This is a genomic window from Methylobacterium sp. 285MFTsu5.1, assembly GCF_000383455.1.
Lineage (GTDB): Bacteria > Pseudomonadota > Alphaproteobacteria > Rhizobiales > Beijerinckiaceae > Methylobacterium.
On sequence record NZ_KB911291.1, the window covers coordinates 1 to 56254 of the forward strand.

Consider the following 56254-nt stretch of genomic DNA (forward strand, 5'->3'; position numbering starts at 1 on the left):
GTGCGCGACCCGCAGACCTTCATCGCGGTGGGCGCGCTGGGCAACAGCACCGAGCTGCCGTTCCAGGCCGACGGCATCACGCTGGCGCAGGCGCTGGCCAAGGCGCGCGGCCTGTCGGACTTCGCCGCCGACCCGGCCGGGACGTTCATCTTCCGGTTCGAGCCGGCCAGCGTCGTGCGCCGGCTCAGCCCCGGCTCGAAGCTTCTGGGCACGCCTCTGGTGCCGGTCGTCTACCGGATCGACATGCGCGACCCCAACAGCCTGTTCGTGTCCCAGGCGTTCCGGATGCGCAACCGCGACCTGATCTACGTGTCGAACGCCCCCTTCACCGAGGTCCAGAAGGTCCTCACCGCCTTCAACGGCGTCACGGGCCCCGTCTCCTCGGCCGCCCTGGCCTATTCCTACGCCAAGTAAGGCGGCGCACCGCGACGTGGGCACCCACCCCACCGCGCGACGGATGCCGGGTTCGCGTCGCGCCGATCCGGCCGATGCGCGCGTCCGACCGAGACCGCGCAGACCGGTCGCCCGAATGCCGAAGGGGGCGCGGATGTGATCCGCGCCCCCTTCTTCGTAATGCTCTCGGGGAACCGGGGCTCCCGGCCCCGGCCGGGCTCAGACGCGCTTCGCCAGCAGTTGCTCGATCAGCGAGCCGCCCTTGTCGATGGCGGCGAGCTCCTCCGCCACCGCGTTCACGGTGTCGCGGATCTGGTCGGGGGTGTGCTCGGAGGTGAGGAAGAAGCGCAGGCGCGAGGCCCGCTCCGGCACGGCCGGGTGGATGATCGGCTGCACGTTGATGCCCCGGCGGAACAGCCGGTCCGACAGCGTCACCGCCTTCAGCGAGTCGCCGACGATGATCGGCACGACCGCGAGGCCGAGGCTGAAGCCGGTGTCGAGGCCGAGCTTCTTGGCGGTGGCCAGGAACAGGGTGCCGTTCTGGCGCAGGCGCTCGACCCGCTCCGGCTCGGCGTGCATCACGGCCAGCGCCGCCTCGGCGGCGGCGGCCAGCGGCGGCGACATGCCGACGCTGTACACGAAGCCGCCGGCCGTGTGCTTCAGGTACTCGATCAGCGCGATCGGGCCGCAGATGTAGCCGCCGCAGGTGGACAGCGTCTTCGACAGGGTGCCCATCCAGATGTCGACCTCGCGGGGGTCGACACCGCAATGCTCGAACAGGCCGGCGCCGGTGCGGCCGGTGACGCCGAGGCCGTGCGCCTCGTCGACCATCAGCCACGCGTCGTAGCGCTTCTTGAGGGCCACGAGCCCGGCGAGGTCCGGCGCGTCGCCGTCCATGCTGTAGAGGCCCTCGACCACGATCAGCGCCCGGCGATGCTCGTGGCGGGTCGACTGGAGCAGGGTCTCCAGGGCGTCGAGGTCGTTATGCGCGAAGGAGCGGCGCTGGGCGCCCGACAGCTGCGCGCCGGTGACGATGCTGTTGTGGGACAGCGCGTCGTGGAAGATCACGTCGCCGGCTTCCAGCAGGGCGCCGATGGTCGTGACATTGGTGGCGTGGCCGCTCACCATCACGATGCAGCCCTCGGACTGGTAGTGCTTGGCCAGCGCCTGCTCGAGGCTGATGTGCCCGGGCCGCTCGCCCGCCACCACGCGGCTCGCCGACGCGGAGGTGCCGTAGGCCTCGATCGCCTCCCGGGCGGCGTTGCTCACCCGCGGATGACCGTTCAGGCCGAGGTAATCGTAGGACGAGAAGTTGGTGAAGCTCTTCTGGTCGATCCGCGTCGTGGCCCCGGCCTTGGCGTCGTGGACGCGGAAGAACGGGTTGCCCAGACCGATCAGGTCGGCCGCCTGGCGCTGGAGCTTCAGCTCGCGGTAGCCCGGCAGGTTCTCGAAGTTCTGCGCCGCCGACTTGCCGGCGGGAGAGGCCGTCTTGACGGGGGCCGGGCGCGGCGTCGCGCGCCCGAGCCGGTTGGTCACGAAGCCGGCGAGCGCCGCGCGCCCGCCGTCAGGCCGTGCCGTGTCGGTCATGAGTTGGTCTCTTTGATCTCGCTGGACGTCTGCTCGATGAGTTCCTTGAGAGGCGCGAGGATCTGCGCATCGACCTCACCGCCGACATGCTTCGAGACGAGGCTCATCGCGACGCCGGCCGTCTCGTCCATGGGCGCGGAAACCGCCTGAATTAAGGACTCCGACAGCTCGTTGACGGTCATGCCCGACGAAAGTCCGGCGGGCGGCGCGTCGAGGGCGAAGCGCTCCTGCAGGCTGGCGCCGAGCTCGACGCCCATCAGCGAGTCGAGGCCGATCTCCGAGAGCTGGCGCACGCGGCTGATGTCGTCCTTCGGCAGCCGCAGGATGCGGGCGATGTCCTCGACGATCGCGTCCGACACGGTCTTGCGGACCGCGTCGAGGTCGCCGCCCTTGAGCAGCGACGCGATGTTGATCGCCTGGACGCCGCCGGCCTCGGCCTGCTGGTCCGAGCCGAGTTCGGCGTAGCTCGGCGAGCGCATGGTGGCGAGACGCTCGCGCGCCTTGCCCCAGTGCATCGCCGCGATGGCGATGACCGCCTCGTCGGGGGACGTGCCCTGGCTGCCCAGCGCCTCGGCCATCAGGTCGAGGCAGCGGCGGGCCTCCATCGGTGTGACGCCGACGCGGCCGGCGAGGCCTTCCATGACCGCCTTGTTGCGGGCGAGCATGCCGACATCGCCGATGGCGCCCCAGGCCACGGCCAGCGCGGGCAGGCCGCGGCGGCGGCGCTGGCGCGCGAGGCCCTCCATGAAGCCGTTGGCGGCCACGTAGGACCCCTGGCCCGGGTTGCCGATGAAGGTCGTCGCCGAGGAGAACAGGACGAAGTAGTCGAGGCTCCGGTCGCGGGTGGCGGCGTCCAGGTGCTGGGCGCCGATCACCTTGGGGCCGATCACCGCGTCGAGCGCCGCGGCGTCGATGTTGGAGATGAGGCCGTCCTGGAGCACCGCCGCGGCGTGCAGCACGCCCGCGAGTTTCCTGCCGCCCTGCTCGATCCCGGCGATGAGCCGGTCCACCGAGGCGCGGCTCGTGATGTCGACGGCCTTCGCCTCGACGGTCACGCCCCGCGCGGTGAGCTCCGCGACGATGGCCTTGGCCTCGTCGGTGGCCGCGCCCTTGCGGCCCGCGAGCACGAGGTGCTTGGCACCCCGGTCGATCAGCCAGCGCGCCGCCTCCAGACCGAAGCCGCCGAGGCCGCCGGTCAGCAGGTGGACGCCCTCGGCCGAGACCGTGAACGGCCGGGCCGTGTCCTTCATGATCGTGCCGGCCTTCGGCGGGCTGATCACGATCTTCCCGATATGGCCGGACTGCTGCATCAGCCGGAACGCGTCCGAGGTCTCGGCCGCCGTGAAGGGCTGGTACGGCAGGGGCTTGAGGCCGCCGTCGTTGAACAGGGCCATGACCTCGCGGAACATTCGCGCGCCGTCGTCGCCCTGGTGCTGGATCACCTGGTCGAGGTCGACGCCGAAGTAGCTGAGGTTCCGCCGGAACGGGCGCAGGCCGATATGGGTGTTGGCGACGTAGTCGCGCTTGCCCAGCTCGACGAAGCGGCCGAACGGCCGGAGGGCGTTGAGTGAGCGCTCCATCGCCTCGCCGAACAGGCTGTTCAGCACGATGTCGACGCCGTCGCCGGTGATCGCCCGGACCTCGTCCACGAAGGCCAGCGAGCGGGAATCGAGCACGTGCTCGGCGCCCAGCGCCTTCACGAGGGCCCGCTTCTCGCGGGAGCCGGCCGTGGCGATGACCCGGGCACCCTTCAGCTTGGCGATCTGCAGGGCCGCCAGACCGACGCCGCCCGCGCCGCCGTGGACCAGCACCCACTCGCCGCGCCGCATCCGGGCGCAGGAGACGAGGCCGTAATAGGCGGTGAGGAAGGCCACCGGCACGGTGGCGGCCGCCATCGGGTCGAGGCCGTGCGGCATCGGCGCAACGACGAGGTCCGGCACAACGATGTGAGTCGCAAAGCCCGACTGCGCGAAGGCGACGACCGGGTCACCGACCTTGAAGCCCTTCACGCCCGGGCCGACGGCGGTGACGCGGCCGGCACACTCGAGGCCGAGGCGGGGGCCGGCGAAGCCGTCCTCGAGGATCTCCTCGGGGAGCATCGAGAGCGCCCAGAGAACGTCGCGGAAGTTGAGGCCGGTGGCCTCGACCGCGATCTCCATCTCGCCCTTGCCGGGAGCGCGGCGCTCGGCCGGCCCCCAGACCATCTCGCTCAAGCCGCCGGTGTTGCTGCGCTCCAGGCGCGCGGCCTCGGCCGGGACGGCGTCGGCCGGATCCCGGTGCTGCGGCCGGCCGGCGTGGAAGCGCACGACCTGGGTCCGCTCGTCGTCCAGCACGATCTCGGTCTCCGGGGTGCCGGAGAGGATGAGGTCGCGCAGGCGCTCGGAGGCGCGCTTCGACGACATCTCGGGGGAGAGGTCGATGCGGCGGACGTCGAGGTTCGGGGCTTCGTTGGCGAGCGTGCGGGAGAAGGCCCACACGCCCGCCTCGATGTTGGTGGTCTGGCCGCCGCGGTCGCGGGTCGCGCCCGGGGCCACGACCCAGAGCTTGGTCTGGCGGGATCCCAGGTGCTCGGTGCAGCGCTTCAGGCTGAGGCAGCGGTCGCGCAGGCGCTCGGACGCCTCGCCGCCGCGGGTGAAGGCGCCGGCCAGGAACACCACCGTGTCGGGGGTCTCCTTCTCCAGCTCCATCAGGGAGGTCTCGGAGTCGAGGATGATCGAGACGTGCACGCCGCCCGCGACCAGCAGGGTCGCCAGGGAGGAGGCGGTCTCGGCCGCGAACTCGTCGTCCGAACCGATGATGAAGGCGAAGCTCTGCGCCGGGGCCGGACCCGGGCGCACCGGCGCCTCGGCCGTCAGCAGCAGGTCGTCGCCGTTGGCGGAGGCGGCCCGCTCGACCTCGACCTTGACCAGGCCGTGCGCGCTCAGGATGCGCTGCCAGCCCTCGATATCCTCGAGCCGGCCCACGGGCAGGCCGCCCGCGGCCTCCTCGAACCAGCCGGCCGTCAGGCCGAACACGAGGTCGCGGAACAGGGAGGCGCCCGGCTCCACGGCCACCAGCAGGCCGCCGGTGGCGAGCGCCCCGGCGAGCTGGCCCGGCAGGGCCCGGTCGCCGCGGTGCAGGCTGCCCGACGCCAGGATCAGGTCGAAGCTGCCGGGCGCGAGCTCCTCGGCGGTCTCGATCACGGCGGCGGCGCGACCGAGCGACAGGCGGGCGCGCTCGGCGAGCCGGCGGTCGGTCTCGAACACGGTGAGCCGGGCCTCGGCGGCGGCCGCGAAGGTCGCGGTCTGGGCCGAGAGCGGGCCGAAGCCGACCTGCAGGACGCGGAGCGCCCGCTCCTTGGGAAGCTGCGCGCGGCTGCGCTCGATCAGGTTGGCGACCACGTCGGCGCCGTGGCGCGCGGTGGCCGAGCGCAGCACGAAGGCGTCGATCGCCCCCTGCGGCAGGGACGGCGCGTCGGTGAGCGTGCCGGCGAGCAGCCGGTCGACCAGGGCGCCGACATCGGCGATCAGCACCAGCTCGGCCGAGAGGTCCGGATGGTCGCCGGCGATCCAGCGCATGATCTCGTCGGGCGCCGGCAGGGCGGAGCCGTCGCCGAGCGTCCAGTTCTGGCCGGCGCGCTCGGCGAGGCCGCTGCTCTCCAGGGCGTAGAGCGCGTTCAGCAGCCAGGGGCGCAGGGCCTCCGGCACGCGGCTGTCGGTGACCGAGACGGTGGCGCCCTGCGCCAGCCCGGAGGCGAGGCGGTAGGCGAGCGAGGTCGCCCAGCCCTCCAGCAGGAGGTGGCCCGGCGACAGGGCGGCGTCGGACGGCCCCTTCGACTCGGCGGCGAGCGGGCGCAGACGCGCGGCCACGCTCGGGCGGCGCTCCATCGGGATCGCGGTCGGCTCGGTGGCGAGCTCCGGCACCTGCGAGATCGCGAAGGTCGAGAGGTCGCCGCCGCTCTTGGCGCGCAGGGCCTGGAACCGGCCCTCGCGGATCGTGGCGATGACCGCGCCCTCGGCGTCGAGGAGCGTGAAGTCGGCCAGGATTGAGCGCTCGTTGCAGCGGCGGGTGCGGATGATCGAGCGGGCGATCACCGCGCCGGGGCGCAGCATCCGGACCTCGCCGAAGCGCACCGGGATGTAGGCCTTGCCGCCGTTCTCGCCGAGCAGGTCGGCGAACAGCAGGATCAGCCCGTGGAAGCAGGCGTCGAGCCGGTTCGGCACCAGGCCGTAGCGGGTGTCGGGCTCGGCCGGCAGCAGGTCGGAGACGATCGTGGCGTCGTCGAGCCGCGCGCTCATCGCCACCTGCTGGAAGCTCGGGCCGAAGCCGAGCCCGGAGGCGAGGGCCTTGGCGTAGAGCGCGTCGCCGGTGAGGACGTGGTCGCCCGCGGTCTCGAAGCTGAAGCCGTCGAGATCCGGTGTCTTCGGGGCCGAGAAGGTGCCCTCGACGATCTTTGCCTGGGCATGCAGCTGCCAGGGGGTCTGGGTCAGGCGGGGCCGGCTCAGCACCTGGATGCCGTTGCCGGAGCCCGACAGGCGCACCGCGACCTCGCGCAGGGCGTCCTCGGCGAACACCATCGGCGCCACGATCTCGAAGTCGGCCAGCACGACCTCGTCGTCGCGCAGGGCCTCGCGAACGCAGGCCAGGGCCATCTCGACGAAGCCGGCGCCCGGCATGATCACCTGGCCGTCGACCTTGTGATCCTCCAGTTCCGGCACGGTCACCGGGTCGACGAAGCCGTTCCACTCCAGCCCGTCGAAGGTCGTGCGCGACCCGATCAGCGGGTGATAGGGGCGGGGGCTCATCGCGCCGACGCCCTCGGTGGTGTCGGCGAGGCGGAACGGGCGGCGCTGCCACGGGTAGGAGGGCAGGCGGACGTCGCCCTTCGGGGCGTCGCCGAACAGCAGCGTCTCGTCGACCTGCGCGCCCTGGACGAGGGCGGCGCTGACCGCCTTGGCGATCGGGTCGCCGCCGGAAGCCTTGCGGTGCATCACGCCGACCGTGGCGGTCTCGATGCCCAGCGGCTCGACCGCGTCACCGACGTGCGACATCAGGGTCGCGCGCGGGCCGACCTCCACGAACACGCGGGCGCCGCGGCGGGTGGCGTCCTGCACGGCCTCGCAGAAGCGCACGGGCTCGCGGATGTTGCGCCACCAGTAGCCGGCGCCGAAATTCTCGCCGCCCAGCACCGAGCCGGTCACGGTCGAGACCATCGCGGTGGCGCCGGTCCGCGACTTGAGGCCCGCGAGGTCGCGCAGCAGCGGCTTCTCGGTCGGGTCCATCAGCCGTCCGTGGAAGGCGTAGGCGAGGTCGAGCTTGCGGCCGCGGCGGCGCTTGCGCGACAGGGCCTTGATGGCGGCGTCGATGTCGGCCACCGGCCCGGCGACCGTGACGGCTTTGGGGCTGTTGTAGGCGGCGATGTCGAGGGTCGGGTAATCCTTGAGGAAGGTCTCGACCTCCTCGGCCGGCATCAGCAGCACCGCCATGGTGCCCTGGCCGTGCGTCGTCTCCTGGTGGTGGCTGCGGTAGTAGATGACCCGGACCGCGTCCTCCAGGCTGAGGATCCCGGCGGCCTCGGCGGCCGCGATCTCGCCCACGGAGTGGCCGAGGACGTAGGACGGGATCAGGCCCTTCGCCTTGAGCGCGGCCGTCGAGGCGCTCTCGATGGCGAAGATCAGCGGCTGCGAGACGCTGGTCAGCGCGAGGCGCTCGTCGAGGTCGTCGGCGTAGAGCGCGTCCTTCAGCGACCAGTCCGAGTAGGCCCGGAACAGGGTGTCGATCCGGTCGAAGGTCGCGCGGAAGGTCGCGTTCTCCTCGTAGGCCTCGCGGCCCATCCCGGCCCACTGGCTGCCGTTGCCGGAATAGATGAAGGCCACCTCGGCGACGCGGTCGACCGCGGTGCCGGTGAAGGCGTCCTGCGTGTCCTCACCTTCGCCGACGGCGCGGAGCGCGGCGGCGACGTCGGTCTTGCCGTCCAGGGCGACGGCGAGGCGGGCGGGCATGCGCTCGCGGCGGTGCGCCACCGCGGCCGCCACCGTCGCGGCCTGCTCGGGGGCGGCCTCGAGGCGCTCGGCGTAGTCGAGGGCGAGCTCGTTCAGCGCCGCCCGGCTCTGGGCCGAGAGCAGCAGCACCTGGGCCTGGGGCTCCGCGGTCGCCGCCGCGGGCTTCGCCCAGGCCGGGGCGTCGGTGATGACGACGTGGGCGTTGGTGCCGCCGAAGCCGAAGGAGTTGACGCCGGCGAAGCGCTCGCGCGAACCGCGGCCGATCTTCAGCGGCGCGCGCACGACGTCCAGGTTCAGCTCACCGAACGGGATCTCGGGATTGAGCTCGGCCGCGTGCAGCGACGGCGGGACGAGATCGTGCTCGAGCGCCAGAGTCGCCTTCATCAGGCCGGCGAGGCCGGAGACCGGCTCGGTGTGGCCGATATTGGTCTTGATCGAGCCGATCGGCAGCGGCGCCTGCCGGCCGCGGCCGAGCTTCGAGCCGATGGCCGAGGCCTCGATCGGGTCGCCCACCGGCGTGCCGGTGCCGTGCGCCTCCATGAAGGCGAGGTCGTCGAGGCGGATCTCGGCCTCGCGGTAGACCTTCTCCAGCAGGGCGCCCTGGGCGTAGCCCGAGGGGAGGGAGATGCCGGTGGTCCGGCCGTCGGAGTTGATGCCGGAGGCGGCGACGACCGCGCGCACGGTAGCGCCGTTGCGCCGCGCGGCCTCGGCCGACTGCAGCACGAACACCACGCCGCCCTCGGAGCGCACGTAGCCGTCGGCATTCTTGGAGAAGGCCTGGCACAGGCCGGTGCGCGAGAGCATCTGCGCGGTGGAGAAGCAGATGAAGTTGAACGGGCTCGCCAGCACGTTCACGCCGGCGACGACCGCGGTGTCCACGCGGCCCGACCGGATCGCCTGCACGGCGTTGTCGAAGGCGACGAGCGAGGACGAGCAGGCCGTGTCGACCGTAAAGCTCGGGCCCTTGAGGTCGAAGATGTAGGAGATGCGGTTCGAGATGATCGAGAGCGTGTTGCCGGTCGCCGCGTAAGCGTCGCCCGACGGCGCGTCGAGGATGCGCAGGTTGCCGTAATCGAGGGACGAGGCGCCGACGAACACGCCGATATTGCTGCCGGCCACGCTCGACGGGCGCAGGCCCGCGTCCTCGAGGGCTTCCCAGGTCAGCTCGAGCAGCATCCGCTGCTGCGGATCCATCTGCTCGGCCTCGCGGGGCGAGATGCCGAAGACCGACGGGTCGAACGACCAGACGTCGTCGATGACACCGGCCGCCCAGGTGTAGCTCTTGCCGCGCTCATGGGCGCGCGGATGGGCGAACCGCTCCAGGGAGAACCGGTCGGCCGGCACCTTGCTGACGGCGCAGCGCCCTTCGGACAGGAGTGACCAAAGCCCATCCACGCTGGGGGCCCCGGGCAGTCGGCATGCGCGTCCGACGATCGCAATGTCTGTACGTTGTGTCACGTTCGGTTCGCACACGCTCGTTATCGGAAGTCGGCTCGGCTCTCGACGAGTGAGTACCCTCTCACCCCTTACTGTGGCACCATTGCGGTGTCCAACCAGCCCTAACGCGAGGTCATCCCCGCGTGGCAAAATTGCCAGAGGCTGTGACATGTATTCATCAGAAGCTTATCCAATTCCTACGGTCAAAACGCCAAGTTTGAACCGCCGGACCGGCTGCCGAGACGCGGGCTCGATCACGAGAAAGCCACAGTTGCGCCTCCGCGGACGCCGCCCGTCTAGCGGCATCGATGCCGATTCCGGAAGAAATCTTCGCGATGTCGCGCAGGTCCCGCACAGGAATCCGGGCTCGAAGGCCGGCGCAGTGATGATCAAGACCCGATCCGGGCGACGCTCTCCTTGGTTCGTCCGACGCCGCAATAGGTGAAACCGTGGCGCGCGGCGCTCGCGGGGTCGTAGATGTTGCGCAGGTCAATCAGCACGGGAGCCGCCTCACCGGACGACATGGCCTGACGCAGCCGGTCGAGGTCGAGGGCCCGGAACGCGTTCCACTCGGTGACGATCACCACCGCGTCGGCGCCCTCGGCGCAGGCGTAGGCGTTCTCGGCGTAATCCACAGCCGGCATCAGGATCCGAGCCTGCTCCATGCCCTCGGGATCGTAGGCGCGGATTACGGCGCCGGCGTCCTGCAGACCCGCCACGATCGCCAGCGCGGGCGCGTCGCGCATGTCGTCGGTGTTCGGCTTGAAGGTCAGGCCGAGGAGGGCGATCGTCTTGCCCCGCACCGACCCGCCGCAGGCCTTGATCACCTTGCGCGCCATCGCGCGCTTGCGCTGGTCGTTGACCGCAACCACCGTCTCGACCAGCCGCAGCGGCGTGCCCGCGTCCTGCGCGGTCTTGACCAGGGCCAGCGTGTCCTTGGGGAAGCACGAGCCGCCGTAGCCCGGCCCGGCATGCAGGAACTTCGGACCGATCCGGTTGTCCAGGCCGATGCCGCGCGCCACCGCCTGCACGTCCGCGCCCACCGCCTCGCACAGGTCCGCCACCTCGTTGATGAACGTGATCTTCGCCGCGAGGAACGCGTTCGCCGCGTACTTGGTCAGCTCGGCCGTCCGGCGCGAGGTGACCATGATCGGCGCCTGGTTGAGGTAGAGCGGCCGGTAGACCTCGCGCATCACAGCCTCGGCCCGGGCCTCCTCGGCGCCGACGACGATGCGGTCGGGGCGCTTGAAGTCGGCGATGGCCGCGCCCTCGCGCAGGAACTCGGGATTCGAGGCGACCGCGAACTGCGCCTCGGGATTGGTCTCGCGGATGATGCGCTCGACCTCGTCGCCCGTGCCCACCGGAACGGTCGACTTGGTCACAACCACGGTAAAGCCGGACAGGGACCCGGCGATCTCCCGGGCGGCATCGAACACGTAGCTCAGGTCGGCGAAGCCGTCGCCGCGGCGGGAGGGCGTGCCCACCGCGATGAAGACCGCGTCCGCCTCGGCCACGGCGTCCCGCATGGTCGCGCGGAAGGCGAGCCGGCCCTGGCGGACGTTCTCGGCGACCAGGACGTCGAGGCCCGGCTCGTAGATCGGCATGCGGCCGGCGTTCAGGCTGGCGATCTTGTCGGGGTCCCGGTCGATGCACACGACCGTGTGGCCGAAATCGGCCAGGCAGGCGCCGGAGACCAGGCCGACATATCCGGCCCCAATCATCGCAATCCGCATCGGGCCCTCCCGGCAGCTCGCCCTCGGCTTGCTGCGATGCAACATGATCCGGGCCGCGTGAGGATGCAACCCGGGCCAGCCTGGATCTGCTCCAGTCTGTCACGGGAATGCAACACCCGCGAAGGATGACTGTAGTTTGACAGCGGGTCCCGGAGCGCCCCGCATCGGCCGCCGATCCGCGCGGCGCGCCTCCGCGACGGCGCGCGGGGCGGCTTCGCAGCGCGGGCGGCTTCCTGTAGAAGCGCCCCCGCCCGACGGGGAGGCCCGGATCCGCCCCCGAGGACCCGACCCAAGGATCGGCGAAGGACCGCGATGACCGAATTGCCCAACGTGCACGTGCGTGCCGAGGTCCTGGCCCAGGCGCTGCCCCACATGCAGCGCTACGACCAGGAGATCGTCGTCATCAAGTACGGCGGCCACGCCATGGGCGACCGGGCCGCGGCCGAGGACTTCGCCGAGGACATCGTCCTGCTGGAGCAGTCCGGCCTGAAGCCGATCGTCGTGCACGGCGGCGGACCGCAGATCGGCAAGATGCTCGACCGGCTCGGCATCCAGTCCGAGTTCCGCGGCGGCCTGCGCGTCACCGACGAGGCCACCGTCGAGGTGGTCGAGATGGTCCTGGCCGGCCTGATCAACAAGCAGATCGTCGGCTGGATCTCGGCCGAGGGCGGCCGGGCGGTCGGCCTGTGCGGCAAGGACGGCAACATGGTCCGGGCCAAGCGGGCGATGAAGACCGTCGTCGATCCCGAGAGCCGCGTGGAGCAGACCGTCGATCTGGGCCTCGTCGGCGAGCCGGACCACGTCGAGCGCGGCGTCCTCGACGCGGTGCTCAAGGCCGAGCTGATCCCGGTCCTGGCGCCGGTCGCCTACGGGGCGGACGGGCAGACCTACAACGTGAACGCCGACACCTTCGCGGGGGCGATCGCCGGGGCGCTCCGGGCCAAGCGCCTGCTGCTGCTCACCGACGTGCCGGGCGTCCTCGACAAGGACAAGAAGCTGATCCCGGAACTCACCGTGGAGGATTGCCGGCGCCTGATCGCCGACGGCACCATCACGGGCGGGATGATCCCGAAGATCGAGACCTGCATGTACGCGATCGAGCGCGGCGTCGAGGCGGTCGTCATCCTCGACGGCAAGGTCAACCACGCCGTGCTGCTCGAGCTGTTCACCGATTACGGTGCCGGCACCCTGATCCGTCGCGGCTGAGATCCGGACCGCCCGCGCACCGTGCCGGATCCCGGCGCGGCGCGCGGGCGCAACCTCCGCGCGCCCAGCGCATTGTCGTACCCCGCCCGCCCCGGAGGGGCCGGCCCCAGCAAGGTCCGGGCAAGGTACCGGCAAGCACCGAACTTGCGAGCTTGACCGTTCCAGTCCAGATTCCGGGGCAACAGCAACCTGAGGGGTTCCGGTGCACCACCCCGACAAGGCCCAGTTCACCACGCCCGCGGCGCGCGGCTTCGCCGATGTCGACACCTGGGTGTTCGACCTCGACAACACGCTCTACCCGAGCGACGCGGCGGTCTGGCCGAAGGTCGACGAGCGCATCACCCTGTACGTGATGCAGCTCTACGGGCTCGACGGGATCTCGGCCCGCGCCCTGCAGAAGTACTTCTACCACCGCTACGGCACGACGCTGTCGGCGCTGATGGTCGAGTCGCGGGTCGATCCCCACGACTTCCTCGATTTCGCGCACGACATCGACCATTCGTCGATCAAGCTCGACAAGAGCCTCGGCGACGCGATCGAGCGGCTGCCCGGGCGCAAGCTGATCCTGACCAACGGGTCGCGCCGGCACGCCGAGAACGTCGCCGCCAAGCTCGGCATCCTCGACCATTTCGAGGACGTGTTCGACATCGCCGCCGCCGACTTCGTGCCGAAGCCGGAGCGCACGACCTACGAGCGGTTCCTGGAGAAGCACGCCGTCGAACCGACCCGCGCGGCCCTGTTCGAGGACATCGCCCGCAACCTCGCGGTGCCGCACGACCTCGGCATGGCGACCGTGCTGGTGGTGCCGAAGGTCACCGATCCCTACCGCGAGGCCTTCGAGCAGGAGGCGGTGCGCGAGCCGCATATCGACCACATCACGGACGATCTCGCCGCCTTCCTCTCTGCCTGCGTGCTGCCCGAAGTACGACCCGCCTCCGGGGAGCGCCGCTGACGCGAGGCCGGGGCGCTTCACGGGCGGCGCGCATCGGGCCCTGATCCCAAGTCGACCGACGATCCGCCGCGCCGGCAGCAGCGCGGACGGATCGCGGCGGCAACCCAATCGACAAGCCGGCGCCGATCCTGTAGAGAGCCGCCCAACTCACAACAGGATCGCCGAAATCCTGGCGCCGATCGCCCATGAGGGGCGGAACGGCGCGACGGCCGGAGCTATGCCATGAACATCATCGAGCAGCTGGAGCGCGAGGAAGTCGCGCGCCTCGCCAAGACCATCCCGGATTTCGAGCCGGGCGATACGCTCATCGTCAACGTCCGCGTGAAGGAAGGCGAGCGCACCCGCGTCCAGGCCTACGAGGGCGTCTGCATCGCCCGCTCGGGCGGCGGCCTCAACGAGAGCTTCACGGTCCGCAAGATCTCCTACGGTGAGGGCGTGGAGCGCGTCTTCCCGGTCCATTCGCCGATGATCGACTCGATCAAGGTGGCCCGCCGCGGCAAGGTGCGCCGCGCCAAGCTGTACTACCTGCGCGACCGGCGCGGTAAGTCGGCCCGCATCGTCGAGCGCACCGACCGCTACAAGGCCAAGGACACTCCGGCCCCGGCGCCCGCCGCCGCCGAGTAAGCTGTCCGATTCGCTCCGCAGGCCGGAGCGATCGCCTAGTTTCAGACCGGTCCGGCTCAGCCGGGCCGGTTTTTTCGTGGCCGACAGGTCCGTCCAGTCGGCCGATAGCGCTCCTCAGGCAGCCCGGATCCCGTCAAGGAGCCAGTGGATCTCGGCGGAGAGCTGATCGGACCTGCGCGACAGGTCGATCGCGGCGCCGAGCACCTGCTCGGCCGCCTCGCCCGTCGCCTCGGCGCCCTGCGAGACCTCGGCGATGTTGCCGGTGACGGCCTCCGTGCCGGCCGCCGCGCGCGCGACGCTGCGCACGATCTCCTCGGTGGTCGCGCCCTGCTGCTCGATCGCGGCCGCGACGGACGCGGCGAGCGTGCTGACCTCGCCCACACTGCGGCCGATCCCGTTGATCGCCTCCACGGCCTGCCGGGTCGAGGCCTGGACCGCGCCGATCCGCGCGGCGATCTCCTCGGTCGCGGCCGCGGTCTGCTCGGCCAGCGCCTTGACCTCCCCCGCCACGATGGCGAAGCCCCGGCCCGACTCGCCGGCCCGCGCCGCCTCGATCGTGGCGTTGAGGGCGAGGAGGTTGGTCTGACGGGCGATGCCCGCGATCATGCTGGCGACGGCCCCGATCCGCTCGGCCCCGTCGGCGAGATCGCCCACGAGGGCGTCCGTGCGCCGCGCCTCGGTGGCCACCCGCGCGGTCTTGGCCGAGGATTGCGCCATCCGTCCGGAGATCTCCTGGATGGTGATCGCCATCTCCTCGGTGGCCGCGGCGACGCTCTGCACGCTCCCGGCGGTCTCCTGCGCGGCCCCGGCGACGCGCGTCGCTCGGGCACTCGTGCGCGACGCCGTCCGCGCCATCGCCTCGGCGGTCGCCTGCATCTCGGTGGCGGCCGCGGAGACGCCCGTCATCAGCGCCCCGGCCCGGGCCTCGAACGCCCGGGTGAGCGCGTCGAGGGTCTGCGCATGCCGGACCTTGGCCTCAGCTTCGCGCGCGACCGCCCGGTCCGTCTCGGCCTTGGCGACCAGCGCCTGCCGGAACACTTCGACGGTCCGGGCCATCTGACCGATCTCGTCCGTCCGCTCGAGTCCCGGTATCGGCTCCGCGCCGTCGCCCCGGGCGAGCGCCTGCATCCGGCGACCGAGGCGGTCGAGCGGGCGCGTGATGCCGCGCCCGATCAGGACGGAGCCGATCACCCCGAGCGCGCCGACCCCGAGCAGAAGGCCGGTCGCCGCGAGGGCGAGCGTCTGGAAGGCGGCCCTGATGTCGTCGGTGTAGGTCCCCGCCGCGATCATGATGTCCCAGGGCTCGAACCTGACGGCGAGCGTCGTCTTCGGAGACAGGCCTTCGTGCCCTGGCCGGGGGTAGAGATAGCTCAGCGTCGCCGTGTCGGAGGTCTTCAGCCGTCCGATCAGCGTTCCGGCCGCGCGAACGCCGTTGACCCGAGTCTCCAGCTGGTTGCTGCCGACGAGACGGCGGTCGGGGACCGCCAGGACCGTGCCGTCCATCGTGTAGATGGCGACGTAGTTGGTGCCGTTATCGAATCGCATGGCCATGGCGGTCTCGGCCAGCTCCGCCAGGGCCGCCTCACGGGACAGGGCGCCGCTCCTGACCCGGCTCTCGAGACTTTGCGCATAGGTGGTGAACAACTCCGTGACCGTGCGCAGGGACTGCAGCCGCCCCGACAGCATTTCCTGGTAATACATGCGCAGTCCGATGACACCGATGACCGATATAAGTAGACCTATCAAGGCAATCTGCGTCATCATCCTACGCGATAGATTTTTACTCAAAAATATCTTTATCATAATACGTTCCGCGAGATCGACAAACTCGTCGATGCTGCGGTGTGGCCTGATAAATCTGAGCCCGCATGTCAACGTAATCTCGCAGATCTGGATCGAGATCTGAAAGACACGCGGTTCAGGCGCGCAGGGCGGGCGAGGAAGCGGTCACCCGCGACGCGGTCTGCGCCGGCTGCAGGAGCGGGCCGTCAGTCGGCGAGCAGAACCTGAGATCGTGCCCGTGGCGCGGGGCCACGCCCGACCAGCCCGAATGACCGGGATCGAGTCGCTCCCTTGCACGCAGAGCTCGGGCACGATGGGGATGACGTCATCTGCGGATCGGAGTGGCGCCGCGGCCCGACGGAACGGCGCGGAGACGGCGCGATCGGGAGCGGGACAGGCGTCTAGCCGATCCGCGCGGTCACCTCGATCTCGACGCGCATCTCGGGGCGCAGGAGGCCCGCCACGACCACGATCGTGGCGGCGGGCCGGACGTCCGCCAGCACCCGCCCGCAGACGGCCAGCACGGCCTCGGCATCGTCCCGGTCGGTGACGTAGTAGGTGGCGCGCAGGACGCCGCCGAGGCCGGTTCCTGCCTCGGCGAGGACCGAACGGATCGTGCGCCAGCAGGCCTCGGCCTGCGCGGCGGCCCCGTCGGGCATCGTCATCGTGGCGTAGTCGTAGCCGGTCGTCCCGGACAGGTAGACGGTGTCGCCGTCGACCACCGCCCGGGAGTAGCCGTAATCCCGCTCGAACGGGGACCCCGACGTGATCAGCCGCCGGCTCATCCGCCGCGCAGGGCCTCCAGAACCTTGCCGCCGGCGCGGCCCGTGGGTGTCATGCCGAGCCGGCGCTCGACGTCCTTGATGGCGTCGCGCGTCTTCTGGCCGACCTTACCGTCCGGCTCGCCGACGTCGTAGCCGCGGGCGGCCAGCCGGGTCTGGAGGTCGCGGCGCTCGGCCCGCGACAGGGGCGGGTCGTCGGTCGGCCAGGCTGCCTGGACGCCGGGCCGGCCGCGCAGCCGGTCGGACAGGACCGCGATGGCGAGGCCGTAGGATTCGGCGGCGTTGTACGAGTAGATCGCGTCGAAGTTCCGGGTCACCAGGAAGGCCGGTCCGTCGATGCCGGCCGGCGCCAGGATCCCGGCCGGGCCCTCGCCCGAGAGCGGGCGCCCGTCCGCGCGGGTGACGCCGAGCGACGCCCAGTGGGCGACCGGCTTCTTGTTCTTGCGCCCGGCGGCGCCGACGTTGAAGCCGCGGGGCAGCTTCACCTCGTAGCCCCAGACCTGACCGTTCTGCCACTTGGCGACGCGCAGGAAGTTGGCGGTGGAGGCGACGGCGTCGGCCACGGAGTCGACCACGTCGCGCCGGCCGTCGCCGTCGCCGTCCACGGCGAGTCGCTGATAGGTCGTCGGCATGAACTGGGTCTGGCCGAAGGCGCCCGCCCAGGAGCCGGTCAGCCGCTCCGGCGCGATGTCGCCGCGCTCGATGATCCGCAGGGTGGCGATCAGCTCGCCGCGGAAGAAGTCCCGACGGCGGTTGTTCGAGCAGGCGAGCGTCGCCAGCGACTGCACCAGCGGCATCTTGCCGAGATTCTTGCCGAAATTCGACTCGACGCCCCAGACCGCCGCGATCGTGTAGCGGTCGACCCCGTAGCGCGACTCGGCCTGGGCGAGCGCCGCCGCGTTCTGGCGCATGGCCGCGCGCCCGTCCTCGACCCGCTCGTCGTCGACGAGCGCCGCCATGTAGTCCCAGATCGGCGTCTTGAACTCGGGCTGCGCCTGGGACAGCTCGATCACCTTGTCGTCGTAGCCGATGCCGCTCGTGGCGGCCCGGAAGGTCTGCGCCGAGACGCCCGCCGCCGCCGCCTGCGACTGGATGCCGGCGAGGCAGCTGTCGAAATCGGCCCGCGCCGGCAGGCTCGCCAGGGGCAGGACCGCGATGCCGGCGAGCAGCCCGAGCGCGCGCGCCGTCCTCGGTCCCGTCGGGTGCTTCGGCATGCTGACGATCCTCACGATGCGGAACGGAGTCTGGGCGCGGATTCAGGCGACATGTGGGTTAACGAACGGTGAGGAAACCCGCCTCGTCTTGACCCTGCGGCCTACCAACCGGTAGGTTGGCACCGTACTGGCGCATCGCCGGTCGGGTCAACGAACAGGGAGACGGGACGCATGATGAAGGACTGGAATCAGTACGGCGCCGAGCTCGTCAGCACGCTCGGGCGCATCGGTGCGGTGAGCCCGGACCTCCTCAAGGCCCACGACCAGCTCGCCGCGGCGGCCCCGACCGAGCGCAAGCTGGACGCGAAGACCCGCGAGTTGATCGCCCTCGCGGTCGCGGTCACGACCCGGTGCGACGGCTGCATCGCGGTGCATTCCGACGCCGCCCGCAAGGCCGGCGCGAGCAAGGAGGAGGTCGTGGAGGCGCTGGGCGTGGCGGTGGCACTGAACGCCGGCGCCGCCCTGGTCTACACCGCCCGCGCCTTCGAGGCGTTCACCGGCGAGTCCGGCTGAGCCGACCGGGATAGGGCCATGTCCGGTTCGCCGGGTCCGGGGCTCGTCTTCAGGACGGCGTGCCGGCCCGGTCTCGGCTGCCCAGGCGGTCCAGATAGGCGCAGAGCATGTCGGCCAGGGCGTCCGCGAAGGTCGCCATGGCCGCCTCGGTCCGGACCATCTCCGAGATGCGCTCGCCGACCTCGCCGAGCGTCATCGCGATGATCTCGCCCGCGACCGCCAGGTCCGTCTCGGGCGCCGCGGGAAGTGCCGCGCGCAGGAAGTCGCGGAACGCCTGCGAGCCGGCCAGCTGCGGCTCCGCGGCCTCGGGCGCGTCGCGATAGGCCGGGGCGGCCGCGTCGAGGGCCCGGCGCATCGCGGCCTCCGCGCATTCCGAGCGCACGAAGGCGTGGACGGCGGCGCGCAGGCGCTCGCCGGGCGCGCAAGTGGGATCCGTCAGGAGGCCGGCGAGGAGGGCGCTCGTGTCCCGCCACTCGTCGCTCTGGAGCTGGAACAGGATCGCCGCCTTGTTGGGGAAGTACTGGTAGAGCGAGCCGATGCTGACGCCGGCGCGCTCGGCGACCCGCGCCGTCGTGAAGCGCGCCGCGCCGACCTCCGCCAGAACCTGAGCGGCGGCCTCCAGAACGGCCGCGACGAGGTCGCTGGAGCGCGCCTGCCGGGGCTGCTTTCGCCTGGCGATTCCGAGACTTGGCCGGTCGGGCATGGGGCGGGGCTCGGAACGCGAATAGGCGCGGGCAGGGGGCGCCGGTACTCTGCGTCGTGTTCAGTTGAACGCGCAAGACGGAAAGCAACGCGCCATGTCACTCTCAGCATCCACACTCGCCGAACCGCGTATCGCGTCGCTGTTGGACAGTCTCTTCGCGCAGGCGGAGGCCTCCTCACCCTTGAGCGCCATCGGCGATCTCTCGGCGGACGAGCGGGCGCGCCTCATGGGCAGCCGCACCGGCTACCGGGACTTCTACAGCCGGCTCAAGGATATGCCCCTCGCGGTCTCTCGGGAGACCGGCCGGCTGCTCTACATGGTCGCGCGAACCCGCCGGGCGCGGACGATCGTCGAGTTCGGCACGTCCTTCGGTCTCTCGACCCTGCACCTCGCCGCGGCCCTGCGCGACAACGGCGGCGGCCGGCTGATCACCTGCGAGTTCGAGCCGTCCAAGGTGGTGCGGGCGCGGGCGAACCTGATGGAGGCCGGGCTGGCGGACCTCGTCGAGTTCCGCGAGGGCGACGCCCTCCAGACCCTCGGCCTCGACCTGCCCGACTCGGTCGACCTGCTGCTCCTCGACGGGGCGAAGGGGCTCTATCCGGAGGTTCTGAGCCTCGTGGAGAGTCGCCTCGGACCGGGGGCCCTGGTGGTCGCCGACAACGCGGACCACAGCCCGGACTACCTGCAGCGGGTGCGCGCGCCGAGCCGCGGCTACCTGTCGGTGCCGTTCGCCGAGGACGTGGAGCTGTCCATGCGGCTCGGGTGAGGCAGGCCCTGGCCTCGGACCGGCGGTCGCCTCAGCGCGACGCGACCGCCGTCGGGACGCGGGTCCGGTCGCTCAGGCCCACTCGCGCTGGGCGAGCTTCTGCTCGTAGGCGTCGATGGAGGAGACTCGCTCCAGCGTCAGCCCGATCTCGTCGAGTCCGTTCAGCAGGTTGTGCTTGCGGCCCTCGTCGACGTCGAAATGCAGGGTGCCGCCGTCCGGTCCCCGGATCGTCTGCGCCGCCAGGTCGACCGTCAGGGTGGCGTTCGCGCCGCGCTCGGCGTCCTCGAAGAGCTTCTCCAGATCCTCGGGCGACACGACGATCGCCAGGATGCCGTTCTTCGCGCAGTTGTTGAAGAAGATGTCGGCGAAGCTCGTGGAGATCACGCAGCGGATGCCGAAATCGGCCAGCGCCCAGGGCGCGTGCTCCCGGGACGAGCCGCAGCCGAAATTATCCCCGCACACCAGGATCTTGCTGTTCCGGTAGGCGGGCTGGTTGAGGATGAAGTCCGGATTCTCGGAGCCGTCCTCGCGGTAGCGCATCTCGGCGAACAGGCTCTTGCCGAGGCCGGTCCGCCGGATCGTCTTCAGGTACTTCGCCGGGATGATCCGGTCGGTATCGACGTTGATCGTCCGCAGGGGCGCCGCGACGCCCTCCAGGGTGGTGAACTTTTCCATCGTCTGACGGCTCGTGTCGGTGGTCTCTCTGTCGCGCGGTTTAGCAGCCGCGGGCCCGGGCCGGAAGCGTCAGGCAAGGTCGGGCGCCGTCGCCCGGGACAGGGTGCCGTCGTGGAGGGCCGAGGCGACCAGCGCCCCGGCGATCCCGGCCGCCCGGAGCGCCCGCAGGTCGTCCGGGCCGCGCACGCCGCCCGCCGCGTAGAGGCGGCGATCCGGCGCCCGCGCGCGCAGGGCTCCCAGGGCCGCGAGGTCCGGGCCGGCCCCGGCGCCGACCTGCGCCAGCGTCATGGCGATCACCTCCGGCGGCCAGAGCGCCGGATCGTCGTGGAGGGCCGCCGGGCCGAGCCGCTCCGCGCCGCGCGTGTCGAGGGAGAACACCGCCCGGTCGCCGAGCCGCGTCACGAGGTCGGCATTCGCCTGGCTCTCGCTGCCGATCACCGGTCGCCCGAGCCCGGCCTCCAGGAACGCCGCGACACCCTCCGGCTCGGCGAAGCCGGCATCGACCCACAGGGCGATCCCCGGGCAGGCGCGGGCGATCGCCTCCAGGGCGCGGAGATCGGGCGCGGCGCGGTCGATGATCGCGTCGAGATCGGCGACGTAGAGGATCGCGGCGGGCCACGCGTCGACCAGCCCGCGGGCCACCGCGTCCGGCGCCGAGCCCTTTGCCAAGGGCGTCTCGATCGGGGCATAGGAGGAGCGCTCGCCCCGGCGCGCCCGCACCACGCGGCCGCCCCGGAGATCGAGCACCGGGATCACCGCGAAGCCGGGGCGCCCGATCCTGTGGTCCATCGAGGCGCTCATCGCGGTCCCATGCGCTCATCAAACCCAACGACCATCGGGTGGGACCTCGGCGGGGTCCACGTCAAGGTCGCCCTGGTCGAGGACGGCCGGGTCGCGGCCGCCGCCCAGGTGCCGTGCCCGCTCTGGCAGGGCCTGCCGGCCCTCGACCGGGCGCTGGAGGCCGCCCCCGACTGGGCCCGCGGCGCGGCCCTGCACGCCGTGACCATGACGGGCGAGCTGACCGACTGCTTCGCCGACCGGCGCGACGGCGTCGCGGCGCTCGCCGGATGGGCCGGGTCGCACCTCGCCGGGACCGTGCGGATCTACGCCGGCCGCTCCGGCCTCGTCGCCCCCGAGGCGGCCGCGTCCCTGTCGGCGGACGTGGCCTCGGCCAACTGGCACGCCACCGCGGCGCTCGCCGGCCGGCACGTCCCGGACGCGCTGCTGGTCGATATCGGCTCGACCACCGCCGACCTGATTCCCGTCGTGGGCGGGCGGGCGGCCGCGACCGGCTACAGCGACGCCGAACGGCTGGAGACCGGCGAGCTCGTCTATACCGGCGCGGTGCGCACGCCGGTGATCGCCCTGTCCGACAACGCCCCCTTCGCGGGCCGCCGGACCCGGCTGATGACCGAGACCTTCGCCCACATGGCGGACGTCTACCGCATCCTCGGCCAGCTCCCCGAGGGCGCCGACCAGCAGCCGAGCGGCGACCGCAAGGGCAAGACGGTCGCCGAGAGCGAGACCCGGCTCGCCCGGATCGTCGGGCGGGACCGGGCGGAGGCGCCCGGAGCGGCCTGGACGGCGCTCGCCGCCCATTTCGCCGAGGCGCAGCTGCGCCTGCTGCACGACGCGGCGGCGGAGATCCTCAGCCGGCCCGATCTCGGCGCGGACGCGCCCCTCGTCCTGTGCGGCGCCGGCGCCTTCGTGGGCACCCGCCTCGCCGAGCGTCTCGGCCGGCCCTCGACACCGCTCGTGACGCTGCTGGCGGACCGGATCGGCGGCGCGCGCGACGGCATCTCGACCTGTGGACCGGCGGTGGCGGTCGGCCTCATCGCCGCGGAGGAGGCACTCGCATGAGCGCAATCAAGATCCTGGCCCGGATCCTGACGGCCCGGGTCGGGCCGCATATCGAGCTGGCCGTCGAGACGGAGACCGGAGAGGTTCTGAAGGTGCTCGCCACCGAGGACCAGGTCGACCGGCTGGTCGACGAGCTCGAGGACATCCTCAACTCGCCCGCCGACCCGGAGGATGACGGGCCGCCCCAGGCGGCCTGAGGCCCCGGGACCCGCCGGTCGCCATGAGCCTGATCGCCGCCAAGATCGTCGTCACGCCGACCCTGATGTGGGCCGTGTCGGCGGCCGCGCGCCGGTGGGGCAGCCTCGTCGGCGGCCTGCTCTCGGGCCTCCCGCTGACCTCGGCGCCGATCTCGATCTACCTCGCCGCCGAGCAGGGCGAGCGCTTCGCCGCCGACGCGGCGATCGGCTCGGTGGAGGGGCTCGGCGCGGTCACCGTCAGCTACCTCGTCTACGCCGTCGCCGCGCCGCGGACGGGGGGCCTCGCGGCCGCGCTGCTCGCCCTCGCGGGCTTCGTCCTCGGCGGCGCGCTGCTGCACGGGGTGATCCAGCCCGGCCTGTGGCTCGCCACGGCGATCGACCTGCCGGCGATGGCCCTGGTGGTCGCCCTGTGCCGGCCGGTCGCGGGGACCGAATCGCCGGCCCGCCGGGCGCGCCCGCCGCGCTGGGACATGCCGGCCCGGCTCGCGGCCGCCACCGCCCTGGTCCTGATGGTCTCGGGGCTGGCGCCGCATCTCGGCTCCGGCCTGAGCGGCGTCCTGGCGCCGATCCCGATCATCTCCTGGCCGCTCATCGTCTTCGCCCGGGCGCAGGACGGCGTCGGCGCCGCCCTGGAGGTGGTGCGCGGCAGCGCCCAGGGCGCGTTCGGCGTGCTGGCCTTCTATGTCTGCGTGCACCTGCTGCTCGGGCGGATCGACCCGGTCGCGGCCTACGCCGCCGCGATCGCGGTGTCGGCGGCCTGCGTGCTGCCGTGGCTGGTCGCGCGACGGCGCCCGCTTTCCGCCTGACCGCGCCGAGGCGACCGCGGAGGGGATCGATGCTGCCGGAGACCGGAATCCCGACCCTCACACCGGGCTACGCGGCGGTGCCGCCCGGCCATCTCGCCACGATCGTCACCAGCCTGGAGATGCTGCGCCCGCCGCCCCCGCGGCCCGGACGGCCGTTCCCGCCCGGGCTCGCCCTCGAGCCCCTGGAACGCACCGACCCGGAGACCTACCGGAGCCTGTTCCGGGCGGTGGGCGCCGACTGGCTCTGGTTCTCGCGCCTCACCCTGGCCGACGAAGCGCTGGCGGCGATTTTGGCCGACCGGGATGTCGAGATTCTCGCGCTGCGGCGGGACGGGCGGAACGTCGGCATGCTGGAACTGGATTTCCGCCGGCCCGGCACCTGCGAGCTGGTCTTCCTCGGACTGACCGGGGACGCGGTCGGGACCGGGATCGGCCGCACGCTGATGAACGCGGCGATCGGCCGGGCCTGGGCGCGCCCGATCGCGCGGTTCTGGGTGCATACCTGCACGCTGGACCATCCCGGCGCGCTCGCTTTCTACCGGCGCTCCGGCTTCGTTCCTTTCGCGATCCACGTCGAGGTCGCGCCCGATCCGCGGCTCGACGGGACCCTGCCGCGCGACTGCGCCCCGCACGTGCCGCGGCTCGGCTGAGCCGCTGAGGGGTCCGGATACGAAGAGACCCGCGGCCTCGCGGCCGCGGGTCTCGTGTCGTCAGTCGCGCGCGCCGGTCAGGCGGCGGTGCGCTTGCGGGCTTCCTGCTTCGTGTCGACGCCGGCCGCTTTGATCTCGGACAGCTTCTGCGCGACGTTGCGCGAGAACACGAACTCGGCCGGGCGCTGGTTCTCCAGGCTGACCTCGGGGGCCATCTCGCCCTCGGTCTTGATGCCGCGGATCGCGTGCACCAGCGGCTTCCAGGGCTTGCGGACCGAATCGACCACCGAGGAGGCCTCGTAGCCCGAGTGGACCATGCAGTCGGCGCACTTCTCGTAGTTGCCGGTGCCGTAGGCGTCCCAGTCGGTGGTCTCCATCAGCTCCTTGAAGGTCGCGGCGTAGCCCTCGCCGAGCAGGTAGCAAGGCTTCTGCCAGCCGAACACGGTGCGGGTCGGGTTGCCCCACGGGGTGCAGTGGTAGGTCTGGTTGCCGGCCAGGAAGTCGAGGAACAGGCCCGACTGCTGGAAGGTCCACTTCTCGCGGCCCTTCTCCTTGCCGTGCCGGAACACGCCGCGGAACAGGTCCTTCGTCGCCTTGCGGTTCAGGAAGTGCTTCTGGTCGGGGGCGCGCTCGTAGGCGTAGCCGGGGGAGACGGTGATGCCGTCGATGCCCATTCGGGTCACGCTGTCGAAGAAGTCGGCGATCTTCTCCGGCTGGGAATTGTTGAAGAAGGTGCAGTTGATGGTGACCCGAAAGCCCATCTCCTTGGCCTTCGCGATCGCCGCCACGGCCTTGTCGTAGACGCCGCGCTGGCACACCGACTGGTCGTGCATCTCCTTGTCGCCGTCCAGATGGATCGACCACGTGAAGTACGGGCTCGGCTTGTACTCCTTGATCTTCTTCTCGAGGAGCAGCGCGTTCGTGCAGACGATCGCGAACTTCTTCTGGGCGATGATGCCCTCGACGATCTGCGGCAGGTCCTTGTGGAGGAGCGGCTCGCCGCCGGCGATCACCACCACCGGGGCTCCGCACTCGCGCACCGATTCGAGCGCGTCGGCGACCGGGAGGCGCTTGTTCAGGATCTCGTCCGGGTAGTCGATCTTGCCGCAGCCGGCGCAGGCCAGGTTACAGCGGAACAGCGGCTCCATCATCATCACAAGCGGGTAACGCTTGCGGCCCGTGAGGTGCTGCTTCAGGATGTAGCCGCCGATCTTCGCGACGTACCGGAGGGGGATACCCAAGATTGCGGCTCCTTACTTCGTCGGCCCCGGGACATCGGGGTGCTTAACGCGAAAAAATCTCGAATTCCAGCCATCTAGCTTGGAACTAATCTGAAATGACCCCGTTTCGGCGGGGCGATGACATCTTATTCCGTGCCTGACGCAACGGCGCCACATGGACCGCGCTTGCGGAGCCCGTGGGCGGACGCGCCCGATCGTTGAGGACAGCACGTGCATTGCGTCGGCAATACGACCGGAATCCCACGATTCGGGTGGCCGCGCCAGAAACGCCGTGCGCTAGCGCACACGGGCGGGCGCGGGATGCGCGCCACGGCGGCCGCGTTGCAATCTGGCATCGCCCTCTTTACTGAGCCTCGTGGCCGCGATGCAAGTCCCGGCCCGCGGCGGGTGTCCCGACCGCGGACCGCATCGGGCGCAATCAGTCGGGTGCCGGGCGCGCGCGGCGCGCTCGGATCGGGCGGTGTGGCGTTCCTCGAACCCGATGCGCACCCGGCCGAATCGCGGAGCGTCGCGCGGCGGAGCCCTGAGCCCGCCCGTGTCGGTGGCCCGGGTTCGGACCGGACAGATGGCAGGAGCCGGTCGCGCACGGGGCGCGTCCGATGCGAACAGGCAGGGTGCTCGTGATCGAAAGTCTCGTCGCGTTCTCGGTGCGGTATCGGTGGATCGTGATCGCCTTCACGGCGTTCCTCACGGTCGCGAGCCTCGGAGTCGCGGCGCACCTGTTCCGAATCAACACCGACGTCGAGCGGCTGATCGACCCGAAGGAGCCGTGGCGGCAGGACGAGATCAATTTCGAGAAGGCGTTCCCGCAGCGCAGCAACACCATCGTCGCGGTCATCAACGGCGAGACGCCGGAGGAGACCGAGGAGGCGGCCGCCAACCTCGCCAAGGCGCTCACGGCGCACAAGAACCTGATCGAGACGGTCTACCGGCCCGACGGCGGCCCGTTCTTCAACAAGAACGGCCTGCTGCTGATGTCGCAGGCGGACCTCGACAAGACCCTGGAGGCGCTGACCCAGCAGCAGGGTCTGCTCGGCCCGCTCGCCGCCGACCCGTCGCTGCGGGGCATCATGCGGGTGCTGACGCTGGGCGCGCGCGGCGTGAAGACCGGCGACGCCAAGATCGAGGACCTCGAGAAGCCCATGGGGCAGATCGACGCCACCCTGCAGAAGGTGCTGGCGGGTCAGCGGGCGCGGATGTCCTGGCAGGAACTCCTGTCGGGGGGTGAGACCAGCGTCACCGACAAGATGAAGTTCGTGGTGATCCAGCCGGTCCTCGACTTCAACGCCCTGGAGCCCGGCTACCAGGCGACCAAGCTGATCCGCAACGTCGCCAAGGATCTCGGGATCGACGCCCAGAACGGCCTGCGGATGCGCCTGACCGGCACGGTGGCGGTGGCGGACGAGGAGTTCGCGACGCTGTCGGAGGATGCCGGCCTCAACAACAGCATCATCGTCGGCGCGATCGTGCTGTTCCTGTGGCTGGCCCTGCGCTCGGGCAAGCTCGTCGGCGCGGTGATCATCACCACCTTCGCGGGCCTCGTGGTCACGGCCGCCCTGGGCCTCATCATGGTCAAGGAGCTGAACCCGATCTCGGTGGCCTTCGCGGCCCTGTTCGTCGGGCTCGGCATCGATTTCGGCATCCAGTTCTCGGTGCGCTACCGGGCCGACCGCTACGAGCAGCCGACGCTGGAGAGCGCGATCCGCGCCGCCGCCCGGGGCGTCGGCTGGTCGCTGACGCTCGCCGCGGTGTCGCTGGTGGCGGGCTTCTTCGCCTTCCTGCCCACGGCCTTCCGCGGCGTGTCGGAGCTGGGCCTGATCGCCGGCGTCGGCATGATCGTGGCCTTCCTGTTCTCGCTGATCCTGCTGCCGGCCCTGATCGCGGTGTTCAAGCCGGTGGGCGAGAAGGCCGCGGTCCAGACCGACTGGCTCGTCGGCGTCGACCCCTGGATCATCCGGCACCGCAAGCCGATCCTGATCGGCGTCGGCCTCGTGACCCTGGCCGGCGCGCCGCTGCTCTGGCACCTGCCGTTCGACTCGAACCCGATGCACCTGCGCAGCGCCAAGACGCAGTCCATCGCGACCTACCTGGACCTGATCAAGAATCCCGAGACCAGCCCGAATTTCATCGACGTGCTGGCGCCCAGCGTCGCGGAGGTCCCGTCGCTGTCGAAGACGCTCCTGGCCCTGCCGGTCACCGCCTCGGTCAACAGCATCGACACCTTCGTGCCGCGGGATCAGGACAAGAAGCTGGCCCAGATCGCCGACACGGCCCAGCTCCTCGACCCGGTGCTCAACCCCGGCCGCCGCCCGCCGCCGCCGACCGACGCCGACAACGTCAAGGCGCTCAAGGACGCCGCCGCGGCGCTCAACGGCCTCTCGGCCGACGCCAAGGGCGACGCGAAGGGCGCCCAGGAGGCCAAGCAGCTCGCCGGCACCCTGGACAAGCTCGCCGCCGGACCGGTGCAGATGCGCGAGGCGGCCTCGGTGGCGCTCACCAAGGATCTGGTGCCGCTGCTCGCCCGCCTGCGCGACCTGCTGCATCCCGAGAAGATCACGCTGGACAACCTGCCGCCGCAGCTGAAGGCCGACTGGGTGGCGGCGGACGGACGGGCGCGCATCGAGGTTCACCCGAAGGGCGACTCGAACGACGACACCGTGCTCCGCCGGTTCTCGGACGAGGTCCTGAAGGTCGCCCCGCACGCGACCGGCGCGCCCGTGGCCACCACGCAGTCGAGCTACACGATCCTGGGCGCCTTCGTGCAGGCGGCGGTGACGGCCTTCGTGCTGATCTTCGTCATCCTCTCGGTCGCCCTGCGCAAGCCGTGGGACGTGGCGATGACCCTCGGCCCGCTGGTGATCGCGACGCTCTGGACGCTGATGGCGATGCGCATCGTCGGCATGCCGCTGAACTTCGCCAACATCATCGCCCTGCCGCTGATGCTCGCGGTCGGCGTGGCGTTCCACATCTACTACGTGATCGCGTGGCGGGCGGGCGTGACCGACATGCTCGCCTCCAGCCTGACCCGGGCGATCTTCTTCTCGGCGCTGACCACGGGCAGCGCCTTCGGGTCGCTGGTCTTGTCGAGCCATCCGGGCACGGCCAGCATGGGCAAGCTGCTGGCGCTGTCGCTGTTCTTCACCCTGGTGGCGGCGTTCTTCGTGGTTCCGGCGACCCTCGGCGAGCCGCCGGAGCAGCCCGACGAGGATCGTCCGGAAGCCGAGAAGGCGGCCGGTGCGGCCCTGCGCAAGTCCGCCCCGCACCAGGATCCGGTGCCCGCCAAGTAGAAGCCGAGCAGCGCCGGCCGGTCGCGGCCGGCGCTTCGGAGAGCCTCAGAGGGCCTTCTCGAAGAAGTGGTCCGGGTAGGGATCGTCGTTGAAGCGGTCGATCTCCACCCAGCCCGACCGCCGGTAGAGCGCCAGGGCCTCGGGCAGGGCGCTGTTGGTGTCGAGCCGCAGCGTCCGGATCCCGAGGTCGCAGGCGGCGGCCTCGGCCTCCCGCATCAGCCGCTTGGCGAGGCCCAGCCCGCGCGCCGCGGGATCGACCCAGAGCCGCTTGATCTCCGCGACCGCGCCGCCGCCTCTCTTGAGCCCGACGCATCCGACCGGCAGCCCGTCGGCGCACGCGAGCAGGAACACGCCGCGCGGCCGCACCATGGCGGCGGCCTCCGGGTCGCACGACAGGGCGACGTCGAACCCGCCGGCAAACCGGGTCGCGAGCTCGGCGTAGTAGGCGGCGAGGCAGGCGCGGGCGCCCGCGTCGGTCGGGTCGGCCTCCCGGATCGCGATGGCGTCGCGGCCGAGGGCCAGGGCGACCCGGTCCATGGCGTGCAGCAGCGCGTCCACCTGCGGTGCGCGCTCCAGCAGGGCGACGGCGCGGGCATCCGACAGCGCCTCGTAGGCCGCGAACTCGCGCCGCCCGGCCTCGGTCAGGGAGGCGAGCCGGCGGCGGGCATCCGCGGGATGCGGCGCGGTTGCCACCAGCCCCTCCTCCTCCAGGCTCCGCAGGAGACGGCTCATCAGGCCGGAATCGAGACCGAGATAGGCGCGGATCTCGCCGATCTCCGCGCGGCCCGCGCCGATGGCGTTCAGGACCCGCGCCGCGCCCAGGGGACGGCCGCGACCGAGGAACGAGGAATCGAGCGCGCCGACCTCGGCGGTGACCGCGCGGGCGAAGCGGCGGACGCGGGCGATCTCGGCAGGCTCCATGTTATCTGACTAAAGTCAGATAACGACCTGGGTCAACCGAGGAAGTCGGAGAACCCGCCGCGGACGGCGCCCGACGCGTCGGCGGCCGACCGGGATGCGGGGGCGGTCAGGGCGTCGCGCTCGTCGGCGTAGCGGTAGCCCGGCGCCTCGCCGGGGAAGCCGCCGGCGGTGGCCGGATGGGTGTAGAGCTCGGTCAGGCCGTCCGGAAGTTCGGCCAGCAGGGCCGCGACACGGGCGGGCGTCATGGCGCCGGACCACGCGAGGCCGAGGGTGCGGTCGGGGATCAGCAGCCCGGCCTGCCGGGCGCGGACGGCGAGCAGCGCCGCCCAGGGCGCGATGTCGAGGGCGGCTCGCGGCCGCGCGCCGAGCTCGGCGCGGCGCAGGATCTCGCGCGGCTCCCGCGGCACCCGCAGGGCGCGCATCCCGAAGTCGCGGCCGACGCGCAGCACTGCCCCGGCGATCAGCGGGTGGACGTGGAAGTGCTTGTGGGCGTTGACGTGGTCCAGCGGCAGGCCGGTGGCCCGGTAGGCCTCGAACTGAGCCCGGATCTCGGCGGCGAGCTGGCGCCGGGCCGCGGGCCTGCGGGCGAAGTCGAGGCCGAGGCGGGCCATGTCGGCCCGCATCAGGCCGGCCTCGTCCGTCAGGTCGGGAAGCTGTTCCGCCGGCAGGGTCGGCCACGCCTCCACGAGGACGAGGTGCAGCCCGACCCGCAGGGACGGCATCCGCCGGGCCCGCGCCGCGGCGTCGGCGGCGGCCGGCGCCGAGACCATCAGGCTCGCCGCCGTGAGGATCCCGTCGCGATGGGCCTGCTCGACGGCCTCGTTGACCTCGGGGCTCAGCCCGAAATCATCCGCGGTGACGACCAGACGCTTCACGGTAACCTCGTAACGGGTGTCGAGAGGGCTCGCCCTCTCGCGGGTCCAGGGCGGAGCCCTGGAAGAGGGGCGGGGCTCTGCCCCGCTCCCCGCCGGGACCGCAGGCCCCGGACCTCTGACTTCAGGCCGCCTTGGCGGTGCCCTGACGCTCCTTGAGGAAGCGGTAGAACTCGACGCCCTCGCGCAGGCGGCGCTTCATCATGTCGGGCGAGCGCACCATCTCGCTGACGATCGAGGCGATCTTCGGCGCCCGGAAGTAGAACTTCTTGTAGAACTCCTCGACCGAGGTGAAGATCTCGGTGTGCGAGAGGTGCGGGTAGTGCAGCGGCGCGACCTGCACGCCGTTCTCGTCGACGAGCTCAGCGTTCTCGATGTCGAGCCAGCCGTTCTCCACCGCCTGCTTGTACAGGAAGGTGCCCGGGTAGGGCGCCGCCAGCGAGACCTGGATCGTGTGCGGGTTGATCCGCTTGGCGAAGTTGATCGTCTCCTGGATCGTCTCCTTCGTCTCGCCCGGCAGGCCGAGGATGAAGGTGCCGTGGATGGCGATGCCCAGGTCGTGGCAATCCTTGGTGAACTTCTCGGCGACCTCGACCCGCATGCCCTTCTTGATGTTGTGCAGGATCTGCTGGTTGCCGGACTCGTAGCCGACCAGCAGCAGGCGCAGGCCGTTCTCTTTGAGCACCTTCAGGGTCTCGCGCGGCACGTTCGCCTTGGCGTTGCACGACCACGTGACGCCGAGCTTGCCGAGTTCGCGGGCGATCTCCTCCGCGCGCGGCAGGTTGTCGGTGAAGGTGTCGTCGTCGAAGAAGAACTCCTTGGTCTGCGGGAACTCCTTCAGGCAGTACTTGATCTCCTCGATCACGTGGGCGACCGAGCGGGTGCGGTAGGTGTGGCCGCCGACCGTCTGCGGCCAGAGGCAGAAGGTGCAGCGGCTCTTGCAGCCCCGGCCCGAGTAGAACGAGATGTAGGGGTGCTTCAGGTACCCGATGAAGTACTTCTCCATTTCCAGGTCGCGCTTGTAGACGCTGGTGACGAAGGGCAGCTGATCCATGTCGGTCATGATCTCGCGGTCCTCGTTGTGGACCACGACACCGTTGGCGTCGCGATAGGACAGCCCCTTGATCTCCGACATCGGGACGCCGTCGGCGACCTCCTTGACGGTGAAGTCGAACTCGTTGCGGGCGCAGAAATCGACCACCGGGGCCTGGGCCATCGCGCCGGCGGCGTCGACCGCGACCTTGGCGCCGATCAGGCCGGCGATGAGCTTCGGGTTGGCGGCCTTGAGCGCCTCGATCGTCTTCACGTCGGACTTGAACGACGGCACCGAGGTGTGGAGCACGACGAGGTCGAAGTCGTTGGCCTGGGCCACGATCTCGGCGAGCTTGATGTTGTGCGGTGGCGCGTCGATCAGCTTCGAGTTCGGCACCAGGGCGGCCGGCTGGGCCAGCCAGGTCGGGTACCAGAACGACTTGATCTCGCGCTTGGCCTGGTAACGGGAGCCGGCACCGCCGTCGAAACCGTCGAAGGTGGGGGCCTGGAGGAAGAGCGTGCGCATGGGGTTCAAGGCCTCAGGGCAATGCCGGGGGAGGGGCGGAGGACGAGGGAGCCGGGTTCAGCGGAGCGGCGCGCCGGCATCGCGGCCGAGTTCGGCGTCCGGGATCAGGGTGCCATCCGCAACCACGTGATAATCGTGACCTTTCCATGTCACCGCCCCCGACACGAAGGCCCAGGAGAAGTTCAGGAAGGAGAGGATGTCGCGGATCGGCAACAGTCCGTAGGGGTGCGGGGCGAGGCCGAAGGCCCGCTCCAGCTGCCGGCAGAGCAGCACGCGGCTCGCCAGCGCCGCGGCGGCGACCCAGAGGGCGCCGGTGCCGGCGCCGGGCAGGAGCGCGCCCAGCAGCGCGAGCGGGAAGGCGTGGGTGACGATCGAGCCGGCGTAGCCCGCCGGGTCGACGGTGCGGATCGTCCGGTTCCAGCGCAGCTCGTGCCGCCACAGGCCGGAGAGATCGGTGTCGACGCTGGTGTGGCCGATCGTGAAGCTCGGGATCACCACCCGGCCGCCGAGGCCGCGCAGGGCGGCGCCGATGGCGTAATCGTCCGCCAGATCGTTGCGGAAGGTGCGGAAGCCGCCGACCGCCTCCAGGCTCGCCCGGGTGAAGGCCACGGTAGAGCCGAAGCAGGGCTTCGCCAGACCGAGGCTCAGGCCCATCACGACGTTGGGCAGGAAGTGGGTGTCGATCGCGAGCGTCGAGAGCTGGTCGTACAGGCCCCGGAAGGCCGGGACCCCGTGGTACAGGCAGGTGACGCCGGTGACGCCGTCCTGGGACAGCTCCGCGACGAGGCGCTCGAGGTAGTCGGGCCCCACCACCATGTCGCTGTCGGCCAGCACCACCACGTCGTGGGCGATGGCCTCGGCCATGTTGATCAGGTTCGAGACCTTGCGGTTCGATCCGTGCTGCCGGCCGTCGATCACGAGGTCGATGCGGGCCTCGGGATAGGCCTGCTGCAGGCGCTCGACCACGCCGATCGCGGGATCGGTGGGCTTCTGGACGCCGAACAGGACCTGGACTGGCCCGGCGTAGTCCTGGCGCAGCACGGTCTCGAGATTCGCGTAGAGATTGGGCTCGAGGCCGCAGAGCGGCTTCAGCACGGTCACGGAGGGCCGCGTCGCGCCGGCGGGCAGCACCGGCGGGCGGCGGCCCGCGTAGCGGCCCGCGCACATGGCGGCGGCCAGCCCGTAGACGCAGCCCGCCGCCGCCAGGATCAGGCAGAGCAGCGAGAGCCACGAGAGGCCGAGCAGCGCCAGGGAGGAGACATCCATCCGGTCGGATCCGTGCGATCGTCCGGCCGCCGAGGCGGCGATGGCCGCGAACGGCCGGTTCAGGTCGGCGCAGGCGCCGGCGCCGCTCAGGGCGTCGGCTTGGCCGCGAGCATGCCGTCGGCCCGCGCCCGGAGGAACTTCACGACGCCGTCGGCGCCCCCGGACTTCAGCGGCGCCGACAGGGCGTTCCGCTGCGCGGCGATCTCGCTGACGTCGCCGTTGAGCAGGACGTCCTGGATGCGGTTGTCGGCGTTGACGACGAAGTCCACGGCGGAATCGTCGCCGTCCGCGGCGGTGACGCGGGTCGGCACCACGCGCTGGGCGCCCCGCTCCTCGACCTTCGGGGTCACGTCGAACTTGCCGCCGGCGGCGCGTGCCAGCCGGTTCGCGTAGGTGACGGTCAGGCTGCGCTTGAAGGCGTCGATGACCGCCGCCTGCTGCTCCGGGGTGAAGCTCGACCATTTCGAGCCCACCGCGATGCGGGTCATGGCGGGAAAGTCGAACGCCTTGTCGAGCGCGGGGCCGACGGCCTCGACCCGGGCCGGCAGCGGGCCGGGCCCGTCCTTCAGCGCGGCCGAGAAGGCGGCGTAGAGGTCGCGCACGGTCTGAACGGCCGGATCGTCCGCGGCCCGTGACGGGGCCGGGACGAGCAGGGTCAGGGCCAAGGGAGCGGCGATGAGGGCGGCCGCGAGCCGGCGGGTCAGGCGCACTTCTTCAACTCCTCGCCGTCGCCGAGCCGCGCCCCCATGCGCGGCGGAGCGTAGCTGTAGAACGGGCCGAGGGTGGCGGGCTGCGCGACCCTCTTGGCCTTGCGCCCGGCCTCCGGCGCAGGCTCGCGCTCCTCTTCCTCCGGCGTCTCGGACCGGAGCCTGGACTCGATCCGGTGCCAGAGCAGGAGGCTCGGGAGCCCGACGCCGAGATCGGCGAAGCGCTTGACCAGCGACAGGGCGAGCGCCGCCTCGGCCGGGATATTGAACAGGCCGCACAGGGCGATCAGTCCGCCCTCCTGCGCGCCCAGGGCGCCGGGCACCGCGAAGGCCGCGCCGCGCACCGCCTGGGCGAGGCTCTCGATCATGAGCGCCTGCGCGAAGTCGATCGGGTAGCCCATGAACCGCAGGCAGACATAGACCTCGAGCGTGCCGATCACCCAGCCGGCGAGGTGGACCACCAGGGCCAACGCGAAGCGACCGTGGTTGCCGTAGAGCCGGCGCAGGCTGTCGTAGAGCTGGTCGATGGCGCCGAAGGCCCGCCACTCGCGCCCGGAGGCGAAGCGGCTGAGCAGCGCCTGGATCAGGCGGTGACCGGCCTTGCGCTGGATCAGGTAGAAGGCGCCGAGCGCCGGGACCGCCAGGGCCAGCCCGCCCTCGACCGTGTGGGCGATCGGTCCGTCGCCGGCGATCAGGACCAGCAGGGCGAGGCCGGCCACCGTGAACAGGAGCTGCGTCAGCGCCTGGGTCATCAGGTCGACGAACATGCTGGCGCCCGCGAGCGCGCCCGGAACGTGGCGCTTCGACAGGAGGCGGGCGCCGACGAAGTCACCGCCGACGGTGGCGACGGGCAGCAGCGTGTTGATGCCCTCGCGGACGAAGCGGAGCGAGATGCAGTCGGCGAGCTTGGTCGCGCCGGCGGGGAACACGACGTACCAGCCGAGCCCCGCCCAGGCGACGGCCACGAAGCGCGCGAGCACCACCAGGGCGGCGCCCCAGCCGGCGCTCACGACGGCGGCCGACACATCCTCCAGGCCGGAGGACATGAACAGGCCGACGACCGTGCACAGACCGGCGATCGAGGCCAAGGTCGTCAGGCGCTTCATTGTCGTCTTTCAAGCTCGCGTAAGGCTTGATGCGGGAAATCGGTCACGGTCGCGGCAGAAATAGGTCCATCGGCCCGGGAACGTTTCTGTCACGTTGCAGCACGGATTAGCGGTGTCTATCACCCGTTTGACACACCGAGGGCCAAAGCGGCGGCGGGGCGGAGAAGCCCGCGCAGAAGGCCGCGGCACGTCGCAGAAGGGGCACACGTCATGGAGCGCGAATCACCGATCACGGCCCTGGAGGCCGTGACCGACGACACGCATGCGGGCGGCTTTCCGGGCGGAACCGGACCGGGCGTGCCGGCTCCCCAGTCGCCGGTGATGGCCTGGAACGAGTGGGATCCGCTGGAGGAGGTCATCGTCGGCTCGCTCGACGGCGCCACGATCCCGACTCACCACCTGACGGTGATCTTCAACCTGCCGCGCGCCGCGCAGCCGTTCTACCGGCTGGCGAGCGGCTGGAAATATCCGAAGTTCATGAAGAAGCTCGCCCAGGCCGAGCTCGACAACTTCATCACCATCCTGGCCGGCGAGGGCGTGAAGGTCCGCCGTCCCGACGCGGTGGACTTCTCGAAGAAGTTCAAGGCGCCGCGCTGGTCCTCCCGCGGCTTCTGCGTCGCCTGCCCGCGCGATCCGTACCTCGTCATCGGCGACGAGATCATCGAGAGCCCGATGTGCTGGCGCTCGCGCTACTTCGAGGGCGACGCTTACCGGTCGCTGTTCAAGGAGTACTTCCGCGCCGGCGCCCGCTGGACCTCCGCGCCGCGCCCGCAGCTGACCGACGACCTCTACAACTACGATTACCGGGTGCCGAACCTGAAGGCCGGCGAGCCCATGCAGTTCACGGTCAACGAGTTCGAGCCGGTCTTCGACGCCGCCGACTTCGTCCGCTGCGGCCGCGACCTGTTCGTGACCCGTTCGAACGTGACCAACCTGATGGGCATCGAGTGGCTGCGCCGCCACCTCGGCCCGGGCTTCCGCATCCACGAGATCGAGAGCCGCTGCCCGCAGCCGATGCACATCGACTCGTCGTTCATGCCGCTCGCCCCCGGCAAGGTTCTGGTGAACCCGGACTACGTCGACGTCGAGAAGCTCCCGGCCGTGCTCAAGAAGTGGGACGTGCTGGTCGCCCCGCGCCCCGACCCGGTCGAGGGCTTCATGAGCAAGATCTCGATGTGCTCGCCCTGGACCTCGATCAACGTCCTGGCGATCACCGAGAAGAAGATCGTCGTCGACCAGAGCCAGCCGACGCTGATCAAGGCCCTGAAGGACTGGGGCTTCGACCCGATCCCGGCGCCGTTCCTCAGCTACGGCCCGTTCGGCGGCTCGTTCCACTGCGCGACCCTCGACGTCCGCCGCCGGGGCGTGCTGAAGTCCTACTTCTAGGATCAAGGCGCCGGGCACGCCGTCGTCCCGGGGCGCTGCGAGCGCCCCGGGACGACGGAGGACGGCGCGCGGCGCCTAGCGCGCCGCGATCCCGGCGATCAGCGCCGCATTGAACCCCTCCGGGTCCGACATCTGCGGCGCGTGACCGAGATCCGGGAACTCCACGAGCCGCGCGCCCGGGATGGCCCTGGCGGCCGCCTTGCCGAGCTCGGGATAGTTGCCGAGGCTCGCCCGCACCTCCGGCGGCGCGAGGTCCTTGCCGATCGCCGTGTTGTCCTTCTGACCGATCAGGAGCAGCGTCGGCACCGCGATCTGCGGGAACCGGTAGACCACCGGCTGGGTGAGGATCATGTCGTAGAGCAGGGCCGAGTCCCAGGCGACCGCCTCCTTGCCGGGGCCGTTGTTGAGGCCCGCGAGCATCGTGACCCAGGGCTCGTAGCGGGGCTCCCAGGCGCCGGCATAGTAGGTCGCCGTCTCGTAGGCCCGGATCGAGGCCGCCGTCACCTTCAGCTCGCGCTGGTACCACTGCTCCACCGAGGTCGGCGGCACGCCCTTGGCGGCCCAGTCCTCCAGGCCGATCGGGTTGACCAGCACGAGTTGCTCCACCGCCTTGGGGTAGAGCAGGGCGTAGTGAGCCGCCAGCATGCCGCCCGTCGAGTGGCCGACCAGGATCGGCCGCTCGATCCCGAGCTTTTCCAGGAGCGCGCGGGTGTTCTCGGCGAGCTGCCGGAAGGTGAACTGGTAGGCCGCCGGCTTGCTCGACTTGCAGAAGCCGATCTGGTCCGGCGCGATGACCCGGTACCCCGCGGCGCTGAGTGCCCGGATCTGGCTCTCCCAGGTGGCGGCGCAGAAATTCTTGCCGTGCAGGAGCACGGCGGTCCGGCCGTTCGGCGTCGCCGGGCGGACGTCGAGATAGGCCATCTGCAGCGGCTGGCGCTGCGACGTGAACGGGAACCGCTCCACCGGGAACGGGTAGGCGAAGCCCTCGAGTTCGGGCCCGTAGGTCGGCTGCTGGGGCGGCTCTGCGGAAGCGTGCCCGGCCGGCACCAGGGCCAGCAGGACGGAAGCGAGGAGGGTTCGGAGCATGGCCGCGTCGGAGCCTGATCTGCGAGCGGCGTGCGGCGCCGCGCCGCCCGCTCAGATCGGTCATCCGGGTGTCCCTGTCCACGTCCCGCGGAGCGGCGCGGCTTCGCGCCCGCCGCAGGGCGCGCTATCTCCCGGGCGCGCTATATGCCGGGCGCGACCGTCTCCCGCCGCGGATGTCCCGATGCTGCGCCTCACCACCCTGACCGCCCTCGCCGGCGCGCTCCTCCTCGGGCCGGCCCCGGCCCGGGCGGCGGATGCCTGCGACGTCCTCGCCGCGCGGGTGATCCGCACCACCGGCGCCTCCCTGGCCGGCCGGGCCGGCCCCGTCGCGGTGTTCCGGGCGCAGGATGCCGAGCGGCTGAGCCTCGATTGTCGCGCCCCCGCTCGGATCACCGTGGCCTCCCGCGAGCGCGAGCCGGCGCCGGCCTACTTCGTCCTGATCGGCCGCGCCGCGCAGGCGCTCGCCGGGGCGGACGCCGCCGCGGTCGAGGTGCTGGCGCTCAACCTCCACCAGGCCAGCCTGCTGGCCGATGCCCCGCGCCGGGGTGGCGCCGGCCGGATCCTGATGCTGTGCGAGACCGGCCCGCGCGCGGACGCCCTCCGAGACGACCGCACGGTCTGTCGGGTCGCGCCCCGGCCCGGGCTTTCGCGGATCCGCCGCGCGGGCTAGACCGGCCGGCATGTCGAAGATCGAGACACCCGGCCCCGTCGTCCAAGTCGGCGACGCGCGCTTCGCCAACCATCTGCCGCTGACGCTGATCGCCGGCCCGTGCCAGCTCGAGGGGCGCCAGCACGCCCTGGAGATCGCCGCCGCCCTCAAGGAGATGGCCGCGGGTCTGGGCGTCGGCCTCGTGTTCAAGACCTCCTTCGACAAGGCCAACCGCACCTCGGGCAGCGCCGCCCGGGGCATCGGCCTCGACGGGGCGCTCCCGGTCTTCGCCGAGATCCGCGAGACCCTCGGGCTGCCGGTGCTGACCGACGTGCACGCCGCCGAGCAGTGCGCCCCCGCCGCCGAGGCGGTGGACGTGCTCCAGATCCCCGCCTTCCTGTGCCGCCAGACCGACCTGCTGCTGGCCGCCGCCGCGACCGGCCGGGCGGTCAACATCAAGAAGGGCCAGTTCCTGGCGCCCTGGGACATGAAGCACGTCGCCGCCAAGGTGACGGAGGCGGGCAACCCCAACGTCATCGTCACCGAGCGCGGCGCCTCGTTCGGCTACAACACGCTGGTGTCGGACATGCGCAGCCTGCCGATCATGGCGCAGGTCACGCAGGGCGCGCCGGTGGTGTTCGACGCCACCCACTCGGTGCAGCAGCCCGGCGGGCAGGGGGCGAGTTCCGGCGGACAGCGGGAATTCGTCGCCGTCCTCGCCCGCGCCGCCGTGGCGGTGGGCGTGGCGGGGGTGTTCATCGAGACCCATCCCGACCCCGACCGGGCGCCCTCCGACGGCCCCAACATGGTGGCGCTGAAGGACATGCCGGCCCTGCTCGAGGAACTCCTCGCCTTCGACCGCCTCGCCAAGCGCCGGGCCGCCTGACCGGCTCAGGCGGCCGCCGGCTCCAGGACGTGGATCCGCAGGGGCTGGACGAGGCCGAACTGCCCGTCGGCCTCGCGCGCGGCGGCCTTCAGGAAGGCCTCCTCGACCACGGAGCGCCGGTCCCGGATGGTCGCCTCGCGGGCCGGGTCCACGGCGCTGACGCGGGCGAGGAAGGCGTCGAGCGAGTCGAAGCGCTCGCGCCGCGCGATCGTCGCGTCGCGGCGGCACGTGTAGGCGCCGCGGGCGAGGGCGGCCGCGATGGCGTTCTGGGCGGCGGCGCGGATCGCGGTCTCGTCCTCGATCGGCCGCAGCGCGTCGAAGAAGCTGCCCTCCGCCAGGGGCTCCACCACGACGAGCAGCCCGCCCGGGGCCAGGACGCGGGCCGCCTCGGCGAGGGCCGCCGCCGGGTCCGGGACGTGGTGGAGGGAATTCAGCATCACGGCGCCGTCGAAGCTGGCGTCCGGGAAGGGCAGGGCCTCGCCGGTCGCGGCCTCGAAGCGCGCCTCCGGCACGGCGGCCCGCGCCCGGGCGAGCGCCGCGGCGCCGGGATCGATCCCGGTGACCCGCGCGCCCGCGTCGACCAGCCGCCGCGCGAGCGTCCCGGCGCCGCACCCGATATCGACGACCCGCTTGCCGGCCAGCGGCGCGAGGCTCTCGCGGATCAGGGTCAGGGCATCCATCGTCGGTCCTCCCGGCCGATCCGTAGCACGCCCGACCCGCGGCGGGGCGGATTTCCATCTCCGGGACCGGTCGTCCGCCGCGCCGGCCCGCCGCGGCGTTTCAGGTGCTCCCGAAGACTCGCCGCAAGAGTTCGAGCGGTTCCGGAAGAGAGACACCCAAGCTTGACCGCACTCATCGAAGCGGCGGCGACGCTGAACAACGGTTCATAATCCCGACTGGGTGCGGATCCGCACGCAAGTCCGGCGTGAAATCTGGAACTGTCCGGATGCGGCCACGTTATTGGGCATGTTCGATCAGGGATCGAGAAGGAACACTATGCGCAAGATCGGTATCATCGCCACTGCCGCCGCCATGGCTCTCGGCAGTGTTGCCGTCACCACGAGCGCCGAGGCGCGGCCTTACGGCTACCACGGTGGCTACGGCGGCTACGGCCACGGCTACTACCGCGGCCGTCGCGGCATCGGCACCGGCGCCGCCATCGGCCTCGGCATCGCCGGCCTCGCGGCCGGTGCGATCGCCGCGGGTGCGGCCCGCGACAGCTACTACGGCGGCGGCTACGGTTACGCCCCGTCCTACGGCTACGGCTACGCCCCGGTCTACGGCGGCTACGGCTACGCCGCTCCGGGCTACGGCTACTACGGCTACGGCTACTGAGATCGGAGATCCTGCAGGATCGGGGGCGACCGGCGCGAGCCGGTCGCCCTTTTCGTTGGTTCGGTCAGCGTCCGCGATAGGGCGGCACGCCCGGGTCCGGCAGCCACGCGTTCTTCGGCAGTTCGCCCGTCTGCCAGAAGACGTCGATCGGGATTCCGCCGCGGGGATACCAGAACCCGCCGATTCGCAGGTAGCGCGGTTCCAGCAGGTCGCGGAGCCGCTTGCCGATCGCCACCGTGCAATCCTCGTGGAATGCTCCGTGGTTGCGGAACGACCCCAGGTAGAGCTTCAGCGACTTCGACTCCACCAGCCAGTCACCGGGCACGTAGTCGATCACTAGGATCGCGAAATCCGGCTGCCCGGTGACCGGGCAGATCGAGGTGAATTCCGGCGCGGTGAACCGGGCGACGTAGTCGGTGTCCGCGTGCGGGTTCGGGACCCGGTCGAGCCGCGCCTCCTCGGGCGAGGTGGGAAGGGGCGTCGGCTGGCCGAGCTGGAGATCGTCGGGAGAGGTCATGGCCGGCCATATAGAGCCTGCCGGCGCCGCGCGCATCCGCCTGATCCGCGAGGCTTTCCCGGGCGGACCCGGCTGTGCGCCGTCACCGTCCCGGCGCTTGCCGCCGGCCGCGGCTTGACGGATAAGCCGCCGCGATGCGCCGCACCCCTGATTTGGGCGCGGTCGCCGACCCGCGGCCCCCGCGAGAGGACGTTCCATGACCGCGATCACCAATATCAGCGCCCGCGAGATCCTCGACAGCCGCGGCAACCCCACGGTCGAGGTCGACGTCATCCTGGAGGACGGCTCCTTCGGCCGCGCCGCGGTGCCGTCGGGAGCCTCCACCGGCGCCCACGAAGCGGTGGAGCTGCGCGACGGCGACAAGAACCGCTTCCTCGGCAAGGGCGTGCTGAAGGCGGTCGAGGCGGCCCAGACCGAGATCCTCGACGCGATCGGCGGCATGGAGGCCGAGGACCAGGTCGCGGTCGACGAGGCGATGATCGAGCTCGACGGCACGCCCAACAAGGCCCGCCTCGGCGCGAACGCGATCCTCGGCGTGTCGCTGGCGGTGGCCAAGGCCGCGGCCGAGGCCTCGGGCCTGCCGCTCTACCGCTACGTCGGCGGCGTGCAGGGCCGCGTCCTGCCGGTGCCGATGATGAACATCATCAACGGCGGCGCGCACGCCGACAACCCGATCGACTTCCAGGAATTCATGATCATGCCGGTGGGCGCCGATTCGCTCGCCGAGGCCGTGCGCATGGGCTCCGAGGTGTTCCACACCCTCAAGGGCAAGCTGAAGAAGGCCGGTCACAACACCAATGTCGGCGACGAGGGCGGTTTCGCCCCGAACCTGCCGTCCGCCGAGGCCGCCCTCGATTTCGTGATGGACGCGATCAGCGCCGCCGGCTTCAAGCCGGGCCAGGACATGGCGCTCGCCCTCGACTGCGCCGCCACCGAGTTCTTCAAGGACGGCGCCTACGCGTACGAGGGCGAGGGCAAGACCCGCACCATCGAGGCGCAGGTCGACTACCTCGCGCAGCTCGTCGCCACCTACCCGATCGTCTCGATCGAGGACGGCATGTCGGAGGATGACTGGGCCGGCTGGAAGCTCCTGACCGACAAGATCGGCGACCGCTGCCAGCTCGTGGGCGACGACCTGTTCGTCACCAACGTCGAGCGCCTGTCCCGCGGCATCGCCGAGGGCACGGCCAACTCGATCCTGATCAAGGTGAACCAGATCGGTTCGCTCACCGAGACCCTGGCGGCGGTCGATATGGCCCAGCGCGCCGGCTACACCGCGGTGATGTCGCACCGCTCGGGCGAGACCGAGGACTCGACCATCGCGGACCTCGCGGTCGCCACCAATTGCGGGCAGATCAAGACCGGCTCGCTCGCCCGCTCGGACAGACTGGCCAAGTACAACCAGCTGATCCGCATCGAGGAGGGCCTGGGCCCGCAGGCACTCTACGCCGGCCCGTCGGCGCTCAAGCAGCTCGCCCGCCGCTGATCGGTAAGATCCTGCTGGCCGGCCTGCTCGGTATCGGGGCGGTCGGCCCCGCCCGCGCGGACCCGCTCTGTGACGGTGCCCGCCCGACGCTCAGCGCGCAGCTGCTGTTCGGCCTGTCGCGGCCGGACGGCGGCCGCGTCTCGGGGGCGGCCTTCGACCGGTTCCTGGCCGAGTGGATCACCCCGCGGTTCCCGGACGGGCTGACCGTGTTCGCCGGCCGGGGCCAGTGGCGCGGGCCGGACGGACGCATCGTCCGCGAGGCCGCCCGCATCGTCCTGATCGTCACCGAACCGACGCCCGAGGCGGTCGCGACCCTGCGTGAGATCCGGGAGGCCTACCGGCGCCGCTTCGTGCAGGGCGCGGTCGGGCTGGTGCTCCAGCGGAGCTGCGCGCTGTTCTGACAACGTCGGCGCGGCGCCTCCCACTTTGTTCCGGTGCGCCGCAGGCGAGCCCGGAACACGGCGCTCGCCTCAGGTCATCGCCGCACCGGACGGCTCCCCCGGCACGGTCCAGACCCGCATCGGCCGCGACAGGCCCCGCAACTCGATCGTCCCGACCGGGTCCAGCCGCCGGGCGCACCGCTCGGCGAAGGAGTCCGACACGAGGAGGTCGTGGCCGAGGGCGGCGCACTGGCTCTCGATCCGGCTCGCCTCGTTGACCGCCCGTCCGATGATCGTGAAGTCGAGGCGCCGCTCGGTCCCGACATTGCCGTACATCACCGTCCCGAAATGCACGACGCCCTCGGCCGGCAGCTCCGGCAGCCCCGCGGCGCGGCGGCGGGCATTGAGCGCCGCGTTGGCGGCGAGCCCCTCGATCGCGGCGTCGAGGGCGGCCCCGCAGACCGGGCAGGGGAGGGTGTCGGCGTCCGGGACCGGGAAGATCGCCAGGAAGCCGTCGCCGAGGAACTTCAGGATCTCGCCGCCGTGCCGCGCCACCGGGTCGCCGAGGGCGTCGAAATGCTCGTTGAGCCACGTGACCATGTCGGCCGGATCCACCCGGTCGGCCAGGGCCGTGAAGCCGCGCAGGTCGGTCAGCAGGATCGCCGCCGGCACGGCCCGCCCCTCGCCCCTCCGGATCTGCCCGTCGAGGATGCGCTCGGCGGTCGACCGGCCGAGATAGGTGGCCGAGACTTCCCGGAACGTGTGGGCGAGGCCCATCTTGGCCATCGCCAGCGTCAGGAACGGCAGGACACCGGCGATCGCGGCGAGGTCCGCCTCGGTGAAGCCGGCGGCGGCGCGGGTGCAGAACGAGACCGCGATGCCCCGCAGCGCGGTGCCGGGAGCGAACTCGGCGATGTGCAGCACGTAGTCGACGCCGCCCTGCGCCCCGAGGGCCTTCAGGACCGGAAAGTCGACGGCCAGCCCGGGCGCGTCGAGGCGCCAGCGGCCGAAGGTCTCGCCCGTCTCCACGAGGGCGTAGACGGGGCTCAGGAGCCAGTCGCTCTCCTCGTCGGCGCCGTGGGCGTTGGCGACGTACGACATGCCCTCGCCCGCGTGCCAGTTCAGGCTGACGCCGCGCAGCGTCGGGTCCAGGGCCGGCGCCATGACGCTGACCCGCCAGACCGGCAGGCCGGCCTCGACCAGCGACTCGCAGAAGCCCGAGAGCAGGGTGTCGTGGTCGTCGGTCGCCGTGGCGTGCGCGGCGATCCAGCGTCCCAGATGCGTCAGGTCCATGCCTCAGGCTCGCCCCTGTTCGTCCCGGCCGCGGTCCGGCCCTGTCGCGGTCCTGCCCCGACCGCGGCGCGGTCGAAAAGAACCGTTAACCTTTCCGCGCGAGGGTCGCGCCATGGTCGTGCGCCGCCGAGTCAGAATGGTCGTGTTGCCGCTGGGTCTCTGGACCCTGTCGGCGCTCGTGGTCGGCTATTTCGTGTGGCAGGCCGAGAGTGGCAACCGTGGCCTCGAGGCCAAGAAGGCCCTGAAGATCCGCGCCTACGGCCTCAGCCAGGAACTCGCCGCCGTGAAGGCCGAGCGCGCCGTCTGGGAGCACCGGGTGAACCTGCTCAAGAGCGACCAGATCGACCGCGACCTCTTGGAGGAGCGCGCCCGGATCGTCCTGGGCCGGGTCCACGCCAACGACGTGGTCATCATCACGCCCTGACAGGTCCGCGGAGGTCCCGCGATCGTCCCGCGGAAGTCCAGGGGATCGTTTTCCCTAGTCCCGAAAGTCCTCTGACAAGAGCGGCTTCCTGTCAGAGCGGCAGCCCTCGCTTTCCAATCGTCGCTGTCCTACACCCCCACGAAGTCGCGTGGAATCACGGGGAGAGCGCCGATGGACGCCGCCAAGGAGCCTGCCAAAGAGCCCGCCAAGGACGCGTCGTCCGCGCCGGTGCAGGCCGCGAGCCCTCAGGCCGCCGAGGCGCATCGCCCCGCGCCGAACATGCCCCAGTTCACGCGGGACGAGGATCTCCACGCCTATCACGAGATGCTGCTGATCCGGCGCTTCGAGGAGAAGGCCGGCCAGCTCTACGGCATGGGCCTGATCGGCGGCTTCTGCCACCTCTACATCGGCCAGGAGGCCGTGGTGATCGGCATGCAGATGGCCTCGGTCGAGGGCGACCAGGTCATCACCGGCTACCGCGACCACGGCCACATGCTCGCCTGCGGCATGGACCCGAAGGGCGTCATGGCCGAGCTGACCGGCCGCCGCGGCGGCTACAGCCGCGGCAAGGGCGGCTCGATGCACATGTTCAGCCGCGAGAAGCAGTTCTTCGGCGGCCACGGCATCGTCGGCGCGCAGGTCTCGCTCGGCACCGGCCTCGCCTTCGCCGACCATTACCGGGAGAACGGCAAGGTCAGCCTGACCTACATGGGCGACGGCGCCGCCAACCAGGGCCAGGTCTACGAGAGCTTCAACATGGCGGCCCTCTGGAAGCTGCCGGTCGTCTACGTGATCGAGAACAACCGGTACGCCATGGGCACCTCGGTGGCCCGGGCCTCGGCGCAGACGGACTTCTCGAAGCGCGGCCTCTCCTTCGGCATCCCCGGCGAGCAGGTCGACGGCATGGACGTCCGCACGGTGCGCGAGGCCGCGACCCGGGCGATCGAGCACGCCCGCACCGGCCAGGGCCCCTACATCCTGGAGATGCAGACCTACCGCTATCGCGGCCACTCCATGTCCGATCCGGCCAAGTACCGGACCAAGGACGAGGTCTCGAAGATGCGCGACGAGCACGACCCGATCGAGATGGTGCGCAAGCGCCTGCTCGAGCTGCACGCCGTGCCCGAGGCCGAGCTGAAGGCCACCGACGCCAAGGTCCGCGAGGTCGTCAACGCCTCGGCCGAGTTCGCCACCAACGACCCCGAGCCGGATCCGTCCGAGCTCTGGACCGACATCCTGCTCGAAGCGCACGCCTGAGCGCGCACGACAAAGCTGGCCGCCCCCTAACGAAAAGACGACCGCAGAGCTGAGCATGGCGACCGACATCCTGATGCCCGCCCTCTCGCCCACCATGGAGGAGGGCAAGCTCGCCAAGTGGCTGAAGAAGGAGGGCGACCCGATCAAGTCCGGCGACGTGCTGGCCGAGATCGAGACCGACAAGGCCACCATGGAGGTGGAGGCCATCGACGAGGGCATCCTCGCCAAGATCCTGATCGCCGAGGGCACCGAGGGTGTCGCGGTCAACACGCCGATCGCCGTCATCGCCGGCGAGGGTGAGGATCCGGCGAGCGTCCAGTCCGGCGGCGGCGCCAAGCCCAACGGCGCGGGCGGCCATCCGGCCCCGGCGCCCGACATGCAGGCCGAGGGCATGGCCGACAGGCCGGCCCCCGCGGCCAAGACCGGCGACGACGCCCCGAAGGCGCCGGCCGCGCCGGCCGTCATCACCAACAAGGCCCAAGAGCCGGTGATGGAGGAGTTCCCGGCCGACACGCCGATGGTCACCCAGACCGTCCGCGAGGCCCTGCGCGACGCCATGGCCGAGGAGATGCGCCGCGACGGCGACGTCTTCGTCATGGGCGAGGAGGTCGCCGAGTACCAGGGCGCCTACAAGGTCACCCAGAACCTGCTGCAGGAGTTCGGGCCGAAGCGCGTCGTCGACACCCCGATCACCGAGCACGGTTTCGCGGGCATCGGCGTCGGCGCGGCGCTCGCCGGCCTGAAGCCGATCGTCGAGTTCATGACCTTCAACTTCGCCATGCAGGCGATCGACCATATCATCAACTCGGCGGCCAAGACCCTTTACATGTCCGGCGGCCAGCTCGGCTGCCCGATCGTGTTCCGCGGGCCCAACGGCGCCGCCGCCCGCGTCGCCGCCCAGCACAGCCACGACTATTCCGCGTGGTACTCCAACGTGCCGGGCCTGAAGGTGATCGCACCCTACACGGCATCCGACGCGAAGGGCCTGCTCAAGGCCGCGATCCGCGACCCGAACCCGGTGATCTTCCTCGAGAACGAGATCCTGTACGGGCAGTCCTTCCCGGTGCCGAAGCTCGACGACTTCGTGCTGCCGATCGGCAAGGCGAAGATCCACCGCACCGGCAGCGACGTGACCATCGTGTCCTTCGCGATCGGCATGACCTACGCCCTCAAGGCCGCGCAGGCGCTGGCCGAGCAGGGCATCGAGGCCGAGGTGATCGACCTGCGCACGATCCGCCCGATGGACAGCGCGACGGTGGTGGAATCGGTCAAGAAGACCGGCCGCTGCATCACCGTGGAGGAGGGCTTCCCGCAATCCGGCATCGGCGCCGAGATCGTGGCCCGCCTGATGGTCGACGCTTTCGACTTCCTGGACGCGCCGGTTCTGCGCATCACCGGCAAGGACGTGCCGATGCCCTACGCGGCCAACCTCGAGAAGCTGGCGCTGCCGACGGTGGCGGAGGTCGTCGAGGCCGCCAAGAGCGTCTGCTACAAGTGACGGGCGCGCGGGCGACGCCGTCGCCCGCCCCGGCCAGATCGAGGAACAGCCGGCGCGCCATGAGCCAGGATCCGAGCACCGACTTCGCCGAACTCGCCATCCCGCCCGACGCCCTGGAGCAGGGCGGCATCGAGGTGCTGCGCGCGGCCGTGGTCGACGGCGCGGTGAGCGTCGCCCTGCGCCGCTCCTTCGACGATCCGGCGACCTGGGGCCGGCTGCTGGCCGACCTCGCCCGTCAGGCCGCCCGCGCCTACGCGCTGGAGACCGACATGTCGGAGGACGAGGCGGTCGAGCGCATCCGCGCCGGTTGGGAGGCCGAGGGGCTCGACCCCGGCGGTCTCAACTGATGATGGCGGCCGACCATGGCTGAGGCGGCCGTCCGGCAGGCGACCTACGCGGATCTGGAGGCCGTCCTCGCGCATCGCGTCGCCGCGAAGGTCGACGGGGCGCCGGACCCGCGTCCGCGGCCGCCTTACGACGCCGTCCCTTTCCCCCTCGACGACCTCTTCCCCTTCGACGATCCGGCCGCCCCGGCCTTGCCCGAGACCTGATGCCATGCCGATCAACGTGCTGATGCCCGCGCTCTCCCCGACCATGGAGAAGGGCAACCTCGCCAAGTGGCTGAAGAAGGAGGGCGACCCGATCAAGTCCGGCGACGTGCTGGCCGAGATCGAGACCGACAAGGCCACTATGGAGGTGGAGGCCATCGACGAGGGCGTGCTCGCCAAGATCCTCGTGCCCGAGGGCACGGCGGACGTGCCGGTCAACGATTTGATCGCCATCATCGCCGCCGAGGGCGAGGACCCGTCGAGCGTGCAGGCCGGCGGCGCGCCGAAGGCCGCCTCGAACGGCGAGGCCAAGGCCGAGTCCAAGCCCGAGCCGAAGGCCGACGCCTCTGCGGCCGGCCAGAACACCACGCCCGGCGGCGGCCACATGTCGTACGAGCGGGTGAACGCCGCACCGGAGGGCGCACAGCCGAGCGGCGCTCCGCAGGGTGGCGCGCAGGCCGGCCCGGGCGGCCGCGTCTTCGCCTCGCCGCTGGCGCGGCGGATCGCCAAGCAGGAGGGTGTCGACCTCGGCGCCGTCCAGGGCAGCGGGCCGCACGGCCGCATCATCGCCCGCGACGTCCAGGCCGCGAAGGCCTCCGGCTCCACCAAGGCACCCGCCGCCGCGCAGGCCGCCGCCGAGGCGCCGAAGGCGGCCGCACCGGCCCCGAAGGCCGCCCCCGCGGGCGGCGCGCCGGCCGGGCTCACGACCGATCAGGTCAAGGGCTTCTTCGCCAAGGATGCCTACGAGGAGGTGCCCCTCGACGGCATGCGCAAGACCATCGCCAAGCGCCTCACTGAGGCGATGCAGGTCGCCCCGCACTTCTACCTGACGGTGGATTGCGAGCTCGACGCGCTGATGAAGCTGCGCGAGACGCTGAACGGCTCGGCCGGCAAGGACAAGGACGGCAAGCCCGCCTTCAAGCTCTCGGTGAACGACTTCGTCATCAAGGCGATGGGCCTCGCGCTGACCCGCGTTCCGGCCGCCAACGCGGTCTGGGCCGAGGACCGGATCCTGCGCTTCAGGCACGCCGAGGTCGGCGTCGCGGTGGCGATCGACGGCGGCCTGTTCACCCCGGTGATCCGCCGGGCGGACGAGAAGACGCTCTCGACCATCTCCAACGAGATGAAGGATTTCGCGGCCCGCGCCCGCGCCAAGAAGCTGAAGCCCGAGGAGTACCAGGGTGGCGTCACCTCGGTGTCGAACCTCGGCATGTTCGGCATCAAGCACTTCACCGCGGTGATCAACCCGCCGCAATCGAGCATCCTGGCGGTGGGCGCGGGCGAGAAGCGCGTGGTCGTGAAGGACGGGGCGCCGGCCGTGGTCCAGGTCATGACGTGCACCCTGTCGTGCGACCACCGGGTGCTCGACGGGGCGCTGGGTGCGGAGCTGGTCTCGGCCTTCAAGGGGCTGATCGAGAACCCGATGGGCATGCTGGTGTGAGGCGCGACTCTGTTATGATCGCCTGAGCGATCAACGGAGAGTCGCGTGTCCGAAGTCACCGATCTGGTCCTGCCAGTCCTTCAACGGATGCAGAGCGACATCGCCGAGGTGAAGCGCGATGTCGCAGCGATCAAGACGACCCTGACGGGTCATACCGAGAAGCTCGAGGAATTGGAGATCTACGTCGCCTACGAAACCGGCCTCGGCACGCAGGCGAAGGCGGATCTCCAATCGATCAAGAAGACGATCAAGGCCATGGAGCAGCGGCTGAGCGCGCTGGAGACCTCGTCCTGATCGCCGCGTCAACGACGGTGCAGTCGCGCGCGCCACAGCGGAGAGCTGAGACACGATGTCCGACACCTACGACGTCCTCATCATCGGCGCCGGGCCCGGCGGCTACGTCACGGCGATCCGCGCGGCGCAACTCGGCTTCAAGACCGCCGTGGTCGACCGCGAGCACCTGGGCGGCATCTGCCTGAACTGGGGCTGCATCCCCACCAAGGCGCTGCTCCGCTCGGCCGAGATCTTCCATTACTTCCAGCATCCTGGCGATTACGGCCTGACCGCGGAGAAGGTCGGGTTCGACACCGCCGCGATCGTGAAGCGGTCCCGCGGCGTCTCGGCCCGCCTCAACGGCGGCGTCGGTATGCTGCTCAAGAAGAACAAGGTCGACGTGATCTGGGGCGAGGCCTCGGTCGACAGCGCCGCGCAGGGCAACCAGCCCGGCAAGGTCACCGTGAAGGAGACCAAGCGCGCCGAGGCGCCGAAGGGCGCCAAGGGCGCCGGCACCTACCAGGCCAAGCACATCATCGTGGCGACCGGCGCGCGTCCGCGCGCGATCCCGGGGATCGAGCCCGACAAGAAGCTGATCTGGACCTACTACGAGGCCATGGTCCCCGAGGCGATGCCCAAGAGCCTGCTGGTGATGGGCTCGGGCGCCATCGGCATCGAGTTCGCCTCGTTCTACCGCACCATGGGCGCCGAGGTGACCGTGGTGGAGCTGCTGCCGCAGATCCTGCCCGTGGAGGATGCCGAGATCGCCGGCCTCGCCCGCAAGCGCTTCGAGAAGCAGGGCATCAAGATCCTCACCGGCGCCAAGGTGACCAAGGTCGAGAAGGGCGCCGATTCTGTCACGGCCACCATCGAGGGCGGCGACGGCAAGACCCAGCAGATCACCGCGGAGAAGCTGATCTCGGCGGTGGGCGTCGTCGGCAACATCGAGAATATCGGTCTCGAGAAGCTCGGGGTGAAGATCGACCGCGGGATCGTGGTGACGGACGGGCTCGGCCGCACCAACGTGCCCGGCCTCTACGCGATCGGCGACGTCGCCGGGCCGCCGATGCTCGCCCACAAGGCCGAGCACGAGGGCGTCATCTGCATCGAGACCATCAAGGGCCTGCACACCCACCCGATGGACAAGGCCAAGATCCCGGGCTGCACCTACTGCCAGCCGCAGATCGCCAGCGTCGGGCTCACCGAGGCGAAGGCCAAGGAGCAGGGCTTCTCGGTGAAGGTCGGCCGGTTCCCCTTCGCGGGCAACGGCAAGGCGATCGCGCTCGGCGAGCCGGACGGCCTGATCAAGACCGTGTTCGACGCCAAGACCGGCCAGCTGCTCGGCGCCCACATGGTCGGGGCCGAGGTGACCGAGCTGATCCAGGGCTACGTGGTGGCGATGAACCTCGAGAGCACCGAGGAGGAGCTGATGCACACGGTGTTCCCGCACCCGACGCTCAGCGAGATGATGCACGAGAGCGTGCTCGACGCCTACGGCAAGGTGATCCACACCTGATCGGAGGCCGACGCGGCGCGCGGGTCGGACAGGGATCCGAGCCGCGCCGCCACCGGCCGGTCAGTGCGGACCGGTCCGCGCCGCGAGCGTCAGGCTCACGGCCTGGAACAGCAGGATCACCAGAACCGTCGCCACGCTGCCGCCGATCGGGATCAGCAGCAGGGCGACGAGCGGATCGAGCCCCCGGACGAGCAGGAGCGTGACGCAGCTGCCGATCACGGAGGCGATGGTCATCCGAAAGATGCAGCATTCGGACGGTTGCATGTGCCCTCCCATCAGGCCCCCGGCGGGAGTGTGAGGACCAGCGCCACAATATGCAACCGGAGATAGTTACTAGCTGAGAATCAATCCCAGATCGTGATTTCGGCGTCTTACGCGACAGAGCCTCAGGAGCACCCGCGATCCACGGGCTCGGCCTGGTCCGGCGACGGCACATAGGCGCACCACTCGCAGATGCCGCGTTCGGCGCCCCGCCGCGCGTTGCGCTGCGAGCAGAGCGGGCAGACGAGCAGGATCAGGCGCGAGCCGGTGCGCAGCGCCAGCCCGCGCCCCCGGAAGGTGACCTCGGTCGCCGCGTCGCCCGAAGCGCGGTCGCGGGCGCTCACGGCGAGGCCCTGCCGCCGTGCGGGCGGCGCACCGGTGCGCGCGTGATCTCTGTTGCCATGGCGATGCCGCCCCCCAGCGTTCCTGCCAAGTTGTCGCTGGGTATAAGCGGCGGGGCGGCGAATGGCTCCGCTTGCGCATGTGGATCGGCGGGATGCGCGCGGGTCGAAAGGCCCGTATGACGGGCTGCGGCCCGGCCTCGCTCCGGCGCGGCCCCGGGCGGATGGTACCCGGACGACGATGCAGGCAACGATGCAGGCGACCATGCACGACACGCAACACGGCGAATCCGGCGCGGCCACCGGCGGCCTTCCGACCTTCGCGGACGTGGCCCGCGCCGCCGAGCGGATCGCCGGGGCCGCGCACCGCACCCCGGTGCTGACCTCCCGCACGGCCGACGCGATGACCGGCGGGCGCCTGTTCTTCAAGGCGGAGAACCTGCAGCGGGCCGGCGCCTTCAAGTTCCGCGGCGCCTACAACGCGATCAGCGCGCTGCCGGAGGCGGCCCGCACCCGCGGGGTCATCACTTACTCCTCGGGCAACCACGCCCAGGCGATCGCCCTGGCGAGCCGGCTGCTCGGAGCGCCCGCCACGATCATCATGCCGGGCGACGCCCCCGCGGCGAAGATCGCCGCCACCCGCGGCTACGGCGCCGAGGTGGTCCTGTACGACCGCTACACCCAGGATCGCGAGGCCCTGGGCCGCGAGATCGCCGAGGCCCGCGGCCTGACGCTGATCCCGCCCTTCAACCATCCCGACGTCATCGCCGGGCAGGGGACGCTGGCGCAGGAGCTGATCGAGACGGTCGGCCCCCTCGACGTGCTGGTGGCCTGCCTCGGCGGTGGCGGCCAGCTCGCGGGCTGCGCCCTCGCCGCCGCGGAGCTGTCACCGGGCTGCCGGGTGATCGGCGTCGAGCCGGAGGCGGGCAATGACGGGCAGCGTTCGTTCCGCGAGGGCCGGATCGTCACGATCCCGGTGCCCCGCACCATCGCCGACGGTGCGCAGTCGACGGCCCTGGGCGACCTGACCTTCGCGATCATCCGCGCGCGGGTGTCCGACATCCTCACCGTCACCGACGCGCAGCTCGTCGAGACCATGCGGTTCTTCGCCAGCCGGATGAAGCTCGTGGTCGAGCCGACCGGCTGCCTCGCGGCGGCGGCGGTGCTGAGCGGCCTCGTGGACGTGACGAACAAGCGCGTCGGCGTGGTGATCAGCGGCGGCAACGTCAATCTCGGGACCTTCGCGCGACTGACCGGCGAGGCCGCCTGAGGGCGCTCCCGCGCGGCGAATGCCGGGCCGGTGTGACCCCGCCGCGGTGGACCGGCCCCGGGCCAATGCTTATCTTGTACGCGTCAGAATGCGCGTCCCCGGGCCTTGAACCCGGATGGGCGGGAGGGTGACGATGTCCGCTGGTTTCAAGGTTCTCTCGCTGACCGATCGCGCCGCCGATCGGATCAAGGCGATCATGGCGGAGGCCGACCGGCCGATCGCCGGGCTGCGCGTCGGCGTCCGGAACGGCGGTTGCGCCGGGATGTCCTACACGATGGAATATGCCGAGGCGGCCAAGCCCGGAGAGGACGTGGTCGAGGATCGCGGCGTGCGCGTGTTCGTCGATCCGAAGGCGGTGCTGTTCCTGCTCGGCACCGAGATGGACTTCACCACCAACAAGCTGGCCTCGCAGTTCGTGTTCAACAACCCGAACCAGACCTCGGCCTGCGGCTGCGGCGAGTCGGTGGCGATCACGCCGGTCTCGGCTGACCGCCTGCCCGCGCAGGCCTGACCGGTCCGCGCCCGCCGTCGCGGGTGGCGCGTGTCGCCGGACGGCGACACGGCCGGGGCCGGCTCTAGGCCACCTGCATCAGCGACTCGGCGGCGTCGTCCAGGAAGCGGTTCCGGCCGGCGCGCTTCGCCGCGAACATGCACAGGTCGGCCCGCTCCATCAGCGAGGCGGGCGTGTCGCCCGGGCGCAGCACCGCCACGCCCAGCGAGATGGTGACCTTGCCGAGCGACTCGCCGGTCGAGCGCTTGACCAGCTCGCGCCCCATGACGCTGGCGCGGACCGTCTCGGCCACCTGCTTGGCCACCGTCCGGTCGACCCCGGGCAGGATGATGCCGAACTCCTCGCCGCCGAACCGGGCGAGCTGCGCCTGCTTGCCGGCGTTCTCGCGCATCACGATCGCCACGAGCCGCAGGACCTGATCGCCCGTGAGGTGACCGTACAGGTCGTTGAAGCGCTTGAAGAAATCGATGTCGAGGATGATCAGGCTCATGGGCGTGCTGCGCGCCCGGGCCGTCTCCATCGACGCTTTCAGCGTCTCCTCGAAATGCTTGCGGTTGGCGAGCCCCGTCAGGGCGTCGGTCAGGCTCTCGCGCCGGGTCGCCTCGAGCTTCTCGCGCAGGGTCTCGATCTCGCTGCGGGTCTCGCGCATGCGGGCTTCGAGAATCCGGTTGTTGGCGGCGACCTCCCGCGTCGTGGCGGCCAGGGTCGCGACGATCTCGCCGAACCGCGCCCGGCTCGGGACGCCCTGGGAGAGGTCCTGAGCGACCGCGCGCAGCGACTCGCTGTACTGCGCCGTCGAGCCCAGGGAGAGGTCCAGGATCTCGGTGACGGCCGCGATCTCGCTGAGGACGATGCGGCTGACGTCGTCGGTGGTGCTCGCGAGGCGGCGCCCGTCGAGATAGGTCTCGTGCAGGTCGTCGATGTCGCCCTCGGTGAGGCAGCCGTTCTGCGTGGTGAGACGCTTCACGGCGTCAGCGAGGAGCGGCAGCTCTCCCGAGACGTAGGCGTACCAGACGGCGTAGGCGCGCGGCGTCGCGGAGGGCCCGTAGTCGCGAATCAGATCGTGGCTGCGCTTCGCCAACGCGAAGCTGCGATCGCGATCCGAATAGGTCTCCTGGCTCATCCGTATCCCGCGGTCCGGGGCGACCGACGCGCCTGCGTCGTTGCCCTGACCCAATATACGGCTGCCTGGTAGCCGGACAGTTAAGCCGGAACAGACGTCTGTTACTTATCCTTCTTCGCCAAGACTGGTCGAAGCAGGAACGCAGGAACGTGCGAGCCGAGGCCGACGGGCGTGTCCCCGTCCGCGTCGATCCGGCGCCCGCGCTCCTCGCGCGCGGACTCGCCGCCGCGGCCTGACGCGCGGCCCGACGCGCGCGGCTCCGGACGGCTCTCGGGGCGGCTCTCAGAACGGCTCTCGGGACGATCGTCCGGGCGGCTCTCCGCGCGCGCCGCGCCGCGGCCGCCGCGCGACCGGGTCGGACGCTCGCGGACCTCCTCGGTCTCGCTCGCGCTCCGGGCACTCTTCTCGACGACGGCCTTGTCGGCGCCCTTGTCGGCACCCTTGTCGCTGCTGCTCTTGTCGCCGCTCCGTCCACCGCTCTTGGCGGAGCGGCCGCCCCGACGCCCGTCGCTCGCGCGGCCGCGGTGGCGCGTCCCGGTGTCGCCGGACGGGTCGGCCACGCTGGTCAGGTCGCCGTCCAGCCAGGGGATCGGCTGGCCGATCAGCGCCTCGATGGCGCCGAGGGAGCGCGAGTCGTCGGGGGCGACCAGCGTGTAGGCCGTGCCGCTGCGGCCGGCGCGGCCGGTGCGGCCGATCCGGTGGACGTAATCCTCCGGGTGATGCGGCACGTCGAAGTTGAAGACGTGGCTGACGGCCGGGATGTCGAGACCGCGCGCCGCCACGTCGCTGGCGACCAGCAGGGCGGTGTCGCCGTTGCGGAACCCGTCGAGGGCCGTCGTGCGGGCGCGCTGGTCCATGTCGCCGTGGAGCGCCGCGGCGTCGAAGCCGTGGCTGACCAGGGACTTCTGCAGCAGCGCCACGTCGCGCTTGCGGTTGCAGAAGATGATCCCGTTCTTCAGCTCGCCCTCGCCGCGGATCAGGGTGCGCAGGCGCTCGCGCTTGGCGTGCCCCTCGGCGCCGGTGGCGACGAGCCGCTGGGTGATCGTGGTCGCAGTGGAGGCGGGCCGGGCCACCTCGACCCGCTGCGGGTTGTGCAGGAACATGTCCGCCAGCCGCTCGATCTCCGGCGGCATGGTCGCCGAGAAGAACAGCGTCTGCCGGGTGAACGGCACCATCTTCACGATGCGCTCGATGTCGGGGATGAACCCCATGTCGAGCATGCGGTCGGCCTCGTCGATGACCAGGAGCTCGACGCCGGTGAGCAGCAGCTTGCCGCGCTCGAAATGGTCGAGCAGGCGGCCGGGCGTCGCGATCAGCACGTCGGTGCCGCGCATCAGCTTGGCGTCCTGATCGGCGAAGGAGACGCCGCCGATGATCAGCGCCACGTTGAGCTTGTGGTTCGTCCCGTAGCGGTCGAAATTCTCGACCACCTGGGCGGCCAGCTCGCGGGTCGGCTCCAGGATCAGCGTGCGCGGCATCCGCGCGCGGGCGCGGCCGTTCTCCAGCAGCGTCAGCATCGGGAGCGTGAAGGCCGCGGTCTTGCCGGTGCCGGTCTGGGCGATCCCGAGGACGTCGCGGCGCGCCAGCACGTGTGGGATGGCCTCGGCCTGGATCGGCGTCGGCTCGGTGTAACCCGCCGCTTCGACGGCGTTCAGGACTTTCTCGCTCAGTCCCAGGTCGGAAAAAGGCATCTGCGTTCAGGAACCGTTGCGCGCCCGGCCGGCGCGAAGGACACCGTCGCGGCAACGGCTGGGAAAGGCTCGCGCGGGGCGCTCGGACGCTCCCGGGGCCGCGGGGCGCATGCTCCCTGTCAGTTAGGGCCTTGGCGCGACTTGTCAATCTCGCAATGGCGACAGTGCCTGCCCGCGCACAGGGGATCGGCCGCGCGAAGGGTCGCCGATCAGGGCCGGAGACGGTCGCCCGCGGGCGCGACGCAGGGATCCAGGCGGGTGGT

The 56254-nt window shown here is 71.2% G+C and carries 51 protein-coding genes and 1 pseudogene (1 of these 52 cut by a window edge); 27 read left to right on the top strand and 25 right to left on the bottom strand.

Features of this window, described 5'->3' with window-relative positions; translation table 11 throughout:
• Positions 1-414, top strand: a pseudogene (locus tag H288_RS0124815) (sugar transporter); the annotation flags it as partial.
• A 198-nt stretch (positions 415-612) separates the two neighbouring features.
• Here the strand turns inward: H288_RS0124815 and H288_RS0124820 are convergent.
• The 3 genes from H288_RS0124820 to H288_RS0124830 form a co-directional block, all read right to left on the bottom strand.
• Entirely contained in the window at positions 613-1980 is a 1368-nt protein-coding gene (locus H288_RS0124820; RefSeq protein ID WP_012317954.1) for an aminotransferase class I/II-fold pyridoxal phosphate-dependent enzyme, read from the bottom strand.
• Positions 1977-9419 (bottom strand): type I polyketide synthase, encoded by a 7443-nt coding sequence (locus H288_RS0124825; RefSeq protein WP_026605264.1) that lies wholly within the window; start codon positions 9417-9419, stop codon positions 1977-1979. Before H288_RS0124825 ends, H288_RS0124820 begins: the two co-directional genes overlap by 4 nt.
• Positions 9420-9787: 368 nt before the next feature.
• A complete protein-coding gene (locus H288_RS0124830) occupies positions 9788-11131 on the bottom strand; it encodes a UDP-glucose/GDP-mannose dehydrogenase family protein (RefSeq protein ID WP_026605265.1) in 1344 nt (447 codons plus the stop codon).
• Positions 11132-11443: 312 nt separating this feature from the next.
• On the opposite strand from H288_RS0124830, the gene argB reads away from it, so the two are divergent.
• From argB to rplS, 3 genes are all read left to right on the top strand, one after another.
• Positions 11444-12337 carry an acetylglutamate kinase gene (argB, locus tag H288_RS0124835; RefSeq protein ID WP_020095286.1) on the top strand — a complete coding sequence of 298 codons (894 nt, stop codon included), beginning with the start codon at positions 11444-11446 and terminating at the stop codon, positions 12335-12337.
• 202 nt (positions 12338-12539) lie between these two features.
• Positions 12540-13289 carry a pyrimidine 5'-nucleotidase gene (locus H288_RS0124840; protein ID WP_020095287.1) on the top strand — a complete coding sequence of 250 codons (750 nt, stop codon included), beginning with the start codon at positions 12540-12542 and terminating at the stop codon, positions 13287-13289.
• 222 nt (positions 13290-13511) lie between these two features.
• Positions 13512-13913, top strand: coding sequence for a 50S ribosomal protein L19 (gene rplS, locus H288_RS0124845; protein WP_020095288.1), 402 nt, complete (start codon positions 13512-13514; stop codon positions 13911-13913).
• A 114-nt stretch (positions 13914-14027) separates the two neighbouring features.
• Here the strand turns inward: rplS and H288_RS0124850 are convergent, their stop codons facing one another.
• From H288_RS0124850 to H288_RS0124860, 3 genes are all read right to left on the bottom strand, one after another.
• A complete protein-coding gene (locus H288_RS0124850; protein ID WP_020095289.1) occupies positions 14028-15614 on the bottom strand; it encodes a methyl-accepting chemotaxis protein in 1587 nt (528 codons plus the stop codon).
• Positions 15615-16096: 482 nt separating this feature from the next.
• The gene (locus H288_RS0124855) at positions 16097-16480 is read right to left on the bottom strand and encodes a RidA family protein (protein ID WP_020095290.1); all 384 of its coding nucleotides are present in this window, start codon (positions 16478-16480) and stop codon (positions 16097-16099) included.
• A complete protein-coding gene (locus H288_RS0124860) occupies positions 16477-17691 on the bottom strand; it encodes a lytic murein transglycosylase (protein WP_020095291.1) in 1215 nt (404 codons plus the stop codon). Before H288_RS0124860 ends, H288_RS0124855 begins: the two co-directional genes overlap by 4 nt.
• Positions 17692-17862: 171 nt before the next feature.
• Here H288_RS0124860 and H288_RS0124865 point away from each other — a divergent pair, with 171 nt between their 5' ends.
• Complete coding sequence (locus H288_RS0124865; RefSeq protein WP_020095292.1) at positions 17863-18204, top strand: carboxymuconolactone decarboxylase family protein; 342 nt, start codon at positions 17863-17865, stop codon at positions 18202-18204.
• A gap of 49 nt (positions 18205-18253) precedes the next feature.
• On the opposite strand, the gene H288_RS0124870 is transcribed toward H288_RS0124865, so the two are convergent.
• Complete coding sequence (locus tag H288_RS0124870; protein WP_020095293.1) at positions 18254-18907, bottom strand: TetR family transcriptional regulator; 654 nt, start codon at positions 18905-18907, stop codon at positions 18254-18256.
• Between the two features lie 94 nt (positions 18908-19001).
• Between H288_RS0124870 and H288_RS0124875 the strand changes: the two genes are divergently transcribed.
• On the top strand, positions 19002-19673 hold the full coding sequence (locus H288_RS0124875; protein WP_026605268.1) for an O-methyltransferase: 672 nt from the start codon (positions 19002-19004) through the stop codon (positions 19671-19673).
• 72 nt (positions 19674-19745) lie between these two features.
• Here the strand turns inward: H288_RS0124875 and leuD are convergent, their stop codons facing one another.
• Positions 19746-20348, bottom strand: coding sequence for a 3-isopropylmalate dehydratase small subunit (leuD, locus tag H288_RS0124880; RefSeq protein WP_020095295.1), 603 nt, complete (start codon positions 20346-20348; stop codon positions 19746-19748).
• A gap of 69 nt (positions 20349-20417) precedes the next feature.
• Positions 20418-21149, bottom strand: coding sequence for a HisA/HisF-related TIM barrel protein (locus H288_RS0124885; RefSeq protein WP_020095296.1), 732 nt, complete (start codon positions 21147-21149; stop codon positions 20418-20420).
• 9 nt (positions 21150-21158) lie between these two features.
• Between H288_RS0124885 and H288_RS0124890 the strand changes: the two genes are divergently transcribed.
• The 4 genes from H288_RS0124890 to H288_RS0124905 are packed head-to-tail and all read left to right on the top strand — an operon-like array spanning position 21159 to position 23861.
• Positions 21159-22208, top strand: coding sequence for a hydantoinase/oxoprolinase family protein (locus H288_RS0124890; RefSeq protein WP_020095297.1), 1050 nt, complete (start codon positions 21159-21161; stop codon positions 22206-22208).
• Positions 22205-22405, top strand: a complete 201-nt coding sequence (locus H288_RS0124895) for a hypothetical protein (RefSeq protein WP_012317969.1) — start codon at positions 22205-22207, stop codon at positions 22403-22405. The genes H288_RS0124890 and H288_RS0124895 overlap by 4 nt, the downstream gene beginning before the upstream one ends.
• Before the next feature lie 23 nt (positions 22406-22428).
• Positions 22429-23211 carry a hypothetical protein gene (locus tag H288_RS0124900; protein WP_020095298.1) on the top strand — a complete coding sequence of 261 codons (783 nt, stop codon included), beginning with the start codon at positions 22429-22431 and terminating at the stop codon, positions 23209-23211.
• A 29-nt stretch (positions 23212-23240) separates the two neighbouring features.
• A complete protein-coding gene (locus H288_RS0124905) occupies positions 23241-23861 on the top strand; it encodes a GNAT family N-acetyltransferase (RefSeq protein ID WP_020095299.1) in 621 nt (206 codons plus the stop codon).
• Between the two features lie 77 nt (positions 23862-23938).
• Here the strand turns inward: H288_RS0124905 and hpnH are convergent, their stop codons facing one another.
• Entirely contained in the window at positions 23939-25102 is a 1164-nt protein-coding gene (hpnH, locus tag H288_RS0124910; protein WP_020095300.1) for an adenosyl-hopene transferase HpnH, read from the bottom strand.
• 620 nt (positions 25103-25722) lie between these two features.
• Between hpnH and H288_RS0124915 the strand changes: the two genes are divergently transcribed.
• Entirely contained in the window at positions 25723-28389 is a 2667-nt protein-coding gene (locus H288_RS0124915; RefSeq protein ID WP_026605271.1) for an MMPL family transporter, read from the top strand.
• 45 nt (positions 28390-28434) lie between these two features.
• Here H288_RS0124915 and H288_RS0124920 read toward each other — a convergent pair whose 3' ends face one another.
• From H288_RS0124920 to H288_RS0124945, 6 genes are all read right to left on the bottom strand, one after another.
• Positions 28435-29310: a bifunctional helix-turn-helix transcriptional regulator/GNAT family N-acetyltransferase gene (locus H288_RS0124920; protein WP_020095302.1), complete on the bottom strand. Its 876-nt coding sequence runs from the start codon at positions 29308-29310 to the stop codon at positions 28435-28437.
• 32 nt (positions 29311-29342) lie between these two features.
• The gene (hpnK, locus tag H288_RS0124925) at positions 29343-30185 is read right to left on the bottom strand and encodes a hopanoid biosynthesis-associated protein HpnK (protein ID WP_020095303.1); all 843 of its coding nucleotides are present in this window, start codon (positions 30183-30185) and stop codon (positions 29343-29345) included.
• 121 nt (positions 30186-30306) lie between these two features.
• Positions 30307-31740: a hopanoid biosynthesis associated radical SAM protein HpnJ gene (gene hpnJ / locus H288_RS0124930; RefSeq protein WP_020095304.1), complete on the bottom strand. Its 1434-nt coding sequence runs from the start codon at positions 31738-31740 to the stop codon at positions 30307-30309.
• A 57-nt stretch (positions 31741-31797) separates the two neighbouring features.
• A complete protein-coding gene (gene hpnI, locus H288_RS0124935; RefSeq protein WP_020095305.1) occupies positions 31798-33006 on the bottom strand; it encodes a bacteriohopanetetrol glucosamine biosynthesis glycosyltransferase HpnI in 1209 nt (402 codons plus the stop codon).
• An 86-nt stretch (positions 33007-33092) separates the two neighbouring features.
• Positions 33093-33716 (bottom strand): ABC transporter substrate-binding protein, encoded by a 624-nt coding sequence (locus H288_RS0124940; RefSeq protein ID WP_020095306.1) that lies wholly within the window; start codon positions 33714-33716, stop codon positions 33093-33095.
• Entirely contained in the window at positions 33707-34819 is a 1113-nt protein-coding gene (locus tag H288_RS0124945) for a flippase-like domain-containing protein (protein ID WP_020095307.1), read from the bottom strand. Before H288_RS0124945 ends, H288_RS0124940 begins: the two co-directional genes overlap by 10 nt.
• Before the next feature lie 210 nt (positions 34820-35029).
• On the opposite strand from H288_RS0124945, the gene H288_RS0124950 reads away from it, so the two are divergent.
• Positions 35030-36205, top strand: a complete 1176-nt coding sequence (locus H288_RS0124950; RefSeq protein WP_020095308.1) for an amidinotransferase — start codon at positions 35030-35032, stop codon at positions 36203-36205.
• Positions 36206-36280: 75 nt separating this feature from the next.
• Here the strand turns inward: H288_RS0124950 and H288_RS0124955 are convergent, their stop codons facing one another.
• On the bottom strand, positions 36281-37291 hold the full coding sequence (locus H288_RS0124955) for an alpha/beta hydrolase (RefSeq protein WP_020095309.1): 1011 nt from the start codon (positions 37289-37291) through the stop codon (positions 36281-36283).
• A gap of 181 nt (positions 37292-37472) precedes the next feature.
• Here H288_RS0124955 and H288_RS0124960 point away from each other — a divergent pair, with 181 nt between their 5' ends.
• Both H288_RS0124960 and kdsA read left to right on the top strand, forming a co-directional pair.
• Entirely contained in the window at positions 37473-37961 is a 489-nt protein-coding gene (locus tag H288_RS0124960) for a hypothetical protein (protein ID WP_020095310.1), read from the top strand.
• A 10-nt stretch (positions 37962-37971) separates the two neighbouring features.
• Positions 37972-38826 carry a 3-deoxy-8-phosphooctulonate synthase gene (gene kdsA, locus H288_RS0124965; protein ID WP_020095311.1) on the top strand — a complete coding sequence of 285 codons (855 nt, stop codon included), beginning with the start codon at positions 37972-37974 and terminating at the stop codon, positions 38824-38826.
• A gap of 5 nt (positions 38827-38831) precedes the next feature.
• On the opposite strand, the gene H288_RS0124970 is transcribed toward kdsA, so the two are convergent.
• Complete coding sequence (locus tag H288_RS0124970) at positions 38832-39506, bottom strand: methyltransferase domain-containing protein (protein WP_020095312.1); 675 nt, start codon at positions 39504-39506, stop codon at positions 38832-38834.
• A gap of 316 nt (positions 39507-39822) precedes the next feature.
• On the opposite strand from H288_RS0124970, the gene H288_RS0124975 reads away from it, so the two are divergent.
• Positions 39823-40161 (top strand): hypothetical protein, encoded by a 339-nt coding sequence (locus H288_RS0124975; RefSeq protein WP_012317985.1) that lies wholly within the window; start codon positions 39823-39825, stop codon positions 40159-40161.
• Between the two features lie 64 nt (positions 40162-40225).
• On the opposite strand, the gene queF is transcribed toward H288_RS0124975, so the two are convergent.
• The gene (gene queF / locus H288_RS0124980; protein ID WP_020095313.1) at positions 40226-40678 is read right to left on the bottom strand and encodes a preQ(1) synthase; all 453 of its coding nucleotides are present in this window, start codon (positions 40676-40678) and stop codon (positions 40226-40228) included.
• Between the two features lie 196 nt (positions 40679-40874).
• Between queF and eno the strand changes: the two genes are divergently transcribed.
• Together eno and H288_RS34220 are read left to right on the top strand one after the other, a co-directional pair.
• The gene (gene eno, locus H288_RS0124985) at positions 40875-42164 is read left to right on the top strand and encodes a phosphopyruvate hydratase (protein ID WP_012317987.1); all 1290 of its coding nucleotides are present in this window, start codon (positions 40875-40877) and stop codon (positions 42162-42164) included.
• A 104-nt stretch (positions 42165-42268) separates the two neighbouring features.
• Positions 42269-42565, top strand: coding sequence for a DUF3574 domain-containing protein (locus H288_RS34220; protein WP_280806666.1), 297 nt, complete (start codon positions 42269-42271; stop codon positions 42563-42565).
• Positions 42566-42634: 69 nt separating this feature from the next.
• Here H288_RS34220 and H288_RS0124995 read toward each other — a convergent pair whose 3' ends face one another.
• The gene (locus tag H288_RS0124995) at positions 42635-43837 is read right to left on the bottom strand and encodes an adenylate/guanylate cyclase domain-containing protein (RefSeq protein ID WP_020095315.1); all 1203 of its coding nucleotides are present in this window, start codon (positions 43835-43837) and stop codon (positions 42635-42637) included.
• A 112-nt stretch (positions 43838-43949) separates the two neighbouring features.
• Here H288_RS0124995 and H288_RS0125000 point away from each other — a divergent pair, with 112 nt between their 5' ends.
• The 8 genes from H288_RS0125000 (at position 43950) to lpdA (ending at position 50794) form a co-directional block, all read left to right on the top strand.
• Positions 43950-44261 carry a septum formation initiator family protein gene (locus tag H288_RS0125000; protein ID WP_012317989.1) on the top strand — a complete coding sequence of 104 codons (312 nt, stop codon included), beginning with the start codon at positions 43950-43952 and terminating at the stop codon, positions 44259-44261.
• 171 nt (positions 44262-44432) lie between these two features.
• Complete coding sequence (gene pdhA / locus H288_RS0125005) at positions 44433-45518, top strand: pyruvate dehydrogenase (acetyl-transferring) E1 component subunit alpha (protein WP_020095317.1); 1086 nt, start codon at positions 44433-44435, stop codon at positions 45516-45518.
• A 55-nt stretch (positions 45519-45573) separates the two neighbouring features.
• On the top strand, positions 45574-47016 hold the full coding sequence (locus H288_RS0125010) for a pyruvate dehydrogenase complex E1 component subunit beta (protein ID WP_020095318.1): 1443 nt from the start codon (positions 45574-45576) through the stop codon (positions 47014-47016).
• A 59-nt stretch (positions 47017-47075) separates the two neighbouring features.
• Positions 47076-47363 carry a DUF5076 domain-containing protein gene (locus H288_RS0125015; RefSeq protein WP_020095319.1) on the top strand — a complete coding sequence of 96 codons (288 nt, stop codon included), beginning with the start codon at positions 47076-47078 and terminating at the stop codon, positions 47361-47363.
• A 15-nt stretch (positions 47364-47378) separates the two neighbouring features.
• The gene (locus H288_RS0125020) at positions 47379-47567 is read left to right on the top strand and encodes a hypothetical protein (RefSeq protein ID WP_020095320.1); all 189 of its coding nucleotides are present in this window, start codon (positions 47379-47381) and stop codon (positions 47565-47567) included.
• A 4-nt stretch (positions 47568-47571) separates the two neighbouring features.
• On the top strand, positions 47572-49005 hold the full coding sequence (locus H288_RS0125025) for a pyruvate dehydrogenase complex dihydrolipoamide acetyltransferase (RefSeq protein WP_020095321.1): 1434 nt from the start codon (positions 47572-47574) through the stop codon (positions 49003-49005).
• A gap of 45 nt (positions 49006-49050) precedes the next feature.
• Positions 49051-49299 carry a hypothetical protein gene (locus tag H288_RS0125030; protein ID WP_026605272.1) on the top strand — a complete coding sequence of 83 codons (249 nt, stop codon included), beginning with the start codon at positions 49051-49053 and terminating at the stop codon, positions 49297-49299.
• A gap of 55 nt (positions 49300-49354) precedes the next feature.
• On the top strand, positions 49355-50794 hold the full coding sequence (gene lpdA, locus H288_RS0125035; RefSeq protein ID WP_020095323.1) for a dihydrolipoyl dehydrogenase: 1440 nt from the start codon (positions 49355-49357) through the stop codon (positions 50792-50794).
• Between the two features lie 60 nt (positions 50795-50854).
• On the opposite strand, the gene H288_RS0125040 is transcribed toward lpdA, so the two are convergent.
• On the bottom strand, positions 50855-51028 hold the full coding sequence (locus H288_RS0125040) for a hypothetical protein (protein ID WP_020095324.1): 174 nt from the start codon (positions 51026-51028) through the stop codon (positions 50855-50857).
• Positions 51029-51180: 152 nt separating this feature from the next.
• Positions 51181-51399 carry a hypothetical protein gene (locus H288_RS0125045; protein ID WP_020095325.1) on the bottom strand — a complete coding sequence of 73 codons (219 nt, stop codon included), beginning with the start codon at positions 51397-51399 and terminating at the stop codon, positions 51181-51183.
• Between the two features lie 250 nt (positions 51400-51649).
• On the opposite strand from H288_RS0125045, the gene H288_RS0125050 reads away from it, so the two are divergent.
• Both H288_RS0125050 and H288_RS0125055 read left to right on the top strand, forming a co-directional pair.
• On the top strand, positions 51650-52666 hold the full coding sequence (locus H288_RS0125050) for a threo-3-hydroxy-L-aspartate ammonia-lyase (RefSeq protein WP_020095326.1): 1017 nt from the start codon (positions 51650-51652) through the stop codon (positions 52664-52666).
• 133 nt (positions 52667-52799) lie between these two features.
• Positions 52800-53177, top strand: a complete 378-nt coding sequence (locus tag H288_RS0125055) for an iron-sulfur cluster assembly accessory protein (RefSeq protein ID WP_012317999.1) — start codon at positions 52800-52802, stop codon at positions 53175-53177.
• A 64-nt stretch (positions 53178-53241) separates the two neighbouring features.
• Here H288_RS0125055 and H288_RS0125060 read toward each other — a convergent pair whose 3' ends face one another.
• The 3 genes from H288_RS0125060 to H288_RS0125070 all read right to left on the bottom strand — a co-directional run.
• The gene (locus H288_RS0125060) at positions 53242-54300 is read right to left on the bottom strand and encodes a GGDEF domain-containing protein (RefSeq protein WP_020095327.1); all 1059 of its coding nucleotides are present in this window, start codon (positions 54298-54300) and stop codon (positions 53242-53244) included.
• A gap of 101 nt (positions 54301-54401) precedes the next feature.
• Positions 54402-55991, bottom strand: a complete 1590-nt coding sequence (locus H288_RS0125065) for a DEAD/DEAH box helicase (protein WP_020095328.1) — start codon at positions 55989-55991, stop codon at positions 54402-54404.
• 209 nt (positions 55992-56200) lie between these two features.
• Positions 56201-56254: the end of a hypothetical protein gene (locus H288_RS0125070; RefSeq protein WP_020095329.1), read on the bottom strand. 327 nt of this gene lie beyond the right edge of the window; the window shows 54 of its 381 coding nt (coding positions 328-381); the start codon falls outside the window, past its right edge — the gene reads right to left on this strand; its stop codon occupies positions 56201-56203.

Bases quoted from the DNA above. Each gene is read 5' to 3' on its own strand.
- H288_RS0124820 (WP_012317954.1), bottom strand. From the start codon at position 1,980: ATGACCGACACGGCACGGCCTGACGGCGGGCGCGCGGCGCTCGCCGGC.
- H288_RS0124830 (WP_026605265.1), bottom strand. From the start codon at position 11,131: ATGCGGATTGCGATGATTGGGGCCGGATATGTCGGCCTGGTCTCCGGC.
- argB (WP_020095286.1), top strand. From the start codon at position 11,444: ATGACCGAATTGCCCAACGTGCACGTGCGTGCCGAGGTCCTGGCCCAG.
- rplS (WP_020095288.1), top strand. From the start codon at position 13,512: ATGAACATCATCGAGCAGCTGGAGCGCGAGGAAGTCGCGCGCCTCGCC.
- H288_RS0124850 (WP_020095289.1), bottom strand. From the start codon at position 15,614: ATGTATTACCAGGAAATGCTGTCGGGGCGGCTGCAGTCCCTGCGCACG.
- H288_RS0124855 (WP_020095290.1), bottom strand. From the start codon at position 16,480: ATGAGCCGGCGGCTGATCACGTCGGGGTCCCCGTTCGAGCGGGATTAC.
- H288_RS0124860 (WP_020095291.1), bottom strand. From the start codon at position 17,691: ATGCCGAAGCACCCGACGGGACCGAGGACGGCGCGCGCGCTCGGGCTG.
- H288_RS0124865 (WP_020095292.1), top strand. From the start codon at position 17,863: ATGATGAAGGACTGGAATCAGTACGGCGCCGAGCTCGTCAGCACGCTC.
- H288_RS0124870 (WP_020095293.1), bottom strand. From the start codon at position 18,907: ATGCCCGACCGGCCAAGTCTCGGAATCGCCAGGCGAAAGCAGCCCCGG.
- H288_RS0124875 (WP_026605268.1), top strand. From the start codon at position 19,002: ATGTCACTCTCAGCATCCACACTCGCCGAACCGCGTATCGCGTCGCTG.
- leuD (WP_020095295.1), bottom strand. From the start codon at position 20,348: ATGGAAAAGTTCACCACCCTGGAGGGCGTCGCGGCGCCCCTGCGGACG.
- H288_RS0124885 (WP_020095296.1), bottom strand. From the start codon at position 21,149: ATGAGCGCCTCGATGGACCACAGGATCGGGCGCCCCGGCTTCGCGGTG.
- H288_RS0124890 (WP_020095297.1), top strand. From the start codon at position 21,159: ATGCGCTCATCAAACCCAACGACCATCGGGTGGGACCTCGGCGGGGTC.
- H288_RS0124895 (WP_012317969.1), top strand. From the start codon at position 22,205: ATGAGCGCAATCAAGATCCTGGCCCGGATCCTGACGGCCCGGGTCGGG.
- H288_RS0124900 (WP_020095298.1), top strand. From the start codon at position 22,429: ATGAGCCTGATCGCCGCCAAGATCGTCGTCACGCCGACCCTGATGTGG.
- H288_RS0124905 (WP_020095299.1), top strand. From the start codon at position 23,241: ATGCTGCCGGAGACCGGAATCCCGACCCTCACACCGGGCTACGCGGCG.
- H288_RS0124920 (WP_020095302.1), bottom strand. From the start codon at position 29,310: ATGGAGCCTGCCGAGATCGCCCGCGTCCGCCGCTTCGCCCGCGCGGTC.
- hpnJ (WP_020095304.1), bottom strand. From the start codon at position 31,740: ATGCGCACGCTCTTCCTCCAGGCCCCCACCTTCGACGGTTTCGACGGC.
- hpnI (WP_020095305.1), bottom strand. From the start codon at position 33,006: ATGGATGTCTCCTCCCTGGCGCTGCTCGGCCTCTCGTGGCTCTCGCTG.
- H288_RS0124945 (WP_020095307.1), bottom strand. From the start codon at position 34,819: ATGAAGCGCCTGACGACCTTGGCCTCGATCGCCGGTCTGTGCACGGTC.
- H288_RS0124950 (WP_020095308.1), top strand. From the start codon at position 35,030: ATGGAGCGCGAATCACCGATCACGGCCCTGGAGGCCGTGACCGACGAC.
- H288_RS0124955 (WP_020095309.1), bottom strand. From the start codon at position 37,291: ATGCTCCGAACCCTCCTCGCTTCCGTCCTGCTGGCCCTGGTGCCGGCC.
- H288_RS0124960 (WP_020095310.1), top strand. From the start codon at position 37,473: ATGCTGCGCCTCACCACCCTGACCGCCCTCGCCGGCGCGCTCCTCCTC.
- kdsA (WP_020095311.1), top strand. From the start codon at position 37,972: ATGTCGAAGATCGAGACACCCGGCCCCGTCGTCCAAGTCGGCGACGCG.
- H288_RS0124970 (WP_020095312.1), bottom strand. From the start codon at position 39,506: ATGGATGCCCTGACCCTGATCCGCGAGAGCCTCGCGCCGCTGGCCGGC.
- H288_RS0124975 (WP_012317985.1), top strand. From the start codon at position 39,823: ATGCGCAAGATCGGTATCATCGCCACTGCCGCCGCCATGGCTCTCGGC.
- queF (WP_020095313.1), bottom strand. From the start codon at position 40,678: ATGACCTCTCCCGACGATCTCCAGCTCGGCCAGCCGACGCCCCTTCCC.
- eno (WP_012317987.1), top strand. From the start codon at position 40,875: ATGACCGCGATCACCAATATCAGCGCCCGCGAGATCCTCGACAGCCGC.
- H288_RS0124995 (WP_020095315.1), bottom strand. From the start codon at position 43,837: ATGGACCTGACGCATCTGGGACGCTGGATCGCCGCGCACGCCACGGCG.
- H288_RS0125000 (WP_012317989.1), top strand. From the start codon at position 43,950: ATGGTCGTGCGCCGCCGAGTCAGAATGGTCGTGTTGCCGCTGGGTCTC.
- pdhA (WP_020095317.1), top strand. From the start codon at position 44,433: ATGGACGCCGCCAAGGAGCCTGCCAAAGAGCCCGCCAAGGACGCGTCG.
- H288_RS0125010 (WP_020095318.1), top strand. From the start codon at position 45,574: ATGGCGACCGACATCCTGATGCCCGCCCTCTCGCCCACCATGGAGGAG.
- H288_RS0125015 (WP_020095319.1), top strand. From the start codon at position 47,076: ATGAGCCAGGATCCGAGCACCGACTTCGCCGAACTCGCCATCCCGCCC.
- H288_RS0125020 (WP_020095320.1), top strand. From the start codon at position 47,379: ATGGCTGAGGCGGCCGTCCGGCAGGCGACCTACGCGGATCTGGAGGCC.
- H288_RS0125025 (WP_020095321.1), top strand. From the start codon at position 47,572: ATGCCGATCAACGTGCTGATGCCCGCGCTCTCCCCGACCATGGAGAAG.
- lpdA (WP_020095323.1), top strand. From the start codon at position 49,355: ATGTCCGACACCTACGACGTCCTCATCATCGGCGCCGGGCCCGGCGGC.
- H288_RS0125040 (WP_020095324.1), bottom strand. From the start codon at position 51,028: ATGACCATCGCCTCCGTGATCGGCAGCTGCGTCACGCTCCTGCTCGTC.
- H288_RS0125050 (WP_020095326.1), top strand. From the start codon at position 51,650: ATGCAGGCGACCATGCACGACACGCAACACGGCGAATCCGGCGCGGCC.
- H288_RS0125055 (WP_012317999.1), top strand. From the start codon at position 52,800: ATGTCCGCTGGTTTCAAGGTTCTCTCGCTGACCGATCGCGCCGCCGAT.
- H288_RS0125060 (WP_020095327.1), bottom strand. From the start codon at position 54,300: ATGAGCCAGGAGACCTATTCGGATCGCGATCGCAGCTTCGCGTTGGCG.
- H288_RS0125065 (WP_020095328.1), bottom strand. From the start codon at position 55,991: ATGCCTTTTTCCGACCTGGGACTGAGCGAGAAAGTCCTGAACGCCGTC.